The sequence below is a fragment of the Pseudovibrio sp. WM33 genome, from assembly GCF_001623165.1.
GTDB lineage: Bacteria > Pseudomonadota > Alphaproteobacteria > Rhizobiales > Stappiaceae > Pseudovibrio.
Genome location: NZ_LMCK01000124.1, coordinates 57,856 through 98,645, shown reverse-complemented (window position 1 = coordinate 98,645; position 40,790 = coordinate 57,856). Strand labels below are relative to the sequence as shown.

Genomic DNA, 40,790 nt, shown 5'->3' with positions numbered 1-40,790 from the left:
CTCGGCTGTTCCAGCCGGTATCAGCCTCCTTCTTTCAGCCGAACAGATGGCAGATTGGGGATGGCGTCTGGCTTTCGGTTTCGGCACGCTGGTCGCAATCTTCAGCGCAGTCATCAGGCGAAACATCACCGACACAGTACTGGACGAAGACCCGGCAGATAACTCATCACCTGTCTGGCAAAGCCTGCGAGATCATTCCGGTTTGATCGGACAAATGATCTTGCTGCTCATTCCAACCGCTGTGATTTACTTTGTAATTTACGTCTATGCGGTTTCGTATTTAAGCGCAGAGCCAGGCTTTGGCTCGTCCACGGCTCTCAATGTCACAACACTCAATCTGATTGTTATGGCTCTGTTTATTCCAGTTTGCGGACTAGCTGCAGACCGGTTTGGGTTGCGACCAGCTTTTCTCGCTGGAGCCTTGGCAACCTTCATCCTCGCGGGCCCCTGCTGGTGGCTTATGCTCCAAGAAGACATCGCATCCGTTTCTCTTGGACAGTTCGGCCTCACCTTAATGGCGCCAGACCACTTGCGCTGCAGCGTTGTCGCTCTCGGATACAATCTGAGCATGGCCCTCTTCGGCGGCACCACCCCAATCGTCGCCACGTATCTGGTAAGTCAAACCGGCAAAGACTATGCCCCCGTCTACTACATCCTCATCGCAGTCCTCATCTCCCTGCCAATCATCTGGCGTCTGCCCAAACTGATCGCCACAACACGGCTGAAGAATGCTTTGGCGTGATGACCGATGCCTCGTGTTTGAGCGGGATATCCCACTATTGCAAAAAGCAACCAAAGGCTCTGTATCCTCCGGGATTATGCTCTGATATTGATTCTACATATTTTCCACTAGATCGAGCCTGTTGGAATAAGCATAAGATCCACATTTTATGATGAATATACAACGAGTTAAGCGAAAAATACTCCGCTTTACAAAATAACGTTTTCTCCGATTTCATTGGAAGATGGACATTTCTGTAACGCGTAGATTACCATCAGTGTCTTGACCAATGAGCCCCCTCATAAAGGCCTGCATAAACAACATCTCGGTGCGGAGCGCGCGCTGATACGATCCAATGGGAGATTCCGCATGACACAACGCACTTCACCAAACATGGGCGAGTTCCTGCATTTGCGCGGTCAGAACCTGTCTAAGGGTGAGCCGATTGCGTTACCTCTGGTACAGAGCTCAATGTACCATCTTCCAGGATTGCCGGAGGACTTCCCAAATTACGGTCGTGCCAACAATCCAACATGGACCCAGCTTGAACATGCTCTTGCCCATCTCGAAGCAGCGCCTTGCCTTTGTTTTCCATCCGGAATGGCTGCGATTTCTGCGGCTCTGTTCGCAACGCTCAAAGCCGGTGATCGACTGCTGGTCCCGGCAGACGGCTACTATGTGACCCGCATCCTCTCCAGCCAATTTCTGGCAAAGTTTGGCGTTGAAGTTGTTGAACGGGACACCGCCGAGTTTACCACAGGTGGCTTTGACGGGTTTAACGTTGTGTTTCTGGAAACGCCCTCAAATCCAGGCCTCGATCTACTGGATATGAAAGCAATTGCGTCTGCTGTACGAGCTGCAGGTGGCATCACAATCTGTGACAACACCACCCTCACACCACTTGGTCAGCGCCCTTTAGATTTTGGAATAGATATCGTTGTCTCTTCAGATACAAAATCCATGGCAGGTCATTCAGACGCCCTGATGGGTCATGTCGCCAGCCGAAACCATGAGATTTTAAAGGCCGTCGAAGAGTGGCGCAAATTTTCCGGCTCCATTCCCGGCCCACAAGAAGCATGGCTGTTGCATCGTGGCCTCGAAACATTGGATGTGCGTTATGATCGGATGTGCAATTCTGCAGCACTGCTTGCAGAGCGGTTTGCAAAGCACCCTGCTGTAAAATCCATTCGTTTCCCAGGCTTGGAAACCGACCCAGCCCACGCACTGGCCAAAACTCAACAGATACGATTTGGTTTCCTGATCTCCCTCACACTTGAAACAGAAGCCCAGGCTGAAGAGTTCATCAACTCATGTGCACTCTTGCGCCCTGCCACCTCATTTGGCGGCGTTCATAGCTCAGCAGAACGGCGTGCACGCTGGGGAGATGCAGTAGACCCCGCCTTTATTCGTTTGTCCGTGGGATGTGAGCCGGTAGAAGAGCTCTGGCAGGCGTTTTCAGAAGCACTAGAACGAGTTTCATAAGCGACAACTTCAATCCATGACGGGCAGTTTCTCAGACTGCTCGTCTACCACATACTGATTGCGGTCCCCGTCTCACTCACAATCCATTCCAGCATCTATCCATAATCCAAAGCTCGAATATCCGGTTGGCGCCACAGAACGAAAATGAGCCCCAAAGCAATGGCAAAGCAGGCGATGCCCGCGATAAACACGCCATGAATGTTAGCGGTCATCAACGAGGCTCCGGCAATAGCAAGCAGGAACTGCCCACCCGTTGAGCTCGAAATGGTGATCCCCATAATCCAGCCTTGCTCGCTTTCATCAACAGCAGCAGAAAACAGAGAAAACATAAGCGGCAGGGTCAGTGCAAAGGCTGCCACGATTGGCACTGTTAGCAGGTAAGAGAGCCACGCCACGTCGTTCACGGTAAAGGCCAGCAACCCAACACCCATCACAGTCACACTCACAAAAATCGTCGCCACCTTCGAAAATCGTTGGGATATTGGCCCCACCAGAAGTGCACTCACAAGAGCCAAAACCGATCCGAAGATGATCATGAGAATGCTGTTTTGAAGGGTATCAAACCCAAAACGCAGCACCATGTAGTTGTTGAGATAGATGTAAAAGGCGCTCAGCCCCACCTCTATAAAAAGAAAAACAGCACACAGCTTCAGGATTGTTGGCCTTGAATGTGCCCGCCAAAGAACGAGAAAGACCTCTGACAGGCCAAAATCTATTTTGCGGCGTGTTTGATTTGTTTCCTCAAAGAAAATAATGATCAGAACAATGTTGATCAGGATCAGCAACAGTGCTGCATAAAAGGGCAGTTCAAGCGAAGCATAACTGCCCATGATTGACGGGTCACTGAGCGTTCCCGCAAACAGAGGCCCGATAATCAAGCCAAGTGCAATGGCTGCTGTCACGTATCCCATATTCCGGTTTCTCTCTGCACTCGTAGTGCTAAGATCAACAAGAGCGGCCTGTGCGATTGGCTGATTGCCTGCAGCGAACCCGGTAATTGCACGCGCAAGCACCAGTAAAGCCAAATTTGACCAAATCACAGCAACCACTGCCAGCCCATATCCGAACAAGGCACCAAACAGACAAATAAGAATAGCCTTCTTACGCCCGATATAGTCCGACAGCTTGGATATGTAAGCGCCACCAAAAAACCAGCTGATGTAGAACGCTCCGGTCAAGAGACTGAAATCAATCTCCCGGATAGCAAGAGAATCTCCAAGGGGAACAAAGGTACTGCCAGGCACCATCACAAGGCTATTGACGATCGGAAAAATCAGCCCTTGCCCCATAACATCCACAAGGACAAGGAGAAGCAACGCAATTCGAGACCACCCCATCGCTTCACGCCTTTCGCGCTTCACATCAGCAAAGCATCATTCTGAAATTCATCAGAGCTATCCAGTAGCGGACCAACCGTCCGCCAAATCACTCCACCACGCGCAGGTGCTTCTTCTTCTCAAGCACCTTGAGCACGTTGGCCAGCTCGTGGCCGCGTTTTAGGATCACACCGCCAGTGCCAACAACGCAGTAGGCACCTTGTTTGCGGGCAAGCTTGGGGTCTTTTTCAATACGGTAGAGCGGCATTTCACTGGCACGGCGGAAAATGGCGAAGATCGCCTTGTCTGTTCCGTGGCCGATGGCGTAATCACGCCACTCGCCGCTGGCAACCATGCGTCCGTACAGCCTGAGGATCTGATCGAGTTCCGTTCGATGAAAAGCAACTATCGGTTTCGGGAGGTTCGGTTTTTGTTGAACGGCTGCGCTGTTGGCGCCACCATCAAGAGAGCGAACGCTCCCGGACACTATTGCAATATCATCCCCTTCACTCATGAAGGCCTCCTGCGTTCAGATCCTGTGGTTGGGCATCCCGGAGAAAGCAGAATATCGGCTCTCGCATCGCGGATGCGCCGAGGCAATCTGGTTGAGCACGCAGCGTGAATTTGGAAATCCGCGACGCACGCTAAGCCATCGGCAACCCCATTTTACCACATAATCCGCCCATCCTGCGGCAAAGCCTGAAAGAACGCAAGGGAACCTCCTTTTGCTGCCCGGCAAAGGACCCCGTGAGAATTCAGAGTACACGCTAAAATTGTCACAGTAGTTTCTCTATTTCGCCCCAATTGGGTCATTGAGGAGCCACGAATGCCAGCCAAATTATCGTTGTTGCCCAAGCAGGTTCGGTTCTGTGGAGCTGTGGTGAAGACTCTCACCCCTACCCCCCGTTGACCCACTCGTCACAGTGCTGAAGGAGAACCGAACCGCTTCCCCCTACAACTTATCGCTGCGATAAACCGCTGGCTCTTAATCAGTGAGACCAAGGGACAGGCCACCACCCCCAAGTAGTTTCGGCTGACTGGTACAATCCCATATTCCGGCCAAAAGCCCCGCAGCATCCCGCGCCAGCTTATTGGCATTCTTGGTCGCACGGGCATCCACGTAACCGACGTGACAAGTCTTACCCTGCCCCAGCTGAGTGATCACCAGCACCTGCCCGCGATAGAAACCGTCCGCATCCGCTTTATCATCCCCCGCAACATCCGCCGGAATGTCCGTATGCCACCGCAAGATGGTCGCCACAGGCTCACCACCTTCCAGCACCCACTCAATGGTGGAGCCAAGCCGGTTCCACGGACTCAGGCCTTGCGTCGCCGCAGGTTCATCTCGCGCCTGCTCGCCATAACTGACGAAGAACCGCAAATCACCCTCAGCCACGTAAACGGGGATACCGTTATACCCCTGACACATCCACACGGCAGAGCCCACTGCATTTTCGGGGGTGTCTTGAAGCTCGCATGTCTCGTTTAAATCCAGCGTGGAATAAACACTCTCAGCCGAAGCCTGACTGCACATAAAAATTCCGGTCATGGCAACAATGAGGAACTGAAAATTCTTCAACATTAAGCACCCACTTATCCCAGAGTTATCCGACAGGAATTACTTGAACGAAATACGCAAGCTCGACTGCGAAATATATCTTGCAACAGGCCGATGCCCCTGTAATACAGGCAGCAAATGAAATTGGAGTATACATAAATGCGTATCGATCGTATTCCTGTCGGTAAGAACCCACCTGAGGACGTCAATGTCATTATTGAAGTTCCAGTTGGCGGTGAGCCGATCAAATACGAGATGGAAAAAGAATCCGGCGCAATGTACGTCGATCGCTTCCTCTACACCCCTATGCGTTACCCAGGCAACTACGGCTTCGTTCCACACACCCTGTGCGGTGATGGCGACCCAATCGACGTAGTTGTTGTGAACCAGCGCCCGATCGTTCCAGGCGCCGTCATGAGCTGCCGTCCGATCGGCGTTCTGGTCATGGAAGACGAATCCGGTCAGGATGAGAAAATCATCGCTGTCCCAAGCAGCAAGCTGACCCGTCGTTACGAATCCGTACACAACATCGAAGACCTGCCTGAAATCACCATCAAGCAGATTGAGCACTTCTTCGAGCACTACAAAGATCTTGAGCCAAACAAATGGGTGAAGATCACCGGCATTCACGGTGCGGACGAAGCAAAGCGTCTGATCGTAGAAAGCATCGAGCGCTACAACAAAGAAGAAGGCTAAGCCCCTCTCTTTGTGACTGACACAAAAAAGCCCGGAGCTGCGTAGAGCCCCGGGCTTTTTTCATATCAAAACAAAGCACTGGAACTTCAGCTCTTGCGAGGAAGCACCAGACCGCACAGCGTAATGAAAACCATCACTGTGGCGTAAATCACATTCAGACCAGCAAACGACAGACCGAAGATACGGAACTGCGCAACGGAGCAGCTCACAACCTTAGTGGTCGCAAGGCTCTGCAGCATGTTGGAAGCAGATCCCAACTCCATGCTGCCACCAGCGGCACAGTCATTCGGGCCAAGCCAGAGTTCCCACTCTGCGCCAGCCTGATAAATACCAACACCGCCGCCATACAGAAAACCACCCGCCGCACCCAGCAGTGCCAGCACAGAAACCCAGCGCAGCTTCTCGGTCCGGGTAAAGATCAGCGCCAGAATACCCAGCACCAGACCAGCATAGTACGGATTACGCTGAATGAGACACAACGGGCATGGCTTGAAACCACCAATAAGCTCAAAACCCCACGCGGTCGCCAACGCCGTGGCACTACCCAGTGTCACCAGCGCAGCACCAGAGGTGAGCGGATCTTTCAGAAGCAGCGCAAAAAAGCGTCCTAGCATTTCCAGTTAACCTCTCCTGCGCATTCCCGAGGCTCCAAACCAGCACTCCAAAGAACACGCGCCACAAAACAGATTAAAGCAACTGTCCCATTCTCAAAGAAACGACAGCCGCTTTAAAGAAACTTGATCAGAGCGAAACCACCAACCAGCAGCACCACAAACACAGTGAACACCAGCCCCAGCCGCTTTTCGATGAAATCCCGAATTGCTGGTCCAAACAGATACAAAAGCCCCGCGACCGCAAAAAACCGAATTCCACGGGAGACGATGCTCGCCACGATGAACACTGGAAGATTCAGAGCAAAAACACCACTCGCAATAGTTATTACTTTGTACGGAAATGGCGTCAAACCAGCGATAAACACAAACCACCAGCCCCAGTCCTCAAAGATTTGCTTAAACTGGTCAAACTTATCCATGTAACCATAAAACGCGAGGATCGGTTTCGCCACTTCCTCAAACAAGACGGCACCAATGAGGTACCCTAGCAAACCACCCAGAACAGAAGCCACAGTGCACAGCGCAGCATAAAACCAGGCTCGCTGACGTTTGCTCACACACATCGGGATGAGAAGCAGGTCAGGCGGAAGCGGAAAGACAGAGCTTTCCACAAAGGCGACAGCGCTCAGCGCATGGGGTGCACGTGGCCCCGCAGCAAGGGAAAGTGTCCAGTCATAAAGGCGACGCAACATAAGTCAGCGATGCTCCAAACAATCATTCATTCAAGCGAAGAATATGGTTCATTTCGCAATGCGGTAACATTCAATAACAGCCCCACGCTGGAGTCCTACCTCAATCATCAGCAGCAATCACAGGATTATGGCCGGAAATATGGCCTCGCCACCCTTATCCCCCGTAAATATATATAAGTATACGCTGACAAATGCTGTGGTTAGCTGAATCAAAATATTGACGTCGCACCCCATCTCGATATATTCCGCCCTTACCAACCGTTGCCCCCGTGGCGGAACTGGTAGACGCGCCGGATTCAAAATCCGGTTTCTTCGGAAGTGCCAGTTCGAGTCTGGCCGGGGGCACCACTCTTCTCTTCCCCAAAATTTAAACGCTTTTATCCAACGCTACACGTGTGTCTTGATGTGCCTGCGGCCTCACGCCAATGGGTGATGATCTTGCACTAACTTCTGCAGGCGCTCTTCCAGCACGTGGGTATAAATCTGCGTTGTCGAAATGTCCGCATGCCCAAGCAGCTGCTGCACCACACGAAGGTCAGCGCCGTTCTGCAACAGGTGTGAAGCGAAGGCGTGGCGGAGCACGTGCGGAGAAACCTTGTTGCGGTCAATATCCGCTTCCAACGCAAGCGCCTTCAAGTCTCGCCCAAACGCCTGACGCGTAAAGTGCCCACTCTCTCCGTGAGAGGGAAACAGCCAAACGCTGTCCGCATAGGCCCCTAAAGATGCGCGCAACCGCACATACTCAACCATGGCCTTCTGTGAACGAAGAGACAGCGGAACAGCCCGCTCCTTGCCGCCCTTCCCTTTCACGGTGATAAGACGACTATCACGAATAGCCGCTGAAACTGGCAGAGAAACAAGTTCGGAAACACGCAAGCCCGTCGCATAAAGCACTTCCAACAATGTGTAGACACGTGCAGCTCTGATCTGCTTTGCATCACTATCATGCGTGATAGTAGCCAACTGTTCTGCCTTGCCGATCAGCCGATCCACCTCTTCCTCACTCAAAACACCGGGAAGAGTTGAGGCTTTACGCGGAGAAGCGACGGTTCGGGTTGGATCATCGTCGCGAATATCCTCGGCATAACAGAACTGGTAGAACTGCCGAAGAGCCGAAAGACGCCGCGCCTGAGAGGACGCCGCAAACCCGCGGTCAGTAAGGTCAGAGAGATAGGCACGGACATCCGTGACCTGCACAGCAAGCAGATCCACACCTTGCGTACTCAGGAAACTATCAAAATCTTCCAGGTCAGTTCGATAGCTTTCCAACGTATTGAACGCACTGACGCGCTCAACGCTTAACATTTCAAAAAAGCGTTCAGTCTCAAGAGTTCGACGCATAAAAAGCCTATTCGAAGCCTTCCTTTTGGATTTCGACGATAATTTCACGTGGCTCCGGCTCAACGTAGCTGACAAGCAGATACATGCTCAGCACAGCGCCAGTAACGATCAAACCTATGATAGACAGCAATCGCATCAATGTTGGCATGGCAGAACCGGATGCTCCCGTATAAATCTGGATATCCCTAAATCACCCGCAGATGGTGGGGTGTAGCAGTATACTTCACAATCAAAAATAGACCGTTTCACTGTGAAGGTTCAACCCGAAGGCACCCAGTGTACCGCGTATTTTGCGATATCCTCCAGGCCTGTGAAGGGGCACCTACGGTTTCTGTAGAAAATTAGCAGTTAAATGCTGGCAAACACTCTTGGTCTAGAACCTTGACAGGACAAGGTGTGATAATGTCAAAGCGTAAGTAAGAGTAGATGAATCGGCGAGGGCGTGGCGTGACTGCAAACGACACAAAGTCAGACAAAAAACGTCAACGACAGCAAGATATTTTGAAGCGCCTCGGCAATAAGCCAATTGTACTTGTTGGCATTATGGGCTGTGGCAAATCCACAGTAGGTCGCCGTTTGGCTCAATATCTCGCTCTCAATTTTATTGATGCAGACTCAGAGATTGAAAAAGCAGCAGATCGTTCTATCTCAGAGATATTCGCTGAACACGGTGAAAGCTATTTCCGGCAAGGTGAAAAGCGTGTCATTGCACGCCTGTTGGACGAAGGACCACAAGTCCTCGCAACAGGTGGCGGTGCCTTCATCAATGAAGAAACACGCTCCCGCATCAAGGAAAAGGGCATCTCCATCTGGATGAAGGCTGAGCTGTCTGTCATCATGACCCGCGTGCGCAAGCGCCCTACCCGGCCATTGCTGCAAACTGCGGATCCTGAGGCAACCATGCAAAAGCTGATGGATGAGCGCTATCCGATCTATGAAGAAGCGGACATGGCAATCTGGTCGCGTGATGTGACCCATGAAGCAGTCATGGAAGAAATCCTGATCGCTCTGGAAAAAGGACTACCGCCTCTCTCTGATGAGGCATCTGAAAATAACGAGGTTGGAAAGTGACAGAAGAAAATAACGCCACGCTCGTCAATGTTGACCTGGGCGACCGTAGCTATCCAATCCTCATTGGCCGCAACCTGATCAAACGCGCTGGAGAAGAAGTCTCCACCCGCCTCCCAGGTGCCAAAACAGTCATCATCACAGATGAGACCGTCAAGAAACTCCACTTGAAGGCACTGGAAGAAAGTTTCCAGTCCGCAGGTGTTGAGTTCAGCACACTTGTTGTGCCAGCAGGCGAAAAAACCAAACGCTTCGAAATCTTCGAGCGCCTCTGCGATGATATTCTCGCCCTGCGCCTTGAGCGCGGCGACGCTGTTGTCGCCTTAGGTGGCGGCGTTGTTGGCGATCTTTCCGGCTTCGTCTCCGGTGTTGTTCGCCGTGGCATGAAGTTCGTTCAGATCCCAACCACCCTGCTCGCTCAGGTCGACAGCTCTGTCGGCGGCAAAACCGGCATCAACTCCCGCCATGGCAAAAACCTGCTCGGTGTGTTTCATCAGCCTGCTTTGGTACTGGCAGATACATCCGTTCTGGATACGCTCAGCCCGCGTGATTTCCGCGCTGGTTATGCAGAAGTTGCCAAATACGGCCTGATCAATGATCCGGACTTCTTCGAATGGCTGGAAGCCAATTGGGAAGGTATCTTCGCTGGCGGGCCTGAACGAGAACACGCAGTCGCCCATTCCTGCCGTGCCAAAGCAGCTGTTGTTGCCGCGGACGAGCTGGAATCCGGCAACCGCGCACTGCTCAATCTCGGTCACACCTTTGGTCATTCGCTGGAAGGTGCCGTTGCCTATGAGACTGAACGACTGGTGCACGGAGAAGGCGTTTCCATCGGCATGGTATTGGCCCATGAATTTTCAGAGCAGCTTGGCCTGTGCCCGGCGGAAGACACCAAGCGTGTCATCACGCATTTGGAGGCCGTCGGCCTGCCAACGCGCATTGATCAGATCCCCGGTCAGCTGCCACCAATCGACACTTTTATGGACTTGATTGCACAGGACAAAAAAGTAAGTCGTGGTCAGCTCACTTTTATCCTTACAAAAGGCATCGGCACTTCCTATGTCGATAAAACTGTAAGCGCGGAACCCCTCCGCGCGTTTCTTGAGGAGAAACTCGGCAAATGACGGACTACGCTTTCTGGGCTTCCGTTGTCGCTATTGTAATTTTGCTCGTTCTTTCGGGCTTTTTTTCCGGGTCGGAGACTGCCCTGACAGCAGCATCACGCGCCCGTATGCATGCGCTGGTCAAATCCGGTAATAAAAGAGCGCTTATTGTTGCAAGGCTGATCGAGTTCAGAGAGCGCCTCATCGGTGCACTGCTGCTCGGCAACAACCTTGTCAACATTCTGGCCTCTGCACTCGCAACATCCCTGTTCCTGAAGCTCTTCGGAGACGCAGGCGTCGCCTACGCAACACTGGTCATGACGCTTCTGGTCCTGATCTTCTCTGAAGTGCTGCCAAAAACATGGGCGATCGCAAACGCAGAAAAATTCGCACTCAGCGTTGCACCTGTTGTTCGCGTGCTGGTGATTGTCTTTGGACCGATCGTTGCCGCCATCGAGGTAATCGTACGCCTCGTCCTGCGCATCTTCGGCATTCGCATTGATGATTCCACAGCCGTCCTGTCAGCACACGAAGAGTTGCGCGGCACACTGGACCTTCAGCATAAAGAAGGCGGCCTGATCAAAGCGGATAAAGACCGTATTGGCGGCCTGCTGGATCTGGTTGAGCTTGAAGTGTCTGACGTGATGGTTCATCGCACCAAGCTGTTCGCACTCAATGCCGACCTGCCACCGGAAGAGCTGGTGGAAGAAGTGCTGGCCAGCCCGTTCACCCGTATTCCGCTATGGCGTGATGATCCCGACAATATGGTCGGCCTGCTCCACGCCAAGGATGTTCTGCGCGCAATCGCAAATCTCAAAGGCGATATGGAGAAGTTCGAGCTGGATAAGGTCATGAGCCCGCTTTGGTTCGTACCGGACACCACCAGCCTTCAGAACCAGCTCAACGCCTTCCTGAAGCGCAAAACCCACTTCGCTCTCGTGGTAGACGAGTACGGCGAAGTGATGGGCCTCGTCACGCTGGAGGACATTCTGGAAGAGATTGTCGGTGAAATCGCAGACGAACACGACATCGAACTGCCCGGCCTCAAACCACAGGCAGACGGTTCCGTGATCGTCGAAGGCTCCGTACCGATTCGCGACCTCAACAGAGCGACCGATTGGAACCTGCCAGACGACGAAGCGACAACCATCGCCGGTCTCGTTATTCACGAAGCAAAAATGATCCCCGAGGAACGTCAGATCTTCACCTTCCACGGATTCCGCTTCACAGTCCTGAGCCGGGAAAAGAACCGCATCACGCGCTTGCGCATGATGGCGCTCAGCCCGCTTCAGGATGCGAAAAAAGCCAGCAAATAAAAATGGGCCCAGCCGGGCCCATTTCCTTTTCTGTAGTCCCTTAAAGAACGCAAAATTATCGTAAAACGCTCAAATCAACGCACATAACAACGCAAACGGGTAAAACACGAGCGCCTGCAACGTACTAGCCATTTGCCGCATTGATTTAGCTGTGCCAATGTACCAATTACTGTAAGAACCAATTACGTGTGAGATTTGGCTTCAATGGCAAGCGCGTGAATGCCTCCGGCGATCTCTTCAGCCATGCATTCGTTTACTGCACGATGCATAGCGACGCGGGACATACCCTCAAAGGCTGTGGATATGATCTTGATCCGGAAGTGGGTTTGTCCACCCTCGCGCCAGCCGCCGTGACCGCGGTGACTCTCGGATTCGTCGGTGACTTCAAGAAGCTGCGGCTTAAACGCGGCTTCCAGTTTAGTGATCATGATGTCTCTTGTGCTCATGTTTTCTATATCTCTCACGTAGGAAACCGTCGTCAAGGCCTTGCCTAACAGGGTCACTTTTTTCTATTTATGTCGGCTACCTGCTTTATGGCAGGTGCTAACCCAATCGCAAGGCAACTGAAAACCGAAAAATGAAGCAAGCATCCTCCATTTTCGACAGCATTCGCGTAAAACCCGGCAAAGAACGCACAACAAGCTCAAAAGGCCCAAAGTGCGAATGGGACGGTTGCGACCAGCCCGGCACCCATAAAGCACCGAAAGGTCGCGATCGGGAAGGCCAGTACTTTCATTTTTGCGTAGACCACGTAAAGGCCTACAACAAATCGTATAATTATTTTTCCGGCATGGACGATGACAGTGTTCGCAGCTACCAGCGCGATAGCATGACAGGACATCGCCCCACCTGGAAAATGGGCGTAAACTCGCAGGCAGACGCCGCGAATGCCCGCGATGGAAGCCGTACAAACATCGGTGGCGAAGACGTAAACGACCCGCACAACATCTTCGCTGGCGCCACCGGAGCACGCAGCCAACCTCAGGAACCGCAACGTAAGGTACTGGCACTTGAGAAAAGGTCATTTGAAACATTGAACCTTCGGGTAACCGCCCGTGGCGCCGAGATAAAAACTCGCTATAAAGAGCTGGTAAAGATTCATCACCCTGATGCCAATGGTGGCGACCGCTCTTCGGAAGACCGCTTGCGCGAGATTATTCAGGCCTACAACGTGCTCAAGAAATCCGGTTATTGCTAGGTCATACGTTTGACCAGTTCCCGGATCTCTTAGAATTTTTTAGATTTTCATTACCCCGATTTCGACGTGGGGCCGCGGAGGAAAAATGATAGATACGATGCAAACCGCTCAAACCCTGCCGACCGAAACAATTTCTGTACGTGAAGTATTTGGCATCGACAGCGACATGGAAGTGCAAGCCTTCGCTGAAGCAAACGAACATGTTCCTGATATCGATCCAGACTATCTGTTTGATCGCGCAACAACTCTCGCAATCCTGGCAGGTTTTGCAAAAAACCGTCGTGTGATGGTCTCCGGCTACCACGGAACAGGTAAGTCAACTCACATCGAGCAAGTCGCAGCCCGCCTGAACTGGCCTTGTGTGCGCGTAAACCTCGACAGCCACATCTCTCGTATCGATCTTGTTGGTAAAGACGCAATTGTTGTGAAGGACGGCCACACCGTCACCGAGTTCAAGGACGGTATTCTTCCTTGGGCTCTTCAAAACAACGTAGCGCTTGTATTTGATGAATACGACGCAGGCCGTCCAGATGTGATGTTCGTGATCCAGCGTGTTCTTGAGGTTTCCGGACGTTTGACCCTCCTCGATCAGAACCGCGTGATCAATCCGCACCCGGCATTCCGCCTGTTCGCAACCGCGAACACCGTCGGTCTTGGTGATACATCCGGCCTTTACCACGGTACACAACAGATCAACCAGGGCCAGATGGACCGCTGGTCTATTGTAACCACACTGAACTACCTGCCTCATGACAATGAGGTAGAGATCGTTCTGGCGAAGTCTCCACACTACAGTGGCGCAGAAGGTCGCTCTATCGTTTCCAAGATGGTTCGCGTCGCAGACATGACCCGTAGCGCTTTCATGAACGGCGAGCTCTCTACTGTGATGAGCCCACGTACAGTGATCACATGGTCAGAGAACGCTGAAATCTTTGGTGATATCGGTTTCTCATTCCGCCTGACCTTCTTGAACAAGTGTGACGATACCGAGCAAGCGCTGGTCTCTGAGTTCTACCAGCGTTGTTTCGGGGAAGATCTTCCTGAATCAGCGGCAAACATCGTCATGAGTTAAGGGGAGTTACATGGCAGGTACCAGCAACTCCTCAGCCAAGAACAAACCTGCCAGCCAGCCATTCAAGCAAGCGATGGGCTCTACAGTCAGAGCCATCGCAGGCGAGCCTGAGCTGGAGGTTGTTTTTTCACCGGATAAACCGGGAATGACCAGCGGACGTATACGTCTGCCGGAACCTTCCCGCACGATGACAAAGGAAGAAGTCGCCGTTACTCGCGGTTTGGGCGATTCCATGGCTCTGCGTCTTGCTTGTCATGATCCAGCTGTTCACACCAAGCACATTCCTCAAGGCGAAAACGCACGCGCTATCTTTAACTCGGTCGAACAAGCCCGCGTTGAAGCCCTTGGCACTGTCCGTATGCCGGGCGCTGGCGACAACATCGACGCCATGCTTGAGGATCGTTACTTCAAAGCCAACTTCGCAGAAGTCACCACCAAAGACGAAGCTCCGATGCAAGATGCGATCGCTTTGTTGGTACGCGAACGTCTGACGGGCCGCGAGATCCCCAAAAGCGCACAGCGCATGGTGGACCTCTGGAGACCTTTCGTTGAAGAAAAAGCTGATCATGATCTGAACAAACTCGTCACCCGCATGGATGACCAGATCGCATTTGCTAAGCAGATGCGTGATCTTCTCACCTCACTCGATATGGCTGATGAGCTGGGAGAAGAACCAGAGGACGACGACGAGAACAACGACGAAAGCCAGCAGGACCAGGAGGATCGCTCCGATACCTCTGGTGACATGCAGGAAGATCAAGGTGATCAGGAAGGCGCTCCTGAAGAGATGGAACTTTCCGGCGAAGAGCAGGAAAGCGGCGAAACCGAAGGCGTCGACAGCGAGATGCAGGATATCTCCGAAGAGGATATGTCCGATCAGGCTGAAGAGCCGGGCGAACAGGAACGCCGGGACCATCCCTTCAGCAATCAGCCGTCTGCTGATGCCTATCACATCTTCACACAGGCATTCGACGAGATCATTGCAGCAGAAGACCTCTGCGATCAGGAAGAGCTGGATCGTCTCCGCGGCTTCCTCGATAAGCAGCTGGCCTCTTTGTCTGGTGCGGTGTCCCGACTAGCCAACCGCCTGCAGCGTAAGCTGATGGCGCAGCAGAGCCGATCATGGGACTTCGATCTGGAAGAAGGCATCATCGACAGCGCCCGCCTCCATCGCGTAGTCATAGATCCACTACAACCGCTTGCGTTCAAATGGGAAAACGACACCGAGTTCCGTGATACCGTAGTCACTCTGGTGATCGACAATTCTGGCTCTATGCGCGGTCGTCCGATCACCGTAGCAGCCACATGTGCCGACATTCTGGCACGTACACTTGAGCGTTGCGGCGTAAAGGTGGAGATCCTCGGATTTACCACCAAAGCGTGGAAAGGCGGCCAATCTCGTGAAGCTTGGCTCAAGGATGGCAAACCGTCTAATCCGGGACGCCTGAACGATCTACGCCACATCATCTACAAATCCGCAGATGCCCCTTGGCGCCGCGCCAAACGCAATCTCGGCCTGATGATGCGCGAAGGCCTGCTAAAGGAAAACATCGACGGAGAGGCTTTAGACTGGGCACACAAGCGTTTGCTTGCACGTCCGGAACGTCGTCGCATCTTGATGATGATCTCCGATGGCGCACCAGTGGATGACTGCACGCTTTCAGTGAACCCAGGCAACTATCTGGAAAAACACCTGCGCAGTGTGATTGCTGAGATCGAAAACAGATCTCCGGTCGAGTTGATCGCAATCGGTATCGGCCACGATGTGACCCGCTATTATAAACGTGCGGTAACAATTGTAGATGCCGAAGAACTGGCAGGCGCGATGACTGATCAGCTTGCTGATTTGTTTGATGAAAACAGCGGTCAGGATCGCGGTAGACGTCACGGACGCCGATGAAATTAACACGACGCATTTTGCTAACAGGAGCAGCGGCAGCGGTAACAACCGCAGTCGCTGCTTCTTTGCCTTTCAGCGAGAGCACCGCACAGCAGAGCGGCTTTCAGTCAATGAAAGTCCGCTCCAAGGAAATCAACCGCTTCAAGTTCTCTGGTACCCGAGCAGAGCAATACGGCCCCCTCATGTTTCTTGGTGGCCTGGAACTCAGCAGCTCAAACGGTCGCTTCGGCGGCTATTCCGGCTTGCTGACGCTCAACAGTGGCTCAGACATCATTGCTATCTCAGATCGCGGCCACTGGCTGCGCGGCGAACTATCCCAGACCAGCCGAGGAAAGCCTCTCAAGCTGCTGGGCGCGGAAACAGCAACCCTGCTGGATAGCAAGGGCAGAAAGCTCAAACGCACCTACAGGGCCGACACAGAAGGTCTGAGCATTGGCGGCTCAGCCAACACACCTCGCATTTTCGTCAGCCATGAAGGAAAAGGCGGGATCATGACATACCCGCTTAACCTGAAAACAGGCGAAGAACGCGCCAAGCACCTGTTGATTCCCAAAGAGATCAGAGGCTTGGCAAAGAACAAGAGCCTTGAATCTGTTGCCGTTGCCCCTCCCAATTCTCCACTCTCCGGCGCGATCATAACGATCGCCGAACGCGGGAAGTCTCTGAAGCACAACAGACCAGCGTGGATCATCGGTGGCCCGCGCCCGGGGAAATTCTGGATAGGAAAACAAGGCAACTACGATGTTACGGATGCTGCCTTCCTTCCCAATGGCGACCTTTTGATCCTGGAGCGTTTGTTCAACCTCTCAGAAGGCCTTGGGATGCGCATCAGGCAGCTGGATGGCTCCAACCTGCGGCCAGACCATCTCCATACAGGCAAAACGCTCCTGACCGCTGATTTCAGTTATCAGATTGATAATATGGAAGCTCTGAGCGTTCACATGAACGCTTTTGGAGAGACAGTCTTATCCCTCATGTCAGATGATAACCGCTCATTCTTGCAGCGCACCTTGCTGCTGCGCTTCATCCTGACGGACAACGAACCTTTCAGAGAGCCATTCGTTCGAGCACCCAAAGAAGCAAAGATCGTCCCAGCGCCAAAACCGAAGCCTCGGTAAACGACTACTGTCTTTGTGAGCTGCACCGACATTCAATCCCAAAAACAAAAAAAGGCACCGGAACCAAATCCGATGCCTCTTTAAATTCTTTTCAAACGAACAGCTTATCCGCGCTGCGAAGCAGGTACCGCGCCGATTACTCCCAATGCGATGCGGTATGGAACAAGCATGCTCATCGCAACGATGATCTTTACGCTGAAGTCACCAATCGCCCAGGAAACCCAACGAGGAACTTCCAGAGCAAACACACCAAACAATGGTGCAACTTCTACCGCAAACGCATCGTGATAACCCAAAAACGCAAACTGTGTAGCAAAAGCAAGGCTAAAGAACAGCGCGGTATCGAGCATGGTACCGAGTGTAGAAGAGACGACAGGCGCCTTCCACCAACGACCATCACGAAGACGATGGAACACAGTCACGTCCAGCAACTGAGCAATCAGAAATGCACTTCCTGACGCAATTGCGATGCGTGGTGTTGCCAAAACAATAGAAAGAGCAACTGCAACAGCAAAGCCAGCGTACACGACTTTGCGTGCAGCAGCAGGACCAAACTGTCGGTTAATCAAATCAGTTACAAGGAATGCCACTGGATAAGTGAATGCACCCCAAGTAAGCAGGTCTGCTAGATTAACAGCCCCGAACATTCCCTGAACAGGGAATTGAACAAGGTAATTCGAAGCAACGACCACTGTGGTCATTGCCATAATAGCAAGAGCCAGTGGTCGAGCAGTATTCGACTTAGTCACGTTCAATCCCTTTCAAGAATGATGTGATTAAGCAGCTGCCTGACGACGCTTGATTTCGGTCTTCAGCAAACGCGCTTTAGGAGAAAGCTCAGCTTCAACTGCTTTCGCCAAGAATGCGTCCAAACCACCGCGGTGCTCAACAGAACGCAGAGCGTGTGCAGAGATACGCAGTTTGTAAGTTTCGCCGAGAGTCTCACTCATCAGGGAAACATTGCAAAGGTTTGGCAAGAACCGACGACGGCTCCTGTTTTTTGCGTGAGACACGTTGTTGCCGGTCATCACGTCTTTACCGGTAAGTTCGCAGCGGCGTGCCATGAGGGTCACCCTTTTAATTTGTAGGCGCCCTCATTTTTGGGCGCATTCTGTTAAAACCGGCAGGTCGCGGACACCACGGTCACGCGGAACCACCTCCGGCCCTGTACGGAAAAGTTGGCTTGCTATAATTAGTACAGCAGAATTCGTCAAGGCTTTGCTGCCTATTTGCCTGTTCGAAGCCCATTTTTCAATCAAAACTCGAACAAACTCACATCTCTTAACCACCGTGTTACCATGTTTAGGTAGTTTCATATTTCAATGAGTTTGAATTTTTTGTTCAGTTTCCTGAGTTCTCAGGCTGTCAGGCGCGAATGTCTGCGGCTGCGGAGGTACAGTATCGTGCAAGTAACAGTTTCTAAGGTTTGCAATTTTCTTGGCAAATCGAGCGTAATAGCCGTCGCAGCACTTTCATTAGGCACACTATCCACAGCTGCTCTGGGGAAAACAGAGCGCCTCGGCGGCGTCTACAATATTTCTTATGCAGGCTTCACTGTGGCAAGAGGCTCCTTATCGCTTATCCTCAGAGAGAACGCCTATTCCGCAAAAGTGGGTATGGAGCCAGCTGGTATTGGAACCCTCTTCTCCACAGGCAAAGGCGGCGCACACGCGACCGGGTGGATGAAAGGCGCAAAAGTCCTTCCAAGCACCTACACCATGGCCTCTCGTGCATCCAACCGAGATTTCTATGTCAATCTCGGTCAGGGATCTGGCCATGTCCGTACAACCCAGGTCACTCCAAAATACAAACCGTCCAAGACCCGCGTTAAGGTCACTGGCGAGCACAAGCTCAATGCGATGGACCCGTTAAGTGCAGCGATTGTACGCGCACCGTCCCGCTCAAAAGTACTTGATCCATCAGTATGTAATCGCAAACTGCCAATCTATGATGGTTGGGCGCGCTTCAATATCAATATGAAGTTCAAAGAAGTGCGTGAAGTCTCAGGCAAAGGCTACAACGGTCCGGTTGTCGTCTGTTCCGCTCGCTGGGAACCCGTTGCTGGACACCGTCCAGAGAAAAAGGCTGTTCAGTATCTGGCCAAAAACGCAAACATTGAGACATGGCTCGCACCAATCGGAAACACCCGTATTCTTATTCCTTACAGGGTCTCCATTCCGACATCGACAGGTACACTTGTCCTGGAAGCAGCAGAACTCAATATGCCTCAAACGTCAGGACTTCGCAAAAAAACAGCTTCCAGGTAGGATTTGCACTTTAATCCCAAACCTTCTTGTCTGAAGGGGTTCAAACACCCACATTTGTGATGCAAAGCCTTGACAGATGACCCAGCTGTCGCCAGTGTCGCGCCAAAATTATAGCGCGGTCCAACGCCTTTTAGTCGGCGGGTCTAGCCCGCAGATTGTTACGAGTGAATATCCAATATGCGCAGTTACCTCGAATTCGAAAAACCAGTTGCTGACCTTGAAGGTAAAGTACAGGAATTGAAAATCCTGGCTGAAGGTGGAGAAGCGGTTGATGTGGAAGACGAGATTTCTCGTCTTCAGGAAAAAGCAGATCAGGCACTCAGCGACATCTATTCCCGCTTGACGCCTTGGCAAAAAACTCTGGTGGCTCGCCATCCAGATCGCCCGCATGCGCTGGACTACATCGACACTTTGATCTCAGATTTCACACCTCTTGCTGGTGACCGTAAATTCTCCGAGGATTGCGCAATTATTGCAGGTTTTGGTCGTTTTCGTGGACAATCAGTCGCTATTCTTGGCCAGGAAAAAGGTAACAACACCGAAAGCCGCCTGAAGCATAACTTCGGCATGGCACGTCCGGAAGGTTACCGTAAAGCCGTCCGCATCATGGAACTGGCAAATCGTTTCAACATCCCTGTTGTCTCTTTCGTGGACACTGCAGGTGCATACCCAGGGATCGGTGCTGAAGAGCGCGGTCAGGCAGAAGCGATCGCACGCTCAACTGACATGTGCCTCGGTCTTGGCGTTCCAAACATCTCCATCGTCATTGGTGAAGGTGGCTCAGGCGGTGCAATTGCAATTGCAACCACCAACCACGTTGCAATGATGGAACACTCCATCTATTCCGTGATCTCACCGGAAGCAGGCGCATCCATTCTTTGGCGCGACAGCACCCGTGCACAAGACGCGGCAACTAACATGAAGATCACTGCAGAAGACCTCTCCAGCTTCCGCGTCATTGATGAGATCATCAAAGAGCCAATCGGCGGTGCTCACCGCGCAAAAGAGATCGTAATTGATCGCGCTGGCAACTCGATTGAAACTGCTTTGAGTAAGATGGCCGGTCAATCTGCAGACGAGCTCAAGAAGCAGCGTCGCGAGAAGTTCTTACGCATAGGTCGTGAACTCGGCTGATTCGAACCTAGGATTTATTGTGGGTATCCACTAAATTTTTTATAAAAGGCATCAGAAGTATATCTGATGCCTTTTTTGTTTGATCCAATCAAACTCGGGGGAAAGTGCATCTTGGGGAATACCCCACAATCTCAGAGAGAATGATCTGTGGTAAGATTCGATCAACCTTAACCCAGATAGTCTTAGTATCGAGTCGAGATTGGGGTTCGGGCAAACTAGCCCCAGCATGGTGGGTCAAGCACATGATTAGAGTGTTTCAGGGAGAGACTGGCAAGAACGTAAAGCGTGCTGCTGCGCTTGCGCTGGCTTTAACGCTAGCCGCTTGTCAGGGAACAGAGTTTGGCGCTGAGAAGCATCAGCAACCTGTGAGCAAAAGCCTTTCCAACAGAATGAAATCCAAGGATATGGAGCTCAAGTCTCCAATCATGGTTCGTCTGTTCAAGCAAGAGTCTGAATTGGAGATCTGGAAACAGACCAAATCAGGCCAGTATGCTTTGCTGGAAACCTATGAGATCTGCAAATGGTCTGGCAAACTCGGCCCGAAGATTAAGGAAGGCGACCGGCAGGCACCAGAAGGCTTCTACGAAGTCACTCCAGGCCTGATGAACCCGTTCTCCTCTTACTATCTCGCATTCAACCTTGGTTTCCCGAACAAATTTGACCGCGCTCATGACCGCACAGGCTCAAACTTGATGGTCCATGGTGCCTGCTCTTCTCGTGGGTGTTACGCCATGACAGACGAGCAGATTGCAGATATCTACTCTCTTGGTCGCGATAGCTTCCTTGGCGGTCAGAGAAAGTTTCAGGTTCAGGCCTTCCCATTCCGCATGACACCGGACAACATGGCCAAGAACGCAAGTTCCGAGCATTATGAATTCTGGCGCATGCTGAAGCGTGGCTATGACCACTTTGAAGTCACCAAACGCCCACCATCCATTGAAGTCTGTGAAAAAGAATATGTCTTCAACGCGAAGGCAGTCGCACGCGGAACCAAATTCAACGCGCGCGGCGCTTGCCCTGCCTACACAGTGCCTGAGCACATCGCAGTGGCAGTAGCAGAAAAGCAAACCCGGGATGCACGCGAAACCGCTGAGATCCAGATCGCTATGGAAAGCAGTAAACGCCGCAAAGAAAAGATTGCAGCGTTCTTTGGTGGCACCTCAACAACTGACGTCGCAAAAGCAGAAACACCAAACGCAACGCCTGTGAATGTAGAAGCTGCAAAAGTTTTGGCGCTGGCATCTGAGGAACCATCCCCAGCACCGCAAAAAGCCTCTGAATCAGAACGTGCTTTCAGCTACTTCACATCCCTGTTCTCTAACAGTCGTGTTGGTGAAGAGAAGAAGATCGTTGCAGAGGTCGTAAATCCATACCCAGCCGCCCCTGCACCACGCATCAAACCGCAATTGTGACGTTGTGTTAATCGAAACCTAGCCTGACTTATGTACGCTGGTCTCAATGAAGATCAACAAGTCAGGTTAGGCAAATGCCAGGCTCAAAAACCTTCTTTGGAAAGTACCACAGCAAAGAGTACATCAACGAACGCCGCCACTTACGTGGGCTCCTTGGCTATTACATAAAGTACATTCCAATGTCCTGGGGTGTGCGACTAGGCCTCTCCTCCGGCATTCTGACAAGGTATGGTGTTGAACTCACACCCAATGTCTTCGACGCCACATTCCGCATGTGCTGCGAAGGTGGTTACGGCACATTCCTCACCAGCTATCTCGTCGACTATGAAAAACCTTTCATCATGCTGGATATCGGCGCAAATCAAGGCCTCTTCAGCCTGCTTGCAGCTCAAAACACAAACTGCCAGCAAGTCATAGCCTTCGAACCCGTCGCTAGCACATTCCAATTACTGAAACGAAACATTGAGCTTAACCTTGCTACATCCCGCATAAAGGCAGTACAGGCAGCAGTCTCCGATCACACTGGTCAAGCTAAGATATTCCTCAGCAAAACCCATAGCGGCGGCGCATCCCTCAGCCAGAACACCGTGCATTCAGACGAAAAAACCGAAGAGATTCAAACCATCTCTGCCCAGCAGTTAGATGAGATGATCACCGATGAAATCGACATCGTGGTCAAACTCAATGCCGAAGGGCACGAAGAGACCGTGATTAAAGAGCTCATCAAGACAAGCTTCTTTCCTCGAGTTCAATCAATTTTCTATGAGAGAGATGTCAGATGGTCTGATCCAAACATGCTCAAAAACCTTCTGGAGGAGCAAGGCTTCAAAAGCTTCAGGAGAGTTGGCCATGAACCACGTTTGGACGTACTGGCAAGCCGTGAACCTGACGACACCTAAGCCCAGATTGCCATGCGCAGACCGCGTTCATCTCGCCCGAAGTCAGCCGGAAATGGCTCCGCGTGGCCATACAGCAACCGCTCAGCAATAACTGCATTCACAGCAGCATCCATCAGATCATCCCGCGCGGCACCTTTAGGCGGTTTTTGGTCCAGAAAGCTCGCTACATAGCCAAACTGCACAAGTAAATCTCTCCGTGCGTCCAAGCCCGCAGGATAGCTGCTTCCCTTGACCTTCTTAGGAATAGCAATGGGCTCCTGCCCGTTTAAGCGCCAGAATGTCACTTCAGGATGAACTTCATACACCTGTGCTTCCAACTCAGGAGTCATGAGCTGATCAATCTCCCTAATTTTTGGGAAGATATGGAACGCTTGCTTGGATACTTTTTTGGGTGGTGTTGAATGCGCCAGTGCAGCAGAGCAAGCCTCGCGATAATCCTCACAATAGATCGCAGCCCGCGCGGGAATGGAAAACACCGTTGACTGTCGCATACCTAAAAGAGGACGAACCGCTTTCTCAGGCCCACGACCATTGCTGCCAATCTTCTCCGGCAGCCCGATCGGCATATCGACCGCAATCTTATGCGGATCATGCTCAGAGGCCAGCAAATCTGCAAAATGAGGAAAGATCTGCACTTCAGTTGCACGGCTTGAGCCAACCCAGCGGAAAACAGCAACCCAACCTGCCTTGCAACCGTCAACCCCAGCCACACAGACGGGATCAACAGCCACTGCTTCAGGCACGTTCAGGCGCCTCTACCACGCGGCGGGTATTCACAAGCGCCATCGGCTGGATAAGCGGGTCTTGGTGCTCAGCATAAAGCAAATCATCAGAACCAACTTTGACAGAGCGCGCGACCAGCTCAAACGTTGAAGCTGTTGCTTTCTTCAATGCCTCTTCATCACTCTGCCCACTCAGGCTGCGAGCCAGATAAAGCGCTGCCAACAAGTCACCAGTGCCATGCGGTGCGCCCTGCACTTCCGCATGTTCAATTGCGAGGCTACCACGCGGCCCAACCAGCAAATTGGAAATGGAATTGCGACGGATTGCTGGCGACGATGTAATGATCGTCCGCTCCACTTGCAGGGTGCGCGCTGCCGCAACAGCTTCATTTTCCATTTCAGTACCAAACCCGCTAAGCCAGGCGAGCTCAAAACGGTTTGGCGTAATCACATCAGCAAGCGGCAACAGTTGGTCACGAATAGCTTCAGCAATCGGCTCGGCAACATAAAGACCACCTTTATCACCAATTACCGGATCGCACAGATAGACCGCATCATCATTGCGAGCCTTCACTTCCTGCACAATCTTTGCAACATCAGAAACCTGTGTCGCATTTGCCATGTAGCCAGAGATAACCCCCTTCACAGTGCTCAAACGATCACTGGCGCAAATCTGTTCAACGATATGCTTGAAAGCTTCTTCACTGGCCGAAATACGCTCCCCAGCACCTTGTCCAGGGTGCCATGGCAGAACAATCGTAGGCAGCATCCAGACATGAAAGCCCATGCGCTCCAGTGCAAAAACAGCACTACGCATGCCAACACATCCGCTGACAACCTGCGAAGAGATCACCAGAACCGAAGGCTTTTCCTTCGGAGCGCTTTCTCTGATTTTGTGTTCTACTTTTTTGACAAACCGCTCAAGCGACATCTAGGAAATCTCGTGTTCAGATGAAACGCCAGTACCAAAACGTTTCTCGATATAATCCAGAACCATCACCTTAAACTCATCAGCGATGTTCGACCCACGCAGAGTAACAGTTTTAGCGCCATCAACAAACACAGGTGCAGCAGGTGTTTCACCGGTACCAGGCAAAGATATACCGATGTCAGCATGCTTGGATTCACCCGGGCCATTCACGATGCAGCCCATGACAGCAACGTTGAGTTCCTCAACACCTGGATATTGCTCACGCCACTTCGGCATACTCTCGCGGATATGCGCCTGAATGTCTTGAGCCAGTTCCTGAAAGACTGTGGAAGTTGTACGTCCACACCCCGGACACGCAGCAACAATCGGCACAAAACTGCGAAAACCCATTGTCTGCAACAGTTCCTGAGAAACCTGCACTTCACGCGTGCGATCCCCACCCGGTTCAGGTGTCAGCGAAATACGAATGGTATCGCCGATGCCCTGCTGAAGCAGAATGCCCATGGAAGCAGAAGACGCCACAATGCCCTTTGTGCCCATACCAGCTTCAGTCAAACCAAGGTGAAGAGCATAATCGCAACGCTGCGCCAGATCTGTATAAACGGCAATCAAATCCTGAACCTGAGAGACTTTCGCAGACAAAATGATCTTGTCGCGACCAAGCCCCAACTCCTCAGCACGCTGAGCAGACAACAGACCAGATTGGCAAATCGCTTCGCGCATCACTTGTTGCGCTGTCAGCGGAGAGCCTTCCTCCTGGTTTCTATCCATCAGGTGTGTCAGCAGTTCCTGATCCAGAGAGCCCCAGTTTACACCAATACGTACAGGCTTATTGTACTTCATCGCCATTTCGATGATCTGGCCAAACTGCTTGTTTTTTTTGGTCTTGAAACCAACATTGCCCGGATTAATTCGGTACTTATCAAGCGCTTCAGCACAATCAGGATGATCTGCCAGCAGCTTGTGTCCGATGTAGTGAAAATCCCCGACCAGCGGAACATCGACCCCAATCCGGTCCAGACGCTCTTTGATACGCGGAACGGCTGCAGCAGCTTCATCACGATCAACCGTAATACGAACCAGCTCAGACCCGGCACGCGCCAGAGCAGAAACCTGCGCAACCGTTGAATCTATGTCAGCGGTGTCGGTGTTCGTCATGGACTGAACAACAACAGGCGCTTGGCCGCCAACAATAACCCCACCAACGTCTACAGCCACAGAACGACGGCGCGGAAACGGGGAAGAAATATAGGTTTGGCTCTTGTCAGTCATGATCATTCCACTGGGATAAATCTTTAGGCAAGCAAGTGCAGCATGCAGCCCGCGCTGTCAACTTTTTAGCGCATGCTCAATTCAGTTTGATGTCATCTCAAGACGCCGTCATGCACCCCAAGATTTCACAGTAAACCTCTCCTCAGAATGATGCTAGGTCCACTCCATCATCAGCCTACTGAAAATAGCCAGCGACTTTTGACGCAATGCACTCATCTCTAACCTTCCATTAAGGACAAAAGACAGATCGGCGGTCAGTTTTGACCTTTTTGCACTGCACGCTAAACAACTATGCTTTTTGCTAATGCAACCAGATTAAAAAGTGGCGCAAGCTCACACCAACTCTTTTTTCAATACATTTGGGCAGGAGACTCGAAATGCTCTCAGGAAAAACCGCTGTAATCACTGGGTCCACATCAGGCATCGGCCTTGCTTACGCTCGCGCAATGGCAGAGCAAGGTGCCAACATCATGATCAATGGGTTTGGTGATGCTGATGCCATCGAGAAAGAGCGCGCTGCGATCGAAGCCGACTTCGGCGTAAAATGCGTATACTCATCAGCCGACATGACCAAGCCTGATGAAATTCACGCAATGATCCATGATGCGGTTAAATCCCTCGGTTCCGTCGATGTCCTCGTCAACAATGCAGGCATTCAGCATGTTGAAGCTATTGAGCATTTCCCAGTCGACAAATGGGATGCCATCATAGCAATCAACCTGTCCTCCGCATTCCACACGATCCGTACCGCTGTGCCTTACATGCACAAAGCAGGCTGGGGTCGCATCATCAACACCGCATCCGCTCACGCACTGGTGGCATCTCCATTCAAGTCAGCATACGTTTCTGCGAAGCACGGCATCGCAGGCTTGACCAAAACCGTCGCACTGGAAGTTGCAGAAAACAACATCACAGTAAACGCCATTTGCCCCGGTTACGTCTGGACACCACTCGTCGAAAGGCAAATCCCGGATACCATGAAAGCCCGTAATATGACTGAGGAGCAGGTGAAAAAGGAAGTCCTGCTCGCTGCTCAGCCAACCAAAGAGTTCGTGACTGTCGATCAGGTTGCCGGCCTAGCAGTGTTTTTGTGCTCTGATACAGCCGCTTCAATCACCGGCACTCTCTTGCCAATGGACGGCGGCTGGACAGCACAATAACGCTCAGATGATTTCCCGGAGTTTTCTTTTCCAAGCGACCTATGGAGGTCCATATGGCAACTACTCGGAAGACCGCGAAAAAAGAACGAAAGAAAATCAATCTGGCCTTGCAAGGTGGAGGCGCACACGGCGCCTTTACCTGGGGCGTTCTGGATTGGCTCCTTGAAAACGAAGATTGGGAGATCACCGCCATCTCAGGCACAAGCGCAGGTGCCATGAATGCAGCCGTTATGGCCGATGGCCTCGTTGAAGGCGGACAACAAGGAGCCAGAGACGCGCTCGCCCGCTTTTGGAAATCCGTCAGTGCCGCAGCAGAAACCAGTCCGTTCCAGCGTAGCCCGATGGATGTCTATCGCGGAAATTGGAGCATGGACAATTCTCCAACATACCTGGCATGGGACCTGCTTTCCCGTATCATGTCTCCCTACCAACTAAACCCGATTAACTATAATCCACTCCGCGACCTCGTCGCCGAGCAAATCAACTTCGAACGCGTACGAAGCTGCGACCAGATGCAGGTCTATGTTGCCGCGACTAATGTTCGAACCGGAAAAATCAAAGTTTTCGCAAAAGAAGAGCTCACCCTTGATTCACTCATGGCATCAGGTTGCTTGCCGCACATGTACCAAGCGGTAGAAATTGGTGACGATGCCTATTGGGACGGTGGCTTTATGGGCAACCCGCCTTTGTTCCCGCTATTCCGACACGGTGGCTCGACTGATGTACTTCTTATTCAAGTCAATCCGGTTGAGAGGGTTGAACTTCCACACACAGCTCAGGAAATCTCTGAGCGCATGAATGAAATCACCTTCAACTCAACTCTGCTGCGTGAGCTTCGCGCGATTGAGTTTGTGACACGGCTCATTGATGAAGGCCGCCTCGATTCGAACGAATACACCCGTGTTTACATGCACAGAATAGAAGCAACAAAAGATCTCGCCCCTTTCGGAGCTTCATCCAAGGTAAACGCCCAGTGGGAATTTGTAGAACTTTTGCACGACATTGGCCGCCAGGCTGCAAAGAAGTGGGCGCACGACAATTACGACAGCATTGGCAAACGCAGCACACTGAACCTGGACCACGAATTTAACTAGATCTGAACGCAAAGGTTAACACTCCCAAATCGCATTGCAAATTGCGACGCAGCATAGGTAAGCAACCTGTTAAATTAACCCGCATGTTGGAGAGAAGAAGCGCAGCCACCCCAGATATTGTGCCAAAAATTTATCGCAAAACTGGCACAGCTTTTGCTTTTAAATAAGCAGCTGATATCAAGGTACTGCGTAATCAGCTTTAGAGAATATAAAGAGGGTTTTTGAGCGTGTATTCAAAGCCCTCTTTTTCTTTGGGCAATACATCCTCCCAACACACAGCTCTCAGAAAAAATCGTTTTATCCCTAAAAAAGTCTTTCAAAAAAATCAGCGTGCCAACCTTTTGGCAAGATTTTAGCGTTAGGAAAGACACGCTGATTGTTGAGTTATGCGTATTCAGCGCTACAGCGGAAGGAGCAGGCGTTTGCGACCCGACTTGCTTCTTCCGCTCACAAGCCTTCAAGCACATCTCTTAGCCCTTGATTTAGTAAGGAACCCACGCGCTCGCAAGGGTAAAGGGCCTTATTTGACCGATATCACATCATGTTCAGAGCTGCACGTAAAGCGTGTTCACTATTTCACAATTACAATCTTTGCGTTTGATCGGCCATTTGCCTGAATCAAACTGAACAATCTCTTGGCGTTTTTCGGATGCAACCGCACACATCCGTGTGAAGCAGGCGCACCCAAGCGCTTAACCACATCCGTTCCATGAATGGCATACCCCTTATAGAAAAACACAGAGTAAGGCATCGGTGCCCCGTTATACTTACGGGAGAAATACCGTTTGTGCATTCGCGTTGGCTTAAAGGTGCCCACTGGCGTTCTCTAGCCCCGCCGAGCCGTCGAAACAGGCCACGAATGCTGAACCTTCCCATCCACGAAGATCCGCATCCTTTGCTCGGAAATATCAATCTTAGCCAACACTTTAGTGGAGGATGCCTTGGCTGGAACCATAAGCAATAAACAGATAAACAGAAGTCCTGATATAGTAATTATTGTACGCATACTGAAGCCACCTCACTCAACGCAATACTTAAGGTGAATTAGCATACGCACCAGCAGGTGTCTGTCATCGACTTATTCTAAGGGTATTATTAACGATCTCTCAGAAGGGATACTTCAATACTGAGGTAATATAACTCTCAATACCAATACATCATGCATACCTTGTTATTCATGAATATACACAAAGCTTCACTTCAAACACCGCTTTATTCACGACACATTCAATGAGAACTCACAGTGCATGCAGCAAATAAAAAAGCCCGGAGATCCTTCCGGGCTTCGCTCATCAAATTTATCCGACACTCTGGTTGCCTAGAACATATCCCAAGCAAACCGATAGGTCGCACCAAACCCGACAGACCACATATTGTCGTTCTGCGTAATCGGGCTATCTGCAGCTTCACCAATCAGACGGTCATAGCCACCTTGTAGGTGCAGCCCAATGCTGTCAGTCAGCGCATAACTCGCACGCGCAACACCACCAACGCTCTTGAAACCACCTTCTGCGGAGTATGGACCGAATGGAGTGCCTGCTGCAACACTGAAATAGGTGTTCATGTATGAACCATCAGCTGCATCAACGCGCGGACCGAATACAAACGTCAAACGATCTGTAACTTCGGTGATCACGTCGATCCCGGCGCGACCAACAAAGCCGCGGTGCCCGTTAAAGCCGTGGCGCACTTCGATGAATGCACGGAACCAATCATGACGGAAGCCACCACCAAGGCCAACTTCTCCAGCCCAAGGCACACGAGTTGTCCCTGTCAGAGAGGAGGAATCTGAAGGATTACGCTCTCCAACAAACCCAAAAGACGGATAGATGAAGAGGCCCTGTGTTTCGCCCTCTTTCACCTGACCGAAGCCCGGCAGGTAAAACCGCGAAAACGCAATCAGGGGCAGCGGATAGATGATGTATTCATCCGCACCGTCATACTTGGGATTCACAAAACCAGCCACGCCAATATCAACGACGTATCTCTTGCTAGCTTGCTCCTCAGTCAAATCACCAGGCGTAAAACTATCTTCTGCCAGTGCATGACTGGAAACGGAAGCAAGCGCTAAGCCTGCGAGAATACGAAGAGAGGCGGTCATAGGTGCAGCCTTGATCGGGAAAAAGCAATTACCACCTATGATATACGTTTTAAGTCACTTTGGAGACCTGCAGTTTCAGGAGTTTTCTACAGACTGTTGCCCATTGGCATCATAAAACTCAACAACTAGTAGTTTTTTCATCTCAATTCACATTGACTGAGTAAAACAAGTCCATCAATTCCCCGTGAAACCAAAGCGTTTTCTTCAATCCTTTCAGTAAATCGGTGCAAAAAAAATCTTTTTGAATCAATAAGCCTCCGAGCAGAACAGATAAATTCTGCAGTATCTGGACAAACGCGACGTCAATTTCAAATATCCGGAAAAATAATCCTCTTGGTTTCAGAGGCTATGACGATTATTCCTAGAAAATTCAGTGATAGTGGCTGTTCTCTATCCTAATGAAACAAAAACAACGCCCCCAGCCATCTGAAAGGTGCCAAACACATGTTTCTCAGCGTCTTTGAAATTTTCAAGATCGGTATAGGTCCGTCTTCGTCCCACACAATGGGACCGATGACCGCTGCCGCACGTTTTCTGGATGAGTTGAGAGACGGTCGCCGCATATGGCCCGGCGCAGGCGCACCAAAGAGATTGCGCTGCACGCTTCACGGCTCGCTTGCCTGGACTGGCAAAGGCCACGCGACTGACAGAGCCGTTGTTCTTGGACTGGCTGGCTGCACGCCTGAAACTCTGGATCCAGATGAAGCAGAGGCACTTGAGAAAAAGATCGCGACAGAAAAGAAAGTCCACCTTCCTGACCTCCCAGAGTTGGACTTCGATCCCGATAAAGACGTGATCTTCGACTTTGAGAAAAACTTGCCAGGCCACGCAAATGGCATGGTGATCGAAGCATACGACGCCCAAGACCGCCTGCACCTCCAGGAAACATTCTATTCCATCGGTGGCGGGTTCGTTTTGACCGAAGAAGAACTGGACCGCCTGAAAGCAGCAGAAGCGTCAGGTGATCAGGCTCCCGACGAAATTAAAGGCATGCCTTATCCATTTGCTACAGCGCAAGAAATGCTGGAGATGGGACAAAAATCCGGCAAAACCATTGCTGAGATGAAGCGCGCCAACGAAATCACCTCTCTGGATCCACAAGAACTGGACAGCAAGCTCTGGCAGATCTGGGATGTGATGAACGCATGCATGGAGCGCGGCCTGAATACTGAAGGCGAGCTACCAGGTGGCCTTACAGTCAAGCGTCGCGCAGCTGCAATCAAACAACAGCTGGAAGACGAACGCGGCAATAACATGAGCATGCCGCACGTCGCCAACGACTGGCTCTCAGTCTATGCAATGGCCGTAAACGAAGAAAACGCAGCTGGCGGTAAGGTCGTCACCGCGCCAACAAACGGTGCAGCAGGCGTTATTCCAGCAACCGTAAAGTATTACCGCGAGCATTGTCCGGGCAGCAACGATGAAGGCATCAAAATCTTCCTGCTCACGTCAGCAGCTGTTGGTGGCATCATCAAGCACAATGCTTCTATTTCCGGTGCTGAAGTTGGTTGTCAGGGCGAGGTTGGCTCCGCAGCGGCAATGGCAGCAGCAGGTCTCTGCGCAGCTCTTGGCGGCACCAACGAGCAAATTGAAAACGCCGCTGAAATCGCTCTGGAGCATCACCTTGGCATGACTTGTGATCCGGTTGGAGGCCTCGTTCAGGTGCCATGCATCGAGCGCAACGGCCTTGGTGCCATCAAGGCAGTCTCAGCAGCTTCACTGGCTCTGCGTGGAGATGGCTCCCACTACATGCCACTAGACAACTGCGTTGAAGCCATGCGCCAGACTGGCGTGGAGATGAACGACAAATACAAAGAAACCAGCAAGGGCGGTCTGGCAGTTAACCTGCCAGAATGCTGATTACTCAGGCTTCGGTGGCGGCAGTTTTCTGCCCCACCATCATCTGGCGCTTTGTGCCATAGCCTTTGATACGCTCAACCTCAAAACCCGCTGTTTGCAGGTTTCGGCGCACCCAACCTGCAGCGGTGTATGTCCCGAGAGTCCCGCCAACAGCAGTTTTCTCTCCGACAGCAAGCATAAGATCTCGCCCCCACAGCTCTGGGTTTCGTGCCGGATTAAAGCCATCAAGGAACCAGGCATCAACGGGAATGGACAAGGTTGGCAACATCTCACGAGCATCCCCAACGCCAAGCAGCAGTCGCACACCATCAATGGTGATTGGATTCCAACCCGGCTGAGGCTTCCATGCAGCCAACAGCTTGTCTTTAAGCTCTTTGAGCTCAGGCCATTGCGACAGCGCTTTCTCAATCTCCGCAGCTTCCATCGGATACAGCTCAAACGAAACATAAGTCAGCTTGGTCCGCTCTGCTTCCGGCAAACTCAGAAGCAATTCCAGTGTGGCGAGAAAATTAAGCCCGGTTCCAAATCCCAGTTCAGCAATAGTAAAAGACTGTGCACCCACCCAGCGTTCAGGGAGTTGATTACCCTGCAGAAATACGTAGCGCGTTTCGCCTAATCCACCGGCTTTGGAGTAATAAGTATCCCCAAACTGCGACGCATAAGGCACATTCGCATCATCCCATTCCAATTTTGGGCGCTCTGTCATATGTCTAAGCCAAATCTCTAACGTAAAAATCGGTCTGGGCTTATACCCCAACCTGGGAAATAAAAAAACATGACCTACGATATAGTTGTTGTTGGAGGGGGAATTTTCGGACTTAGCGTCGCCAAAGCCGCACTCGGAAAAGGCTTGAAAGTCGCTCTTCTGGAAAAAAACACCATCGCATCAGGCGCCAGCGCTGGCCTTGTTGGTGCGTTGATGCCCCATGTACCGAGTAAATGGAACGACAAGAAGCAGTTCCAGCTGGACGCACTGATCGAACTCTCCGATATCGTGGAGGAGCTGGAAGAAGCCACTGGCCTTTCTGTCGGCTACAGCCGTGCAGGTCGCCTGATCCCGCTTTACACAGAACCTAAGCTCGAACATGCCCTCTCCCGCGTTGAAGAAAGCAAGCAGCGCTGGAGAAGCGATGAAACTGGCTTCACCTTCAATGTGGTGAAAGAAACACCGTTCAATGACTGGCTCACACCAGAAGCCGCTCCACTTGGCATCATTTGGGACACCTTGGCAGCACGGGCCAATCCGCGTCTTGTCTCTGCAGCTCTCAAAACCCTGCTGGAAACACGCATCGACATCATGGAACACACCGAGTATCTCGGCTTTGATGAGACTACAGGCACCGTTTCACTGGGCAATGGTGAAAGCCTGAGTGCTGATCGCGTGGTATTGTCAGCAGGTTATGAAGGTTTCGAACCACTCAGTAAGATCGCAGGTAAACCCATCGGCATGGGTGTGAAAGGTCAATCCCTTTTGCTCGAATATAAGGCCGACAAACCTCTCCCGGTTATCTATGACAACGGAATTTATGTTGTCTCACATGCCAATGGCACTGTTGCTATCGGCTCCACCTCAGAGCAGGAGTGGACCAGTAAAGAGCCAGTAGAAGCAGACATTCAGACCATGCTCTCCAAGGCAGTTGGCTTTTGCCCTTCATTGAAAGACGCGCCGATCCTCACCCGTTGGGCAGGTATCCGTCCAAAATGTAAAAAACGGGACCCTTTGGTCGGCCTCATTCCAGGCAAAGACAAAACATGGGTGGCAACTGGTGGCTTCAAAATTTCCTATGCCATTTCTCACCGCATAGCCGCCTGCCTCATGCAGGAAATGTTCCCTGAACAAGACCAGACGATCCACTTGCCAGAGAGCTTTAAGCCAGCCTTCCATTTTGGCTAAAGCATGCGAGATGAGAACAAAAATTGTTTGCCCTATCAGTTTCAGGGCAAACGCCCCCTGCTAATTGGTACTTTTTCAGGTACCGCTTCGTGAAATTAGCTCAAAATATAGAAAAATGAGGCATGCTGGACCTTGCAGGTGCCTCAGTTCAAAGTTACATGAGGAACAACTCTGTTTCCCAAGCTCTGTCTTCAGGGAAGCAATTCAGCTAGTTCATCTTCGCAAACTTGGAGTTTAACCAGTCCATGCGCGCTATTCTTGATGTCGTTTTCATCATCCTAAATCTTTACACGTGGGTCATTATTGCGAATGTGATCTTCTCCTGGCTCTATGCGTTCAACGTGGTGAACTCAAACAATCAGTTCATCGCGATGATCGGGCAGACACTTTACAATCTGACCGAACCGCTCCTGCGCCCTATCCGCCGGTTCCTGCCAGCAATGGGTGGATTGGATCTTTCTCCGATTGTGCTGCTGCTCGGCATTTTCCTTATTGAGCGCGTCATCGGCCTCTACGTTTATCCCTACGTATTTTAAGTAGTGGCTGAACAAGAACGCCCTTGGAAACTGCAGGCTGACGGAATTCTCATTACCGTCCGCCTCACCCCCAGATCCTCCAAAGATCAAATTGAAAAGATAGGCGAGCAGTCCGATGGCCGACCGCTCGTGATGGCGCGCGTTCGCGCAGTGCCAGAAAAAGGCGCTGCAAACAAAGCCATTGCGGCCCTTTTTGCGAAAGCACTCTCTGTTCCCAAATCATCGGCAGAAGTGATTGCAGGTTCCACCGCCCGCATAAAAACACTACGTGTTTACGGCGAACCACAAGAGCTGCAAAAAAGGCTAGAAGATCATCTCTCCTAGCCTTCAAAGATAAGCTCTGCACGTAACCGCGATCAGAGAACCCACATCAGTTCTCATGGTTACGTTTTAGTCTTCAAGCTTGCGCGCTTCTTCTTCCAACATAATCGGAATTCCATTCCGAATTGGATAAGCCAGCTTCGCAGCGCGAGAGACCAGCTCCTGGTTCTCAGGATTGTACTCAAGCGTTGTCTTCGTCACAGGACAAACCAACAACTCCAAAAGCCGACGGTCCAGCTGTGGCGCTTCAAATTCGCTCATAGAGCCCTCATTCATTTTTGTCTTTACCTGCATCACTGAAGCGTGCTGCCAGTACCACCATTGCCACGTGCTAGCTCAACTTCAGCCAGCGCAATGAGCGTATCCGCGCGCACTTTCAGATTCTCTGTTTCCAACAGAGCCTGCTTCTCTTTCGGTCCATAAGGACTCATCATGCACAATGCATTGACCAATACCTCGGTCGAGGCAGAATTGACGCTATCCCAGTCCGCTTCAAGGTCATTCACACTCAAGTATTCTTTGAGCGTTGAAAGCAGCAAATCTCGATCGACATCATCTTCTCCGATACCGGTCGTCAAATCACCAGCAAAGCGGGTCGCATCAACGTGACCACGACGGAACGGGGCACGTTCTTCCAGCTCACCACGAAGCACAAAGCGAGAAACGCCAGACAACGTAATCAGATAGCGACCATCGCCACTTTCCTGAAACCCTGTAATGCGCCCCATACAGCCAACAGTGCAAAGTTTTGGCCTACCGGCTAACTCTTCATCACTGGTTTCAAACTGCGGCTGAATTACCCCAATCATGCGATCAGTACGCAAAGCACTGTCGATCATCGACGTATAGCGCGGCTCAAAAACATTGAGAGGCATGTGGGAGCGCGGGAGCAAGATAGCTCCCGGCAAAACAAACAACGGCACAACCTGCGGCAGATCATCCATACCTGCGTAGGTCGCATTTCCAACAGTCATCGAGGCCACTTAAGTGCTCTCCGCTCTTATCATTAGGCCTAGATTACGAGAATAAAATTGAGGAGAGTTTACGGCGACCATAAGCAGAACCTGCATCTTTGAAGCCCCAGGCTTCAAAAAACTGCAGCAACTGCTTGCGCGCGCCATCTTCATTCCACTCACGGTCACGGCGAATAATCTCAATCAGCTCATCAACAGCACCAGTTTTATCCCCTTTGCCGCCCAAAGCGAGCGCAAGGTCAAAACGAGCCTGATGATCATCTGCATTGGCTTCTACACGCTCACGCAACTCTGCAAGGTCATCAAGCCCTTCAGATTGCTCAGCGAGTTCAAGCGCAGCCTTGGCTGCTGCAAAATGCTGGGAGTTCTGCTCATCTTCCGGAATCATATCGAGCATCTGTTTTGCATGGTCTTTCTCACCAAGCGCCAGATAGCACATAGCAAGCCCACACAACGCCTGCACGTTGCCAGCGTCGATAGAAAGCGCGCTACCGTAAAGCTGTGCAGCTTCTGGATACCCTTCAGCATCACGAAGCTCATCAGCCTTCTCAAGCATCACTTCCAGATCACTTGGACCAATGTTTACGCCAATACGATCGAGAAACTTTTTGATTTCACCTTCGGTCTGCGCACCCATAAACCCGTCAACAGGCTGGCCACCTTTAAACGCAAACACTGCCGGGATCGACTGAACACCCATCTGACCGGCAACTTCCGGATAATCTTCGATGTTCATCTTCACCAGCTTGAGAGCACCATTCGCTTCCTTGACGACTTTCTCAAGCGTCGGCGTAAGCTGCTTACAAGGACCACACCAAGGCGCCCAGAAATCAACGAGGACCACCTGATTACGGGAGCCCTCGATTACGTCCTGCACAAAGGTTTGAGTGGTCGTATCAACAATCAAGTCAGCAGCATTGGCTGCCGGAGCTGCAGATGGAGATGCCGCGCCAGCCTGTGTGTTGGTCTGATAACCGCCGCCATATCCACCGCCAAGGGAGCCACCAAAGCTGCCACCTACGGAATAACCGGATCCACTCATTATTTTGACCCTTTACTGAACCGGGAGCTGCTCATACCAGCGCTCCTCATATCAAAATCTCTAACTGCTGCCTAAAATGGTCTTAGATGAGACCAATTACAATTGGCGATCACCCAGTTTTTATAGATCTTCAGTGACTTTCTGCGCCTCTGCAGAAACCGCAAGCACATTGGCATCATGCCCACATGCCTTGGCAAACACCATCAGACCTTCCGCTGAAATCGCCGTTGAAGCGTTATTTAGCAATGGATGGAAGTTCAGAACCTCCTGCTCCATCATATCTGCATCAAACACCACGGACACGCGTTGTGCTTCCCGATCATTGATCAGAGAGAACGGCGTGACGGACCCTGGAGTAACACCCAGCACCTCTTCAAGAAGATCAGCTTTGCCGAAAGAAACACGACCAGATGCACCAATGATGCTCGAAATCTTCTTGAGATCTATCGTAGCATCATGAAGGGCCACGACCAAAAAGAGATTACCCTTTTTGTCTTTAAGGAAGAGATTCTTGGTGTGCCCACCTGGAATACGCTCATGCAGATCAGCAGATTCAGCAACCGTAAAAACCGGTTCATGATCAATTGTAGAAACCGGAATGTTCAAGTCTTCCAAGAAAGATATCAGTTGTGAACGGCTTGCTGGCATGTAGAACGACCTCTCCCAAGTCTCTGAGGCAAACCAAGTGTTTGCCACATAAATGCTGCACCGTTTTAAGCCACCTATAGAAAAAGGCAAGCGGTCCATAAGAACCGCCTGCCTCTAGCAAACCGAGGGCGAATAGTTTGCTTAGTGAGCCGTCATGACTGACGGATCAGGGAGTGGTGTGGTGTTGGTCCGAACTGGCAGAATTGGGTACTCAACGCTTGGCTGTTCTCCGGTAAGGGTCTTCAGGAAAACAGTAATTGCATCAATATCTTCTTCACTCAGCTCAGCGCCAAGCTGAGAGCTGGCCATAATAGAAACCGCCTGCTTCAAATCCCAAACCTTGCCGGAATGGAAGTAAGGAGCAGTCAGATCGATATTGCGGAGCGGTGAAGCACGGAAAACGTATTCTTCCTCGGCAGTTTGAGTAACAGCAAACCGGCCTTTGTCATTGACTGGAAGAATATCTGCACCCGGCTTTTCAACCACGCCGAATGGATAGTACCCCTCACCACCAATATTCACACCGCCATGACAAGCGGCACACCCGGTGTCCATAAACACCTGTAGTCCCTGCTTTTCCTGCGCATTGAGAGCATTTTCATTACCCTCAAGGAACAGATCAAACTTGGAAGCAGGCGTAATCAAAGTAGCCTCATACGCTTCAATTGCCTTCGCCATATTGTCGAAGTTCGCTGGCAATTCCTCACCCGGGAATGCTCTTGAAAACTGCTCGGTGTATCCCGGCATACTGTTCAGAACAGCTTCTACCCGCTCTGGCGTGCTGGCCATTTCAACACCAGCTTGCACCGGGCCTTTGGCTTGCTCTTTCAAATCTTCTGCACGACCATCCCAAAACTGGGCAAGGTTGAACACAGCATTCAACACGGTGGGTGCGTTACGAGGCCCCTTTTGCCATCCATGGCCGATGGATGTTTCCAGATTATCATCCCCACCCATGCCGAGATTGTGGCAGCTGTTGCACGACAGCAATCCCGAAAGCGACAATCGCGGATCAAAGAAGAGCTGACGCCCAAGATCAATTTTTTCGCGAGTAATCGTGTTGTTTTTAACACTAGGTACAGCGTGCGGGATCGGCTTGAAGTAAGAACGCGCCTCTTCCAGCAACTCAGATTGAGCAAAAGCTCCTCCCTGAACAGCCATACTGAAAACAGATGCGCCAATCAATGTCTTAATTATTGCTCGCATGAAATCCTCCATCATCACGAGATAATGGAGTTTAGAACCACTACAAACAAAAGCACATTGATGCAACCGCTTGACATTTACTATGGTAATATCAAAAATTTCATCAGCTTAAAACGCAAATCCATCATCGAATATATTGAGATATACAAAAAAATACTTGAAATATGAATTCTAGCAATACTTATTAATACTATAAAATTTGCAAATTATAATCACGGGGCATATACAAAGCAGCCTTCCCTACACTTAGAATAACTCTAATATAGACAAAAAAATTGAGGGCTATGGGCGTGTGCAACTTATGTTTCTCAAGGGCATGTACTTCTCCCTCAGAACGTTCTCTTAGAATATACTAATGCACGACTGCGACATACTGCCCCCAATTACAAATTGTGATCCTGACGACGTCTAACTGTTGTTCTTGACCACGCTCGCTAATGTCCATTCTGAATGTGATTAAAAAAAATCCTGATCTTATTGAGATATATGAGGGAACCTGTTTCTTTTTCATGCAGCCCATCCACGACCTCGGACAAAATCACATAGGTTATTTTACTCGAGTGCAATTATTTCCACAACGATCAAACAACTCTAAAAAACTATCTATCTTATTGTTATATAATATTTTTTATGAGGCACTTCACGACCTCCACATCCACAAGCTCTGAGAAACCCCACAATGAATTTCAAATTCCTTGTTGCATTCACCCCGAGCTTTTGTCATATAGCTCCCACCTCACCGACGGGGCCGCAACAAACGGCTCTAGCGAAACAGATGCGGGCGTAGCTCAGGGGTAGAGCATAACCTTGCCAAGGTTAGGGTCGTGAGTTCGAATCTCATCGCCCGCTCCAGTTTCTCTAAGAAACTGAGTTTTCGCGAAGTTGGAATTTTTTGGATATGCGGGCGTAGCTCAGGGGTAGAGCATAACCTTGCCAAGGTTAGGGTCGGGCGTTCGAATCGCCTCGCCCGCTCCAAAAAAAACAAAACAACCGCCGCAAGGCGGTTTTTGTTATCTGCACTTCTCCATCCTTTTCAAAGCCTTAAGAAAATTATTCCTCTTCAAGCCAAGGAGGAAATGGTGTGTTCTCAGCAGACATAATGTTCATGAACCGGGCCTGGAAATAATCTGTGCGTCCCAACACCGGTAGAAACTTTTGCCTGAACAGACGGATCGCTGTGTTGTTTGACGCTAAAAACCGTGTGCCAGTATCGACCGTCTTCAAAACCTCCGCGGCAACAGGTCGTCGATCCAACATATATTGATGCGTATGCCCGGTAGAAACTTGCCACGCCAGCCACGCAGCATCCTCAATCCCTAAGTTCATCCCCCTGCCTCCAAAGGGAGAATGCACATGCGCAGCATCTCCCACCAGAAAGACCCGCCCTTTCTGATAGAGATTGGCCAATCGGTGAGAGATCCGGAAAGACGACTTCCAATTGACTTTGATAACTTTCAAAATTGGCGGCATAGTCTCAAGTGGATCAGAGTGATCGGCAACAATGCGCGCCCGTGTCGCAGAAAATGGAATGACACCGAAGATATTTGGTGACCTGTCAAACATCGTCGGCCCATCCATCGTCAGCGTCGGTTCCAACTCCACATCTGCCAGCCCCCAATCTTGCGGATACGAACTGCCTGAAAAGGTGAACCCCATTTGCGAACGCACAATTGAGTGTGCACCATCTGCCCCAATCACCATGGGTGGGTGAAGTACCTCTTCGTCACCGCTACTGGTTTGTATAACTGCAGTGACGACCTCCTCCTCCTGCTCCAGCTTGACTAGTTCACACTCCCGCTCGACCGGTATTCCCAGCTCTGTCAGATGTGGTTCAAGAACAGTTTCAGTCTCATATTGCGGCAGAGCCAGCATAAAATTAAAAGGCCCATCTAAGTCTGAGAGATCAACTTCTAAAAGCTCGTCACTTGGCCCACGAAAGTGGACATGATTCATCCGCCATCCCTTTCGCAGCAGTTTGTCTGTCACACCAGATGGTTGCAGGATTTGGAGGGTTCGAGGATTAATGGCAAGGGCACGAGATTGAGCGTGAGGGCGCGAGTTCTTATCGATGATACGAGGCGTAAAACCGCGTCGCTTCAGCTCAATTGCGGCAGTCAACCCA

General features: G+C 51.1%; 41 protein-coding genes, 3 tRNA genes and 1 pseudogene (1 of these 45 running past the window's edge). 23 read left to right on the top strand and 22 right to left on the bottom strand.

The genetic code is table 11. The features are described from left to right. Both PsWM33_RS28160 and PsWM33_RS21660 read left to right on the top strand, forming a co-directional pair. Nucleotides 1–742: pseudogene (locus PsWM33_RS28160) on the top strand (MFS transporter); the annotation flags it as partial. 348 nt (nt 743–1,090) lie between these two features. Then, nucleotides 1,091–2,203 carry a cystathionine gamma-lyase gene (locus tag PsWM33_RS21660; protein WP_063301602.1) on the top strand — a complete coding sequence of 371 codons (1,113 nt, stop codon included), beginning with the start codon at nt 1,091–1,093 and terminating at the stop codon, nt 2,201–2,203. 95 nt (nt 2,204–2,298) lie between these two features. Here the strand turns inward: PsWM33_RS21660 and PsWM33_RS21655 are convergent, their stop codons facing one another. The 3 genes from PsWM33_RS21655 to PsWM33_RS21645 form a co-directional block, all read right to left on the bottom strand. Then, complete coding sequence (locus PsWM33_RS21655; RefSeq protein ID WP_063301639.1) at nt 2,299–3,540, bottom strand: MFS transporter; 1,242 nt, start codon at nt 3,538–3,540, stop codon at nt 2,299–2,301. 88 nt (nt 3,541–3,628) lie between these two features. After that, nucleotides 3,629–4,033 carry a DUF2794 domain-containing protein gene (locus PsWM33_RS21650; RefSeq protein ID WP_063286068.1) on the bottom strand — a complete coding sequence of 135 codons (405 nt, stop codon included), beginning with the start codon at nt 4,031–4,033 and terminating at the stop codon, nt 3,629–3,631. A gap of 471 nt (nt 4,034–4,504) precedes the next feature. Beyond that, a complete protein-coding gene (locus PsWM33_RS21645; RefSeq protein ID WP_063301601.1) occupies nt 4,505–5,101 on the bottom strand; it encodes a hypothetical protein in 597 nt (198 codons plus the stop codon). 135 nt (nt 5,102–5,236) lie between these two features. Between PsWM33_RS21645 and ppa the strand changes: the two genes are divergently transcribed. Next, nucleotides 5,237–5,773, top strand: coding sequence for an inorganic diphosphatase (ppa, locus tag PsWM33_RS21640; protein WP_057463505.1), 537 nt, complete (start codon nt 5,237–5,239; stop codon nt 5,771–5,773). Between the two features lie 86 nt (nt 5,774–5,859). Here ppa and PsWM33_RS21635 read toward each other — a convergent pair whose 3' ends face one another. Both PsWM33_RS21635 and PsWM33_RS21630 read right to left on the bottom strand, forming a co-directional pair. Next, nucleotides 5,860–6,387 carry a disulfide bond formation protein B gene (locus tag PsWM33_RS21635; RefSeq protein WP_063301600.1) on the bottom strand — a complete coding sequence of 176 codons (528 nt, stop codon included), beginning with the start codon at nt 6,385–6,387 and terminating at the stop codon, nt 5,860–5,862. A gap of 113 nt (nt 6,388–6,500) precedes the next feature. Next, complete coding sequence (locus tag PsWM33_RS21630) at nt 6,501–7,079, bottom strand: YqaA family protein (RefSeq protein WP_063301599.1); 579 nt, start codon at nt 7,077–7,079, stop codon at nt 6,501–6,503. 263 nt (nt 7,080–7,342) lie between these two features. Here PsWM33_RS21630 and PsWM33_RS21625 point away from each other — a divergent pair. After that, nucleotides 7,343–7,427 (top strand) — tRNA-Leu (locus tag PsWM33_RS21625). Between the two features lie 69 nt (nt 7,428–7,496). On the opposite strand, the gene PsWM33_RS21620 is transcribed toward PsWM33_RS21625, so the two are convergent. Continuing rightward, nucleotides 7,497–8,420 (bottom strand): site-specific tyrosine recombinase XerD, encoded by a 924-nt coding sequence (locus PsWM33_RS21620; RefSeq protein WP_063301598.1) that lies wholly within the window; start codon nt 8,418–8,420, stop codon nt 7,497–7,499. Nucleotides 8,421–8,427: 7 nt separating this feature from the next. Continuing rightward, nucleotides 8,428–8,568, bottom strand: coding sequence for a hypothetical protein (locus tag PsWM33_RS27460; protein WP_167550253.1), 141 nt, complete (start codon nt 8,566–8,568; stop codon nt 8,428–8,430). A 299-nt stretch (nt 8,569–8,867) separates the two neighbouring features. Between PsWM33_RS27460 and PsWM33_RS21615 the strand changes: the two genes are divergently transcribed. From PsWM33_RS21615 to PsWM33_RS21605, 3 genes are read left to right on the top strand one after another with little or no spacing between them, the layout of a single operon-like run. Next, nucleotides 8,868–9,491 carry a shikimate kinase gene (locus PsWM33_RS21615; protein WP_153039990.1) on the top strand — a complete coding sequence of 208 codons (624 nt, stop codon included), beginning with the start codon at nt 8,868–8,870 and terminating at the stop codon, nt 9,489–9,491. Beyond that, nucleotides 9,488–10,612 (top strand): 3-dehydroquinate synthase, encoded by a 1,125-nt coding sequence (gene aroB / locus PsWM33_RS21610; RefSeq protein ID WP_057463509.1) that lies wholly within the window; start codon nt 9,488–9,490, stop codon nt 10,610–10,612. The genes PsWM33_RS21615 and aroB overlap by 4 nt, the downstream gene beginning before the upstream one ends. Then, nucleotides 10,609–11,907, top strand: a complete 1,299-nt coding sequence (locus PsWM33_RS21605; protein ID WP_057463510.1) for an HlyC/CorC family transporter — start codon at nt 10,609–10,611, stop codon at nt 11,905–11,907. Before aroB ends, PsWM33_RS21605 begins: the two co-directional genes overlap by 4 nt. 182 nt (nt 11,908–12,089) lie before the next feature. Here PsWM33_RS21605 and PsWM33_RS21600 read toward each other — a convergent pair whose 3' ends face one another. After that, nucleotides 12,090–12,353 (bottom strand): BolA family protein, encoded by a 264-nt coding sequence (locus tag PsWM33_RS21600; protein WP_063301596.1) that lies wholly within the window; start codon nt 12,351–12,353, stop codon nt 12,090–12,092. Nucleotides 12,354–12,484: 131 nt separating this feature from the next. Here PsWM33_RS21600 and PsWM33_RS21595 point away from each other — a divergent pair, with 131 nt between their 5' ends. From PsWM33_RS21595 to PsWM33_RS21580, 4 genes are all read left to right on the top strand, one after another. Further along, entirely contained in the window at nt 12,485–13,105 is a 621-nt protein-coding gene (locus PsWM33_RS21595; RefSeq protein ID WP_057463512.1) for a J domain-containing protein, read from the top strand. A gap of 85 nt (nt 13,106–13,190) precedes the next feature. Beyond that, complete coding sequence (gene cobS, locus PsWM33_RS21590; protein ID WP_057463513.1) at nt 13,191–14,177, top strand: cobaltochelatase subunit CobS; 987 nt, start codon at nt 13,191–13,193, stop codon at nt 14,175–14,177. A 10-nt stretch (nt 14,178–14,187) separates the two neighbouring features. Then, on the top strand, nt 14,188–16,077 hold the full coding sequence (gene cobT, locus PsWM33_RS21585) for a cobaltochelatase subunit CobT (RefSeq protein WP_063301595.1): 1,890 nt from the start codon (nt 14,188–14,190) through the stop codon (nt 16,075–16,077). Further along, the gene (locus PsWM33_RS21580) at nt 16,074–17,195 is read left to right on the top strand and encodes an esterase-like activity of phytase family protein (protein WP_063301594.1); all 1,122 of its coding nucleotides are present in this window, start codon (nt 16,074–16,076) and stop codon (nt 17,193–17,195) included. Before cobT ends, PsWM33_RS21580 begins: the two co-directional genes overlap by 4 nt. Nucleotides 17,196–17,299: 104 nt before the next feature. Here the strand turns inward: PsWM33_RS21580 and PsWM33_RS21575 are convergent, their stop codons facing one another. Continuing rightward, a complete protein-coding gene (locus PsWM33_RS21575) occupies nt 17,300–17,902 on the bottom strand; it encodes a VUT family protein (protein ID WP_057463516.1) in 603 nt (200 codons plus the stop codon). 69 nt (nt 17,903–17,971) lie between these two features. Continuing rightward, nucleotides 17,972–18,259, bottom strand: coding sequence for a 50S ribosomal protein L28 (gene rpmB, locus PsWM33_RS21570; protein WP_057463517.1), 288 nt, complete (start codon nt 18,257–18,259; stop codon nt 17,972–17,974). A gap of 339 nt (nt 18,260–18,598) precedes the next feature. Between rpmB and PsWM33_RS21565 the strand changes: the two genes are divergently transcribed. From PsWM33_RS21565 to PsWM33_RS21550, 4 genes are all read left to right on the top strand, one after another. Then, on the top strand, nt 18,599–19,462 hold the full coding sequence (locus PsWM33_RS21565; protein WP_082827102.1) for a DUF3108 domain-containing protein: 864 nt from the start codon (nt 18,599–18,601) through the stop codon (nt 19,460–19,462). Nucleotides 19,463–19,639: 177 nt separating this feature from the next. Then, nucleotides 19,640–20,596, top strand: a complete 957-nt coding sequence (locus PsWM33_RS21560) for an acetyl-CoA carboxylase carboxyltransferase subunit alpha (RefSeq protein WP_063301593.1) — start codon at nt 19,640–19,642, stop codon at nt 20,594–20,596. A 242-nt stretch (nt 20,597–20,838) separates the two neighbouring features. Continuing rightward, entirely contained in the window at nt 20,839–22,008 is a 1,170-nt protein-coding gene (locus tag PsWM33_RS21555) for a L,D-transpeptidase family protein (RefSeq protein WP_063294472.1), read from the top strand. A 74-nt stretch (nt 22,009–22,082) separates the two neighbouring features. Beyond that, nucleotides 22,083–22,907 (top strand): FkbM family methyltransferase, encoded by an 825-nt coding sequence (locus PsWM33_RS21550; RefSeq protein ID WP_063294473.1) that lies wholly within the window; start codon nt 22,083–22,085, stop codon nt 22,905–22,907. Here PsWM33_RS21550 and PsWM33_RS21545 read toward each other — a convergent pair. The 3 genes from PsWM33_RS21545 to ispG are packed head-to-tail and all read right to left on the bottom strand — an operon-like array spanning nt 22,904 to nt 25,838. Beyond that, entirely contained in the window at nt 22,904–23,650 is a 747-nt protein-coding gene (locus PsWM33_RS21545) for a DUF429 domain-containing protein (RefSeq protein ID WP_063301592.1), read from the bottom strand. The genes PsWM33_RS21550 and PsWM33_RS21545 overlap by 4 nt on opposite strands. Beyond that, nucleotides 23,643–24,560 carry a pyridoxal kinase gene (gene pdxY, locus PsWM33_RS21540; protein ID WP_063294475.1) on the bottom strand — a complete coding sequence of 306 codons (918 nt, stop codon included), beginning with the start codon at nt 24,558–24,560 and terminating at the stop codon, nt 23,643–23,645. Before pdxY ends, PsWM33_RS21545 begins: the two co-directional genes overlap by 8 nt. Continuing rightward, entirely contained in the window at nt 24,561–25,838 is a 1,278-nt protein-coding gene (gene ispG / locus PsWM33_RS21535) for a flavodoxin-dependent (E)-4-hydroxy-3-methylbut-2-enyl-diphosphate synthase (RefSeq protein WP_063294476.1), read from the bottom strand. Between the two features lie 371 nt (nt 25,839–26,209). On the opposite strand from ispG, the gene PsWM33_RS21530 reads away from it, so the two are divergent. After that, complete coding sequence (locus tag PsWM33_RS21530; protein ID WP_063301591.1) at nt 26,210–26,992, top strand: 3-hydroxybutyrate dehydrogenase; 783 nt, start codon at nt 26,210–26,212, stop codon at nt 26,990–26,992. A 53-nt stretch (nt 26,993–27,045) separates the two neighbouring features. After that, nucleotides 27,046–28,086 carry a patatin-like phospholipase family protein gene (locus PsWM33_RS21525; protein WP_063301590.1) on the top strand — a complete coding sequence of 347 codons (1,041 nt, stop codon included), beginning with the start codon at nt 27,046–27,048 and terminating at the stop codon, nt 28,084–28,086. Between the two features lie 571 nt (nt 28,087–28,657). Here PsWM33_RS21525 and PsWM33_RS28530 read toward each other — a convergent pair. Together PsWM33_RS28530 and PsWM33_RS21515 are read right to left on the bottom strand one after the other, a co-directional pair. Then, nucleotides 28,658–28,903: a L,D-transpeptidase gene (locus PsWM33_RS28530; protein ID WP_275078572.1), complete on the bottom strand. Its 246-nt coding sequence runs from the start codon at nt 28,901–28,903 to the stop codon at nt 28,658–28,660. A gap of 501 nt (nt 28,904–29,404) precedes the next feature. After that, the gene (locus PsWM33_RS21515) at nt 29,405–30,187 is read right to left on the bottom strand and encodes a MipA/OmpV family protein (RefSeq protein WP_063301589.1); all 783 of its coding nucleotides are present in this window, start codon (nt 30,185–30,187) and stop codon (nt 29,405–29,407) included. A gap of 444 nt (nt 30,188–30,631) precedes the next feature. Between PsWM33_RS21515 and PsWM33_RS21510 the strand changes: the two genes are divergently transcribed. Beyond that, nucleotides 30,632–32,047, top strand: a complete 1,416-nt coding sequence (locus PsWM33_RS21510; RefSeq protein WP_063301588.1) for an L-serine ammonia-lyase — start codon at nt 30,632–30,634, stop codon at nt 32,045–32,047. Nucleotides 32,048–32,051: 4 nt separating this feature from the next. Here the strand turns inward: PsWM33_RS21510 and mnmD are convergent, their stop codons facing one another. Further along, nucleotides 32,052–32,753 (bottom strand): tRNA (5-methylaminomethyl-2-thiouridine)(34)-methyltransferase MnmD, encoded by a 702-nt coding sequence (gene mnmD / locus PsWM33_RS21505; RefSeq protein WP_063301587.1) that lies wholly within the window; start codon nt 32,751–32,753, stop codon nt 32,052–32,054. 69 nt (nt 32,754–32,822) lie between these two features. On the opposite strand from mnmD, the gene PsWM33_RS21500 reads away from it, so the two are divergent. The 3 genes from PsWM33_RS21500 (at nt 32,823) to PsWM33_RS21490 (ending at nt 34,801) form a co-directional block, all read left to right on the top strand. Then, the gene (locus PsWM33_RS21500; RefSeq protein WP_063291149.1) at nt 32,823–33,941 is read left to right on the top strand and encodes an NAD(P)/FAD-dependent oxidoreductase; all 1,119 of its coding nucleotides are present in this window, start codon (nt 32,823–32,825) and stop codon (nt 33,939–33,941) included. A gap of 245 nt (nt 33,942–34,186) precedes the next feature. Next, nucleotides 34,187–34,477 (top strand): YggT family protein, encoded by a 291-nt coding sequence (locus PsWM33_RS21495; protein ID WP_063286439.1) that lies wholly within the window; start codon nt 34,187–34,189, stop codon nt 34,475–34,477. A gap of 3 nt (nt 34,478–34,480) precedes the next feature. Then, nucleotides 34,481–34,801: a DUF167 family protein gene (locus PsWM33_RS21490; protein WP_063286091.1), complete on the top strand. Its 321-nt coding sequence runs from the start codon at nt 34,481–34,483 to the stop codon at nt 34,799–34,801. 66 nt (nt 34,802–34,867) lie between these two features. On the opposite strand, the gene PsWM33_RS21485 is transcribed toward PsWM33_RS21490, so the two are convergent. The 5 genes from PsWM33_RS21485 to PsWM33_RS21465 all read right to left on the bottom strand — a co-directional run bounded on the left by PsWM33_RS21485 (nt 34,868) and on the right by PsWM33_RS21465 (nt 38,668). Beyond that, entirely contained in the window at nt 34,868–35,059 is a 192-nt protein-coding gene (locus tag PsWM33_RS21485; RefSeq protein ID WP_057463533.1) for a Trm112 family protein, read from the bottom strand. A gap of 32 nt (nt 35,060–35,091) precedes the next feature. Next, entirely contained in the window at nt 35,092–35,772 is a 681-nt protein-coding gene (locus PsWM33_RS21480) for an LON peptidase substrate-binding domain-containing protein (RefSeq protein WP_063301586.1), read from the bottom strand. 43 nt (nt 35,773–35,815) lie between these two features. After that, complete coding sequence (trxA, locus tag PsWM33_RS21475) at nt 35,816–36,814, bottom strand: thioredoxin (protein ID WP_063286092.1); 999 nt, start codon at nt 36,812–36,814, stop codon at nt 35,816–35,818. Nucleotides 36,815–36,934: 120 nt separating this feature from the next. After that, complete coding sequence (locus PsWM33_RS21470) at nt 36,935–37,462, bottom strand: prolyl-tRNA synthetase associated domain-containing protein (protein WP_057463536.1); 528 nt, start codon at nt 37,460–37,462, stop codon at nt 36,935–36,937. Between the two features lie 141 nt (nt 37,463–37,603). Continuing rightward, on the bottom strand, nt 37,604–38,668 hold the full coding sequence (locus PsWM33_RS21465; RefSeq protein WP_063301585.1) for a cytochrome-c peroxidase: 1,065 nt from the start codon (nt 38,666–38,668) through the stop codon (nt 37,604–37,606). A 777-nt stretch (nt 38,669–39,445) separates the two neighbouring features. Between PsWM33_RS21465 and PsWM33_RS21460 the strand changes: the two genes are divergently transcribed. Continuing rightward, nucleotides 39,446–39,520: transfer RNA gene (locus PsWM33_RS21460), tRNA-Gly, on the top strand. A 48-nt stretch (nt 39,521–39,568) separates the two neighbouring features. Beyond that, nucleotides 39,569–39,643, top strand: a tRNA-Gly gene (locus PsWM33_RS21455). Between the two features lie 75 nt (nt 39,644–39,718). On the opposite strand, the gene PsWM33_RS21450 is transcribed toward PsWM33_RS21455, so the two are convergent. Further along, nucleotides 39,719–40,790, bottom strand: the 3' portion of a protein-coding gene (locus PsWM33_RS21450; protein ID WP_063301638.1) for an FAD-dependent oxidoreductase. The gene runs 41 nt beyond the window's last position; 1,072 of the gene's 1,113 nt are visible here — the last part of the coding sequence; its start codon lies beyond the right edge, outside the window; it ends in the stop codon at nt 39,719–39,721.

What these genes read in the sequence shown, in the direction of transcription:
- PsWM33_RS21510 (WP_063301588.1), top strand. Translation starts at nt 30,632, where the DNA reads ATGTTTCTCAGCGTCTTTGAAATTTTCAAGATCGGTATAGGTCCGTCT.
- cobT (WP_063301595.1), top strand. Translation starts at nt 14,188, where the DNA reads ATGGCAGGTACCAGCAACTCCTCAGCCAAGAACAAACCTGCCAGCCAG.
- PsWM33_RS21495 (WP_063286439.1), top strand. Translation starts at nt 34,187, where the DNA reads ATGCGCGCTATTCTTGATGTCGTTTTCATCATCCTAAATCTTTACACG.
- PsWM33_RS21635 (WP_063301600.1), bottom strand. Translation starts at nt 6,387, where the DNA reads ATGCTAGGACGCTTTTTTGCGCTGCTTCTGAAAGATCCGCTCACCTCT.
- PsWM33_RS21595 (WP_057463512.1), top strand. Translation starts at nt 12,485, where the DNA reads ATGAAGCAAGCATCCTCCATTTTCGACAGCATTCGCGTAAAACCCGGC.
- PsWM33_RS21500 (WP_063291149.1), top strand. Translation starts at nt 32,823, where the DNA reads ATGACCTACGATATAGTTGTTGTTGGAGGGGGAATTTTCGGACTTAGC.
- PsWM33_RS21650 (WP_063286068.1), bottom strand. Translation starts at nt 4,033, where the DNA reads ATGAGTGAAGGGGATGATATTGCAATAGTGTCCGGGAGCGTTCGCTCT.
- PsWM33_RS21630 (WP_063301599.1), bottom strand. Translation starts at nt 7,079, where the DNA reads ATGTTGCGTCGCCTTTATGACTGGACACTTTCCCTTGCTGCGGGGCCA.
- PsWM33_RS27460 (WP_167550253.1), bottom strand. Translation starts at nt 8,568, where the DNA reads ATGCCAACATTGATGCGATTGCTGTCTATCATAGGTTTGATCGTTACT.
- PsWM33_RS21655 (WP_063301639.1), bottom strand. Translation starts at nt 3,540, where the DNA reads ATGGGGTGGTCTCGAATTGCGTTGCTTCTCCTTGTCCTTGTGGATGTT.
- pdxY (WP_063294475.1), bottom strand. Translation starts at nt 24,560, where the DNA reads ATGTCGCTTGAGCGGTTTGTCAAAAAAGTAGAACACAAAATCAGAGAA.
- PsWM33_RS21580 (WP_063301594.1), top strand. Translation starts at nt 16,074, where the DNA reads ATGAAATTAACACGACGCATTTTGCTAACAGGAGCAGCGGCAGCGGTA.
- PsWM33_RS21575 (WP_057463516.1), bottom strand. Translation starts at nt 17,902, where the DNA reads ATGGCAATGACCACAGTGGTCGTTGCTTCGAATTACCTTGTTCAATTC.
- PsWM33_RS21555 (WP_063294472.1), top strand. Translation starts at nt 20,839, where the DNA reads ATGATTAGAGTGTTTCAGGGAGAGACTGGCAAGAACGTAAAGCGTGCT.
- PsWM33_RS21550 (WP_063294473.1), top strand. Translation starts at nt 22,083, where the DNA reads ATGCCAGGCTCAAAAACCTTCTTTGGAAAGTACCACAGCAAAGAGTAC.
- rpmB (WP_057463517.1), bottom strand. Translation starts at nt 18,259, where the DNA reads ATGGCACGCCGCTGCGAACTTACCGGTAAAGACGTGATGACCGGCAAC.
- PsWM33_RS21470 (WP_057463536.1), bottom strand. Translation starts at nt 37,462, where the DNA reads ATGCCAGCAAGCCGTTCACAACTGATATCTTTCTTGGAAGACTTGAAC.
- PsWM33_RS21525 (WP_063301590.1), top strand. Translation starts at nt 27,046, where the DNA reads ATGGCAACTACTCGGAAGACCGCGAAAAAAGAACGAAAGAAAATCAAT.
- PsWM33_RS21485 (WP_057463533.1), bottom strand. Translation starts at nt 35,059, where the DNA reads ATGAGCGAATTTGAAGCGCCACAGCTGGACCGTCGGCTTTTGGAGTTG.
- PsWM33_RS21530 (WP_063301591.1), top strand. Translation starts at nt 26,210, where the DNA reads ATGCTCTCAGGAAAAACCGCTGTAATCACTGGGTCCACATCAGGCATC.
- PsWM33_RS21560 (WP_063301593.1), top strand. Translation starts at nt 19,640, where the DNA reads ATGCGCAGTTACCTCGAATTCGAAAAACCAGTTGCTGACCTTGAAGGT.
- PsWM33_RS21620 (WP_063301598.1), bottom strand. Translation starts at nt 8,420, where the DNA reads ATGCGTCGAACTCTTGAGACTGAACGCTTTTTTGAAATGTTAAGCGTT.
- ispG (WP_063294476.1), bottom strand. Translation starts at nt 25,838, where the DNA reads ATGATCATGACTGACAAGAGCCAAACCTATATTTCTTCCCCGTTTCCG.
- PsWM33_RS21605 (WP_057463510.1), top strand. Translation starts at nt 10,609, where the DNA reads ATGACGGACTACGCTTTCTGGGCTTCCGTTGTCGCTATTGTAATTTTG.
- PsWM33_RS21480 (WP_063301586.1), bottom strand. Translation starts at nt 35,772, where the DNA reads ATGACTGTTGGAAATGCGACCTACGCAGGTATGGATGATCTGCCGCAG.
- PsWM33_RS21645 (WP_063301601.1), bottom strand. Translation starts at nt 5,101, where the DNA reads ATGTTGAAGAATTTTCAGTTCCTCATTGTTGCCATGACCGGAATTTTT.
- PsWM33_RS21660 (WP_063301602.1), top strand. Translation starts at nt 1,091, where the DNA reads ATGACACAACGCACTTCACCAAACATGGGCGAGTTCCTGCATTTGCGC.
- ppa (WP_057463505.1), top strand. Translation starts at nt 5,237, where the DNA reads ATGCGTATCGATCGTATTCCTGTCGGTAAGAACCCACCTGAGGACGTC.
- PsWM33_RS21465 (WP_063301585.1), bottom strand. Translation starts at nt 38,668, where the DNA reads ATGCGAGCAATAATTAAGACATTGATTGGCGCATCTGTTTTCAGTATG.
- PsWM33_RS21515 (WP_063301589.1), bottom strand. Translation starts at nt 30,187, where the DNA reads ATGACCGCCTCTCTTCGTATTCTCGCAGGCTTAGCGCTTGCTTCCGTT.
- PsWM33_RS21600 (WP_063301596.1), bottom strand. Translation starts at nt 12,353, where the DNA reads ATGAGCACAAGAGACATCATGATCACTAAACTGGAAGCCGCGTTTAAG.
- cobS (WP_057463513.1), top strand. Translation starts at nt 13,191, where the DNA reads ATGATAGATACGATGCAAACCGCTCAAACCCTGCCGACCGAAACAATT.
- trxA (WP_063286092.1), bottom strand. Translation starts at nt 36,814, where the DNA reads ATGAGTGGATCCGGTTATTCCGTAGGTGGCAGCTTTGGTGGCTCCCTT.
- mnmD (WP_063301587.1), bottom strand. Translation starts at nt 32,753, where the DNA reads ATGACAGAGCGCCCAAAATTGGAATGGGATGATGCGAATGTGCCTTAT.